This is a genomic window from Pseudomonas syringae group sp. J309-1, assembly GCF_032582135.1.
Classification (GTDB): domain Bacteria; phylum Pseudomonadota; class Gammaproteobacteria; order Pseudomonadales; family Pseudomonadaceae; genus Aquipseudomonas; species Aquipseudomonas quasicaspiana.
The window spans coordinates 57,120-102,176 of sequence record NZ_JAWHNU010000016.1 but is presented as its reverse complement, the minus strand read 5'-3'; the positions used below and the strand labels follow the sequence as shown (position 1 = coordinate 102,176).

Genomic DNA, 45,057 nt, shown 5'->3' with positions numbered 1-45,057 from the left:
CGCGATAAGGCTGGACGCGATCCGAAGTGAACTGCGTCCAGCCTTATCGCGAGCAAGCTCTGCTCCCACAGTTAGAGTCTTCCAAGCAATTTTTCGACTGGAGCGGATTGGATGTCCGAACACCCCCTACAGCGATTCTTCACATCCCGACGTACCCGGCCGACTTTTGAGTGGGAGCGTCATCAGCACCGCGATGTGCTGCTGATCAATCATCCGCTGTGCCAGGCCGCCTTCAGTCGTCAGGGTGCTCAACTGCTGCATTTCCAGCCCACGGGGCAGAAACCCTGGCTCTGGTGTGCGTCGCGCTGGCCGCAGGTGGGCGCGATTCGCGGTGGAGTGCCAGTGTGTTGGCCCTGGCATGGAAAGCACCCGAATGAACCCGGCTGGCCTGCGCATGGCTGGGGGCGATTGGTGGACTGGAAGCTGATCGACAGCCACGAGAGCGAGTCCGGCGTCAGCCTGCACTGGCGTTTGCAGCTGTGTGACTGGCAGGCTGACTTGTATGCCGAACTGGGGCAGGGCATGAACCTGCGGCTCAGCACCTGTCATGAAGACAGCGAGCCTTGCCAGTTTGGCCACGCTTTGCATGCTTACTGGCGAATCAGTGATGTGGAAGACATTGCGTTGCAGGGGCTGGAAGGCGCTCAGGGCTACGATCAGTTGAATCGACGGGTGTGTCGGCAGGAAGGCGAGCTACGCGTTGCTGGCGGCTGTCAGCGGGTGTTTGAACACACCGGGGCGCTGCAACTGGAAGATCAAACCTGGCAGCGTCGCCTGGGGATCAACAGCCGTGATAACGCCAACACTGTCGTCTGGCATCCCGGTAACAGGCCGCTGCTAGGCGTGGCGGGCAATGAGGCATCCGGTTTTGTCTGTGTCGAAGCGGCGTCAGGCGGCGATGAAAGCCTGAGCCTGGCACCGGGCGAGCTGGTCGAGCTGAGTTTGCAGGCGTGTTTGCTGCATTGAAGTCAAACACAGGAGCCAACATGCAACTACTGGATTGAAATGCGTTTTCTGTAGGAGCTGCCGAAGGCTGCGAAGCATTTATCCTGATACGCCGCGATCGCAGCCTTCGGCAGCTCCTACAGAAAGCTTTAAGCGCTACCCCTGATCCTCAACCGGATACCGGCTGTCATTCAAGCTTTCCTTGATCTTGCGCAGGTGCGGCTGGAAGTCCACGCCGCGGCGAAGGGTCATGCCGGTAGCCAGCACATCGAGCACGGTGAGCTGGATGATCCGCGAGGTCATCGGCATGTAGATATCGGTGTCTTCCGGCAGCGGGATATTCAGGCTCACGGTGCTGGCCTGCGCCAGCGGCGAACCGGCAGCGGTCAGGCCCAGCACTGAAGCGCCATTGGCCCGGGCAATACGTGCCACTTCCACCAGTTCCCGCGTGCGGCCTGTATAGGAAATGATCACGAACAATTCACCAGTGTGGGCCACCGAGGCAATCATGCGCTGCATGAGCACGTCGGCGTGAGCGGTCACCGCCAGATTGAAACGGAAGAATTTGTGCTGGGCATCCAGCGCCACAGGTGCCGAGGCACCCAGCCCGAAGAAGTGGATCTGCCGCGCCTGAATCAACATGTCCACAGACTTGCTGATCAGCGCCGGATCCAGTTGCTGGACGGCACTGTCCAGCGACGCAATCGCGCTGCCGAAGATCTTCTTGGTGTAAGCCTCGGGATCATCGTCGGCTTCCACTGCACGACTGACGTACGCGGCACCGCTGGCCAGACTTTGTGCCAACTGCAATTTGAGCTCTGGATAACCGCTGACTGCAAATGAGCGGCAGAATCGATTGACGGTCGGCTCGCTGACTTTTGCAGCCTGAGCCAATGCCGCGATACTGAAGCGAGTTGCTTGTTGTGGGTTAAGAAGAATCGCTTCAGCTACCTTGCGCTCCGCTTTGTTGAGCTCTTCGAGGCGGCTCTGGATCTGCTCCAGAAGATTTCTTGAGTGGTCCATTCAAAGTCCTAATCAGGCAGATTTGCTCAGGTTTTTTTGAGGGCAGGCACATAGGGCCTTTAGCCTGTAGCAAAGGTGGCCTATCGTACTCAGGGCCTGTGTTGATCACCACTGGAATATGCTTCTAGATGGAATGTTGTGGTTATTACTACATATGGCCTTGAGTAACGCCTTTAAAAAAGGTATTTGTAGCTTAACTTGATAAAAGAACCAACATTATGCTCTCGATTACGGTTGAACCGTGCACTTTTGCCTTGTTTGGCGCCTTGGGCGACCTGGCAGTGCGCAAACTGTTCCCGGCGCTTTATCAGCTCGACCGCGCTGGATTGCTGCACGCTGACACGCGAATTCTTGCGTTGGCGCGTGAGTCTGGCGACGCACAGCAGCATTTGGCACACATCGAAGATTCATTACGCCGCTTTGTTCCCGAAGCACAGCTTGAAACTGAACACGTGGAGCGTTTCCAGGCGCGTCTGAGTTACCTGCACGTCGACTTTCTCAAGGCCGAGGATTACGTCGCGCTGGCGGAGCGTGTGGGCGATGCGGAAACCCTGATTGCCTACTTCGCCACGCCGGCTTCGGTATACGGCGCGATCTGTGAAAACCTGGCATCGGTCAACCTGACCGAGCGCACCCGTGCCGTGCTGGAAAAGCCCATCGGCCACGACCTCGCCTCGTCGCGTCGTGTCAACGATGCCGTGGCGCAGTTCCTGCCGGAAACCCGCGTCTACCGCATCGACCATTATCTGGGCAAGGACACCGTTCAGAACCTGATCGCCTTGCGTTTCGCCAACAGCCTGTTTGAAACCCAGTGGAACCAGAATCACATCTCCCACGTGGAAATCACCGTTGCGGAGAAGGTGGGTATCGAAGGCCGTTGGGGGTATTTCGATCAGGCCGGGCAACTGCGCGACATGATCCAGAACCACTTGCTGCAATTGCTGTGTCTGATCGCCATGGACCCGCCGAGTGATCTGTCCGCCGACAGTATTCGTGACGAGAAGGTCAAGGTGCTCAAGGCTCTTGCACCGTTTACGCCTGAGCGCCTCGCCACTCAAGTGGTTCGCGGTCAGTACACCGCGGGTTACAGCGAAGGCAAGGCTGTGCCGGGTTATCTGGAAGAAGAGAATTCCAACACCCAGAGCGACACCGAAACCTTCGTTGCCCTGCGTGCCGATATCCGTAACTGGCGTTGGTCAGGTACACCGTTCTATTTGCGTACCGGCAAGCGTATGCCGCAAAAACTGTCGCAGATCGTGATCCATTTCAAAGAGCCGCCGCACTACATCTTCGCCCCTGAGCAACGCATGCAGATCAGCAATCGCCTGATCATTCGCCTACAGCCGGACGAAGGCATTTCTTTGCAGGTCATGACCAAGGATCAGGGCCTGGACAAAGGCATGCAGCTGCGCAGCGGCCCGTTGCAACTGAATTTTTCCGACACTTACCGCAGCGCGCGCGTGCCTGATGCGTACGAACGTTTGTTGCTGGAAGTCATGCGCGGCAATCAGAACCTGTTTGTTCGCAAAGATGAAATTGAGTACGCCTGGCAATGGTGCGATCAGTTGATCGCCGGCTGGAAAAAGGCGGGCGATGCGCCCAAGCCTTACCCCGCCGGAACGTGGGGGCCGATGAGCTCCATTGCCCTGATTACTCGTGATGGGAGATCGTGGTATGGCGATATGTGAACTTGAATTTCCGCAGGGCCTCGTGGCCCGTGAATTCGATAATCCGCAGCTGCTGGCCGAGACGCTGGCAGCCAATGTAGCCGAACAGCTCAGCGCTGCAATCAACGCCAAGGGCGTCGCGACGCTGGTGGTCTCCGGTGGCCGTAGCCCGGTGGCGTTTTTCCAGAGCCTGGCGCAGCAGCCGCTGGACTGGTCGAAAGTGGTTATCAGCCTGGCTGATGAGCGCTGGGTGCCCGTTGAGCACGCCGACAGCAATGCCGGGCTGCTGCAGCGTTTCCTGTTGCAAGGTCCTGCGGCCAAGGCGCGCTTCTTCGGTCTATACACCGTCGCGCCGAGCCTTGAAGAGGCCGCCGACGCGGCTGATCAGGCGCTGGCCGAACTGCCACCGATTGACGTGCTGATTCTGGGCATGGGCGATGACGGTCATACCGCGTCGCTGTTCCCGAACAGTCCGAACCTGAGCGAAGCGTTGCGACTGGACAGTACTCGTCGTTGCTTGCCGATGCTGGCACCAGCTGTTCCGCATCAACGCCTGACCATGACCCGTCAACTGCTGGCTTCGGCGCGCCTGCCGATTCTGTCGGTTTCCGGTCAGGCCAAACTCGACACCCTGCGGGCCGCATTGGCGGGCGATGACCTCGCTGAAATGCCAATACGCGCCTTTCTTGACTCTTCACTTGAGATTTACTGGTGCCCATAACAAAAGGATCCGCCGCCATGAACACCGTCGATACCACTCAGCCGCTGAACAGCATGGCGAACAAGATCAAGCAGATTGACGACCTCTGCGCCAAGGCAAAGATTTTGCCGGTCATCACCATCCTGCGTGACGAAGACGTCCTGCCGCTGGCGGATGCTTTGGCTGCCGGTGGCATGACGGCGCTGGAAGTCACCTTGCGTTCGGCGTTTGGCCTGAGCGCAATCCGCATTCTTCGTGAGCAGCGCCCTGAGCTTTGCGTCGGCGCTGGCACCATTCTCGACCGGCACATGCTGGCCGAGGCCGAGGCAGCCGGTTCACAATTCATCGTCACGCCAGGCAGTACGCAAGATTTGCTGCAAGCGGCGCTCGACAGCCCGCTGCCGCTGTTACCCGGTATCAGCAGTGCGTCGGAAATCATGATCGGCTACGCGATGGGCTACCGTCGTTTCAAGCTGTTCCCGGCAGAAATCAGCGGCGGCGTTGCGGCGATCAAAGCCCTTGGCGGCCCGTTCAATGAAGTGCGTTTCTGCCCAACCGGCGGCGTCAACGCCGACAACCTCAAGAGCTACATGGCGCAGCCTAACGTCATGTGCGTCGGCGGTACGTGGATGATCGACAATGCCTGGGTCAAGAACGGCGACTGGGGCCGTATCCAGGAAGCCACCGCGCAGGCGATGGCGTTGTTTGATTGATTAATCCGCTGTTGAGCCGCAATACATTCCCCTGTGGGAGTCGCCCCGGTGTCCCTGACACCACGCTGTCGCGCAGCAAACACGGACCCTGTAGGAGTGACCGGGGTGGCGATCCACATTGCTCGCGATTCGGCCTGTCAGTCGATGAATATATTGCCTGTACTGGAGCTATCGCGAGCAAGCTCACTCCTACAGTAAAAAGCATTCCAAATCATATAGTTATATTTTGTTTGATAGGAGCAGAGCTTGGTCTGGGCGGCATTCCGACGATTAGGCTGGACGCGGTTCACTTTAGATCGCGTCCAGCCTTATCGCGGGCAAGCACCGCTCCCACAGTTCGAAGTTCGGCATTCACACGAGCTTTTGCAGCGCCTCCACCAACAACCCCATATCCGCCGCCGAGGTACTGAACCCCGGCGTAATCCGGATACAAGGCCCGCACGCTGCGCCCTCACGGGCGACGGTGAACAGGTTGTAGTCCTCCAGCAAGCGCTTAACCATCTTCTGCTGATCTGCCTGACGGGTGAAGCGCAGCGCGGTGATCCCGCAATACAGCCGCGGATCGTCCGGGGTCAGAATCTCGATATGGTCCAGCTCTCTGGACGGCTTTACCCACAAGTCGCGCAGGTAGTTCAGGCGTGCGCCTTTACTGGCCGAGCCACCCATCGCCGCATGCTCTTCGAACACCTTGGGCAGGGTCATCCAGGCCGGAATGTTCGGTGTGCCATAAGGCACCAGCGACAGAATGTTATCGGGGGAGTAGCGGGTGTCGCCCATGTCCGGGTCGATGGCTGAAATCCTCTCCCGCGCTACATAGATAAACCCAAGGCTCAACGGCGCGCCAATCCACTTCTGCAGGTTGTAGCCCGCGAACGCCACGCCCAGCTCGTCGAGTTTGAAATCCAGTTGGCCCAATGCGTGGGCACCGTCAAGGATGATATCCACGCCGTGCTCTTTCGCCAGGCCCGCAATGGCTTGAACCGGCATTACCAGCCCTGTGCGGTGAGTGACGTGGGTCAGCGCCATCAGCTTGAGCCGTGGATATTGCTCGAAGGCTTGCTGATAGCTGTTCAACAGGCTTTCGTAGGTAGCGGGGTGGACGTGGGAAATCTCTATGACTTCGACGCCACGGCTTTTGGCCAGCCAGCGCATGGCAGACTGCACGCTGATGTAATCCAGATCACAGATCAGCACCTGATCGCCAGGTTGCAGCTGGTTGTAGTTGCGGATCAGCGACTGTAACGATTCGGATGCGCAGCGGGTGATTGCGATTTCTTCTGCGCTGACTTGTAGCAGCTGCGCCAGTTCGGCGTGGATCATGCCGCTGTCATGGGTATCAAATTGACGACGCACATAGACCGAGTTGCTACGGTTCACATAATCAATATTGCGACGATAGTCTTCCATGACCTCACGTGTCATACGCCCGAAGTAGCCGTTCTCCAGATTGATCGGCCCTGGCTCAACGTCGTAGCGCCCGGCGATTGCCTGCCAGAACTGTTCATCCCTTGCCTGTTGCTTGAGCATTGCGTCCTCTCTTTCTGACTGAATGACACGTTTTGTAGAAGCCACTGTGAACACAATCCTGTAGGAGTCGCCCCGGTGTCACTAAAACCACGCTGTCGCGCAGCAAACATAGAACCTGTAGGAGCGCACGAGCACCGCGAGGCCGCGATGGCGGTATTCCAGACAGGACGCGCCATCGCTGCCTCGCGGTGCTCGTGAGCGCCTACAAGGGCAATTTGCACGCAACATTGGATGGCGCCCCGGAAATCCACTGCTATTGGCGATCGCTGTACTTCTTCCGCGGCCCCGTGCGCAGCGGTTCCAGCAGCTCCGACAGGCCGTTATGGTCAATCTCCTGCATCAACGCCAGCAGGCTGCCCAGCTCTCCCTTGGGGAAGCCCTCCCGCGCAAACCAGTTCAGGTATTGGCCCGGCAAGTCGGCCAGCAGGCGGCCTTTGTATTTGCCAAACGGCATTTCGCGGGTGACCAGCAGCAAAAGTTTTTCCGGATCCATGAGCTTCGCGTTACCTGATTTCAAAACACCCTGACGATACGTGCATTCTGCATGCAGGCCAAAGGACAGTTCATGCAGAAATCACGACTCATCTGTATGGTGTTTAATATAAGTCATTGATTTTAAAGGTTTAAGTTTATTCAAAAAAGCTGGCATGCCCCCTGCAATTACCTAAGCATGCAAATCATTTTGTATAAACCTGCCCATAAGGAACTTGAAAATGACTGACATCAATAAAGAATCGATCTCCCTTCTGAACGACCTGATCGAAACCAGCAAAGATGGCGAAAAGGGTTTTCAGACCAGCGCAGAAGATATCAAAAACCCTGCGATCAAGGCTTACTTCCTGAGCCGTTCTGCAGAAATCAAAACTTCTGTCGCTGAACTGCAGGCTGAAGTACGTTCACTGGGCGGCGATCCAGAAACCTCTTCCAGCGTAAGCGGCACCCTGCACCGCGCATGGGTTGACCTGAAGTCGGTATTGACCGGCAAAGACGACAAAGCAATCCTGGAAGAAGTAGAGCGCGGCGAAGACGTAGCGCTGAAGGCTTACAAAGAAGCCCGTCAGAAAGCGGTTGAGAAAAACCTGCCAGCTTCCGTTACCTCGTTGATCGACAAGCAACTGGTTGGCGTACAAGCTAACCACGATAAAGTCCGTGACCTGCGTAATGCTGCTCGTGCCGAGAAAGCTGCACACTAAGACTTGATTGTCTAAAAAACGCCAGCCAGTCTGGCGTTTTTTTATGGCTGTAATTCAGCGATATTTTTGGCCTCCCTCGGGCCGGCAGGAGCGAATTTATTCGCGAAGAGGCCAACGTTATCGCTGGATAATCAACTGACTGAACCCTGCCTTCTTCTCAACATCCCCTAAAACCTAAGTCGGCTCAACTCTGTTGCGCCCGTTGCTTTTGGCAACATACAGCGCCTTGTCGGCAGTGCTGAACAGCGTATCAACAGGGGCGCCAGCATTCGCCTCTGTACAGGCGATACCAATGCTGACGGTAATTGGCTGGTTATCCCCCGCATAAGGGGCAATGTCCTGTACGGCTTGCCTGATGACCTCTGCGATGGCTCTGGCACCCTCCATATCGGTTTCACCCAGCACCACGACAAACTCTTCGCCGCCATAACGAGCCACAAAATCACCCGGTCTTCTGATGTTGTTGGCGATGGTCGTCGCAACGTTGCGTAGCGCTTCATCTCCGCCATGATGGCCGTGGCGATCATTGAAGGCTTTGAAGTGATCCACATCGATCACCAGCAGCGAAACGGGTTTGCCTGAACGGATGCTGCGCATCCATTCGCTTTTAATCACTTCATCGAGCCGACGCCGGTTGGCCAGCCCGGTCAGCGCATCGGTTGAGGCGCGGGTTCTGAGCTCTTCTTCGGCCTGATGCCGCAGGCCTAATTCACGGCGCAGCAGCAGGCTCAGCCACAGAATACCCAGACACAGTACGGTGGTTGCGAAACCAACCAGCAGAACATTGCGATGCCAGAGGGCGTAGACCTCTTTGACGGACTGGCCTACTACAACAATCAGCGGCAAATCGCCGACATGGGAAAACGTGTATAGGCGCTCTTTGCCGTCGATGGATGACGTACCAGAAAAACTGCCATTACCTTCTTCAATAATCCGTTTGAAATTTGGGGTGCTGGCAAAGCTGGTGCCGATAAGGTCCTTGCCGGAGATTTCTGGATGACGGGCGAGCAGAACGCCGTCAGTGTTAAGTAGCGTGATGTTGCTGTCCGGACCAATGTCCAGCGTGCGAAACAACTGCTTGAAATACACCAGGCGCATCGCCGCACTGGCGATGCCTTGAAAAGAGCCGTCCTCGCCCGATATCCGCCGACTGAAGCTGATGCACCAGTCCTTGAACCCGCCGCGGGACTTGAAGGGCGCACCCACCAGCATCTCGCTTGAAGGGTTACGCCTGAGCTCCTGGAAGTGCGTGCGATCAGCAAGATTGACCGTGCGGGGCGTCAGTGATGTGGAATCGGCGAGAATACGGCCGTCTTTGTCTATCAACAGCAGGTCGCCTTTGTAGCGTGCAGCGGTTGAGCGATCAAACAGGACCAGGTGACGTAATTTGGGCGCAATGTTGTGCAGTTCGGGCATTTGCCATGCGCTGATCATGCCCTGTAGAGAGGTGTCGTAAAGCTCTGCATTACGCAATACATCGGCATCAATCAGGCTCACGATATTGGACGAAGCCCGCGCTGCCGCTTCATTCGCATCCCTTCGTTCACGGGTCAATAACGAGACAACAATGATCGCAATGGCGGCGATTGCCAGCACACTGCCGCACACCAGGAAAATCTCTGGCCGAGTCCATTTTTTATTCGGTGCCTGCATGGCGTGATGAGCAATCATTGCGCGGAGTGAACCCGGTAAATAATAAATCTTCCTCAACTCTTTGTTTTAAAAGAGGTTTAAGGAATTCATATATTGATAGTGGTTATCGATCCGGTATTTATAACCCATACAGGGCGCGTTGAAACAGCAGTGATTTATTGTGTTTGTGAACACGTTTTATTTGCTGGAGTGTTGTATCTGTAAAAAACACATGCCTGGACACTCATCCTTGTGGGAGCAGGGCTTGCCCGCGATACATGAGACGCATCTGGAAAATAGACTGCGTCATTGTTTATCGCGCGAAAGTCGGATCGCCGCACAGTCTGCCCCGCAGGATTGAATTCCAGGCCCGTTAGTCAGGTGTGGTTTGCTTCAAAGAAAAGCATCACAACGGCAAGTTGATCCCGAAGGTATTGATACCGTCGCGGCTGTGCACGAATACGCTGCCGCCATGCATCAGCGCAATGGCTTTGACGATGGCCAGTCCCAGGCCATGGTTGGCACCGCTATTGGCGCGCGAGGCGTCCACCCGGTAAAAACGTTCGAACAGTTTGGGCAGGTGCTCACTGGCGATCTGCGTGCCGGGGTTAGCGACGCCCACACTGACATGATCTGTCTGCTCGGTGATCTCCACGCGAATCGTTCGCCCAGCCTCGGTGTGTTGCACGGCATTGTGCAGCAAGTTGATCAGCGCCCGACGCAAGTGGGCCTTTTCCATGGGCACACGAGCATCACCGTGGACTTCGACGCGCACCTGGGCATCCTCAAGAATGAAGTCCAGATAATCCAGTGTGGTCGCCACTTCCTCAGCCAGAGACGCGCACGTCAGTTCCGTTACCTTGCTGCCCTGGTCAGCGCTGGCCAGGAATAGCATGTCATTGATGATCGAGCGCAGTCGTTCGAGCTCTTCCAGATTCGATTGCAGCACCTCGAAGTAGTGTTCCGCCGAACGCCCTCGGGTCAAGGCAACCTGAGTTTGACCAATGAGGTTGGTCAGCGGCGAACGCAGTTCATGGGCGACATCCGCGTTGAAGGATTCAAGCCGCGCATAGGCCTGCTCGACTCGCTCGAGTGTCGAGTTGAACGACGTTACAAACTGGTTCAGTTCCGGTGGCAGCGGCGTCATCTGCAGGCGTCCGGAGAGTCTGGGAGGTGTGAGCTTGCGCGCCTCCAGTGAAAGACTGGTCAACGGCCGCAATCCAATACGCGCGGCCCAGTAACCCAGCACCGAAGCCAGCAGGATGCCCAACGTCGCGAAACCGATCAGAGCGATCATCAGCGAGTGCTGGGTTTGCAGAAATGTATCGGTATCGACGGCAATCAGGAAACGAAGCGGCGGGCGTTGCTCCCTGGCGTCGAACTGGCTGACCAACACCTTGAACGGATATTCATGCCCGGCAATTTGCAGGTCACGCATGCCCAAGGGACCATTGGCGAAACGGCGAATGTCGGCATCCGGGTTGCCAAACTCATAGACCGGATTGTCACTGACTACCCAGAAACGCAAGCGCTTGTCTTCTTCGCTGAGCAGCTTCAGCTTGTTTTTGATCCGGCCCCAGTGCTCGACGTCGCTGTGGCGATTGACCGCGGATTCCAGCACGCTGTAGCGGGCTTCCGCCTCTGCTTCCGGCAGCAATGCCATGCTTTTATCAACCTGCAGGTACAACGCCCAGCCGATCAGGGTAAAAACCAGCAACGCCACGAGCGCGAACAGGCCGCTCAGGCGCAGGGCGATGGAGTCCGTCCTCACTGCGATTCTCCGGCACGACTTTCAAGCACGTAGCCCATGCCGCGAATCGTGTGCAGTAATTTCTGTTCGAAGGGGCCGTCCAGCTTGGCGCGTAGCCGTTTGATCGCCACTTCGACGACGTTGGCGTCACTGTCGAAATTGATGTCCCAGACCATCTCGGCGATGGACGTCTTGGAGAGGATTTCACCCTGGCGGCGCGCCAGCACACTGAGCAAAGAGAACTCCTTGGCTGTCAGGTCCAGGCGCAGCCCGGCGCGCGTTGCCTTGCGGCTGATCAGGTCGATCCACAGATCGGCGATGCTGATTTGCATGGGTTCGTGACCGCTGCTGCGTCGGGTCAGCGCTTGCAGGCGAGCGACCAGCTCAAGAAATGAGAACGGCTTGCCCAGATAGTCATCGGCACCTTCGCGAAGGCCACGGATACGGTCATCCACTTGCTCGCGGGCGGTGAGCATGATCACAGGCGTCTGTTTGCGGGCGCGCAATGTGCGCAACACCCCAAAGCCATCCTGACCGGGCAGCATCACGTCGAGAATAATCACCTCGTAATCGCTCTCCAGCGCCAGATGCAGGCCTTCTATGCCGTCGCGAGCGAGGTCCACGGTAAAGCCTTGCTCGGTCAGACCGCGACGCAGGTAATCAGCGGTCTTCTCTTCGTCTTCGATGATCAGGACACGCATGGGGCAGGGTCTCTTGGTGCAAAAAAAATACACAGTTTTTCAGCTGGAATACATTCCTGTGCAGACTGTGTGAAAACGTAGCGAGCGACGGCAAGACAAGGCAAAAACAGGCGAAAAAGCGGAGTCTAGGTGTTCTAAATGAGCATTTTTCGCCTGTTTTTAACGCAGTATTGCCGAGCGCAGTAGTTTTCACACAGTCTGTGTGGGAGCGGTGCTTGCCCGCGATACATGAGACGCGGCTGGAAGACCCACCGCGTTATCGTTTATCGCGAGCAAGGTGGAGCGCCACCCCGGCCGCTCCCACAGGTTGGGATCCCTTTGGCTTATGAAACACCCGCTCCAGCTGCAAGTAGATCACCGGTGTCGTAAACAGCGTCAGCATCTGGCTGACCAGCAAACCACCGACGACGGCAATCCCCAGCGGCTGGCGCAGTTCGGCACCCACACCATAACCGAGCATCAAGGGCAGGGCACCCAGCAAGGCCGCCAGGGTGGTCATGATGATTGGACGGAAACGCGTCAGGCAGGCTTCATGAATTGCATCCAGTGGGCTCATGCCTCGGTCACGCTGCGCCTCGAGGGCGAAGTCCACCAGCAAAATACCGTTCTTCTTGACGATACCGATGAGCAGAACCACGCCGATCAAGGCCATGATCGAAAAGTCTTGCCCCATCAACCACAGCAGTAACAGTGCGCCGATACCTGCCGAGGGCAGGGTAGAAATGATCGTTAACGGGTGGACGAAGCTTTCATAAAGCACACCCAGAATGATGTACACCGCCACCAGCGCCGCCAGAATCAGCCAAGGCTGGTTGGCCAGTGAACTCTGAAACGCCTGCGCCGCCCCCTGGAAGTTACCGATGATGGAAGCTGGCATGCCGATCTCGTTTTTGGCCTGATCGACCATCCGCACCGCATCGCCAAGTGCCACACCGGGCGACAGGTTGAATGACAGGTTGGCGGCAGGGAACATGCCGTCATGGGCGATGGACAAAGGCCCCATGGTTGGCGCGCCGACCTTGGCCAGCGCCGACAGCGGCACCATCTCGTTGGTCAGGGGCGAGCGCAGATAGAAATACCCCAGGCTTTCGGCCTTGCCGCGTTGTTTGGCGTCCAGTTCCAGAATCACTTTGTACTGATTGATTTCAGTCTGGTACTCGCTGATCTGTCGCTGGCCGAAAGCGTCGTACAGGGCCTGATCGACATCGTTGGTGGTCAATCCGAAGCGAGCGGCAGCGCTGCGGTCGATATTGATATGGGTAACGCTGCCGCCCAGTTGCAGATCGTTGGACAAATCACGGAATGCGGGGTTGGTGCGCAGTTTTTCCGTCAGGCGCTGGGTCCAGGTATTGAGCAGCGGACCGTCATTGCTTTTGAGCACATATTGATACTGGCTGCGGCTCGGACCGGGGCTCAGGTTGATGTCTTGCCCGGCGCGCAGGTACAGAACGATGCCGGGAATCTTCGCCAGCTTCGGACGTATCCGGTCAATGAACTCACTCACCGAAACGTCGCGTTCACCCCGGGGTTTAAGGGAGATCCAGAACCGCCCGTTCGCGATGGTCTGGTTGCTGCCGCTAACCCCAACCGAATGGGAGAACGCCTGCACTGCCGGATCAGCACCGATGATTTTCGCCAGTTGCAGGTGTTTTTCCACCATGTCGGGATAGGAAATATCGGCCGCAGCCTCGCTGGTGCCAAGGGCGAATGCGGTGTCCTGTACCGGAAAGAACCCCTTGGGGATCAGTACGTAGCCAACGCCTGCAAGCACAAATGTCAGCCCGAAAACCCCGAGCATGATCCGTTGATGGGCCAGGGCCTTGTTCAGGCCCCGCTCATAAAGTGCCAACAGGCGTTCGCTGAAACCTGGCTTTGCATGCGGATCATGTTTCGGCGCGCGCATGAACAGCGCCGCCAGTGTCGGCGCGAGGGTCAGCGAAACGACAACCGAAATCAGAATGGTCGCGGTGGCGGTGAGTGCAAACTCTTTGAACAGCCGCCCGACCACGCCGCCCATGAATAGCAATGGAATAAACGCTGCCACCAGAGAGAAGCTGATAGACACCACCGTGAAGCCAATTTCCCCGGAGCCCTTGATCGCCGCTTCGCGCATGCCGTCACCGGCCTCAAGGTGTCGGTGAATGTTCTCCACCACGACAATGGCGTCGTCCACCACGAATCCGACCGCCACCACAATCGCCACCAGCGTCAGGTTGTTCAGGCTGAAACCAAACACGTACATCATCGCGAAGCTGGCAACCAGCGAGACACCCAGCACAGCGCTGACAATCAGCGTGGCCGACAGCTGGCGCAGGAACAGCGCCATGACCGCGACCACCAACAGAATGGCGATCACCAGGGTCATTTCCACTTCGTGCAGCGAGGCACGAATGGTTCGTGTCCGGTCATTGAGCACCGAGACGTCGACCGAGGCCGGAAGCATTTCCAGCAGACGTGGCATCTCGCGCTGAATGCGGTCCACGGTTTCCACGATGTTGGCACCGGGCTGGCGGAAAATCGTGACGTTGACGCCTTGCTGATCGCCCGACCAGGCCTGCACGTAAGCGTTTTCCGAACCGTTGATGACCCGCGCCACGTCTTTCAGGTGAACAGGGGCGCCGTCCTTGTAGGAGACGATCAGTTGCGCGTAATCCTGAGGCCGAAACAGTTGATCGTTGGAGGCGATGGTGGACACGCTGTCCTTGCCATACAGCGCACCTTTGGCGAGGTTGAGACTGGTCTGTTGCACCGCGACGCGGATATCAGCAAGCGTCAGGCCCAGTGCGGCAAGCTTCTCCGGTGCAGCCTGTACGCGAATTGCCGGGCGTTGCTGACCAGTAATGAACACCTGCCCCACACCGTCGATCTGGCTCAGTTGCCGCGCCAGCAATGACTCGGTTACGTCGCTCAGTTCGGTAGGCGGCATCAGATTGGAGCTGACGCTGAGAATCAGCACCGGGCTGTCCGCCGGATTGACCTTGCGCCAGGTCGGCAGGTTGGGCATGTCGGCGGGAAGGCGGCCTGCTGCGGTATTGATCGCGGCCTGGACTTCCTGCGCGGCGGTGTCGATGCTTTTGTTGAGGGTAAATTGCAGGGTCAGGTTGGTGGAGCCCAAAGCGCTGCTGGAGGTCATTTGCGTCATGCCGGGAATGGCGCTGAATTGCACTTCCAACGGCGTCGCGACTGACGAAGCCATGGTTTCCGGGCTGGCACCGGGTAACTGCGCGGTGACCTGAATGGTCGGGAACTCGGCCTCAGGCAGCGGCGCGACGGGCAGGCGCGGGAACGCAATCGTCCCCAGCAGGACCATGGCAAACGTCAGTAATAAAGTGGCGACCGGATGGTCCACGCACCAGGCTGAAACCGATCCACGGCCCTTCATCGTGTGCCGTCCAGTTCTGCCGTCTGGCTAGTCTCTGTCGTGTTACGCAGCACTTCGATTTTCGATCCTGCCTTGAGTCGTGACTGACCGTCGCTGACCAGCACGTCGCCCGCCTTGGGACCGGAGATGAGCATCAGGCTGCTGTCCTGATACAGCACCTGCACCGGAACCACTTCGACCTTGTCGCCGTTGACCCGGAATGCGAAGTGTTGATCGATGCCGCGTTGCACGACCTGCGGCGGCACTCGCAAGGCATCGCGGTCTATGGCTGTCTGGATTTTCACCGTGACCAGTTGACCTGGCCACAACAGCTGTTTTGGATTATTGAATTCGGCTTTGGCGCGAATGGTCCCGGTGGTGGCCGAGACCTGGTTGTCGATCAGGGTCAGCTTGCCGTCTCCCAGTAGCGTGCCGTTATCGCCATCACCGAGGAAGGCTTTGACGGCTGCTGGCGAGCTTGAAGCAATCAAACCTTGCAGCGTTGGCAGCATTTGTTGCGGCAGTGAAAACTCCACCGAGACCGGATCAATCTGCGTGACCGAAAACAGGCCCTGAGCATCGCTGACGCGCAGGAAGTTGCCTTCATCGACGTTGCGAATGCCGACCCTGCCGGTGACCGGGGAGCGAATCTGGGTGTACGAAAGTTGCACTTGAGCGGCGTTGATCGCGGCCTCGTTGCCCATCGCTGTGGCTTTGAGTTGATGGACCGTGGCTTGCTGCTGATCAAAAGTCTGTTTGGAGATGCCATTGTCTTCACTGAGCAGCCGATAGCGCTTCAGGTCGACCTGGGCCATGTCCAGCTGTGCCTTGCTTTGCGCAAGCTGAGCCTTGGCCTGTTCCAGCGAGGCGCGAATGGCCCGGTCGTCAATCGTCGCCAGCAAATCTCCGGCCTTGACCGTTTGCCCTTCCTTGACCAGCACTTTGGTAAGGATGCCGTCTACTTGCGGGCGAATGATCACACTGTGCAAAGACAGCACTGAACCAATACCCGTGACGAAACGCGGTACATCCTCCTCGGTCACTTTGACGACTTTGACCGGCACCGCTGTCGGTGTGCTGACTTTTGCCGTCGCCGGACGGGTCAGGGTCCAGCTGGATACACCGATCAAGCCCGTGATGACAACAACGGCAAGGACGGTTCTGGTCTGTTTACGCATTCGAGAGACGCCGGAAAGTCGGGGAAGGAGGGTCGTTGTGGATGGCGCTTCTCTTATAGCCCGTCAACCCGGTCAGCAGGGTGACGGCCACCTGTCAGAATTGTCAGCAAGAAAGGCGCAACGCGCACGAACGTTATCAAGAAACACGGGCTGGAGACGATATCTATAGAAAGGAATTCTCGGGAAATTTTCCTGCTGTTCCATTTGGTTTTCTTTGCTGATCAAAACGTACCAAGTTGGAGCAAGCCCATGAAGTGCAGCGTCTCAAGCGGGAACCGTTGGTTTGAAGTCGTTCATGAGGCGCGCAAAGTCATCGCCTTTCTGATTGTCGGCCCTTTATGCCTGAGTGCGTTTACCGCATCGGCCGCTAACGGTCAGCTGAGTTTTAGCGGGGCCGTCAACAATGCCAGCTGCGCGGTGCTGCCGACGAGCCTGGTTGGAGGGGGCAACACTCAACGGGTCAACGTTTCCGCCCATATGTCCATTGTGGTTGATACGGCGCAAAACGCCTGTACTGGCTCCGTCATCCCGTTCTCGACACAGTATCAGGCGCTGCCAGCATCATTATCGAAGGGCAACCCGGCGGGTGCCGGAGTTCTGACCCTCACGTATCAATAGGCTCCTGGCACCGCGCTATCGCGCAGCAACGGGTAATCCTGTAGGAGCCAACTTGTTGGCGAGACGTCGGACCTGCATCGTCAGAAGTTCTGCCTCGCCAACAAGTTGGCTCCTACAAGGTTTGCGTTTCAAATCCATTATAGAAGTGATGTTTGATGAAGGCGCACGTGCACTGCGATGCCGCGACCGCGGTGGATCAGACAGACCGCTATCGCTGCCTCGCGGTGCTCGTTAGCTCCTGCAGGTCATCTCTTTACTGCATGACCCTGGGATCCTCTAACTGAATCCCTCCGCTAACCTGATACTTGTCGGGTGCGTGACAGCTCTGGTTGCAAATAAAGTTTAGCGTTGTAGCAATGTCGTCAACTTTATGTGAAGTATTGCCTGACCTTTTTTATCGGGTATTATCTCAGTGCCACGGTTTATGCGGGCTGCAAAAGAGTTACGGTTATTCCTACGGAAGGTTCCTGCAAGTTCCGTGGCTTATTCCATACGATTAAAGTAACAAAGCCGACATCGATCCAAAAGATCGAACCTTATAGTGCGTGGCGTCCGATTTAGGGCATACACGAAATAACACAAGGAATGTCGTTACTATGAAAAATATCACTCTTGCCCTGGCCGTTAGTGGCGCTTTGGCTTTGAGCCTGGCTAACACCGCCAATGCTGCGAACAATGGTGTGCTGAAGTTTTCCGGCACCCTGACCAACATTTCCTGCAGCGTTTCACCCGGCACTGGCACCGGCCCAGGCACCCAGCCTGGCGATATTGCGGTTGATCTGGGTAACGTTTCGTTCTCTGACATTGGTACTTCTGGTGAGAATAAACTGGAGACCGCGACGCCCATTCAGTTGCTGGTCAACTGCACCGCGGGTGCCGATCAATACAACCTTGTGAAAATGCGCTTTAAAGCCGGAATGGGTCATGGTACCGATGACAATGACAGCAAGTTACTTCGCGTAACCGGTTCGGCAGGCGGTGTTGCCATTGGTGTGCTTAACGCTTCGAATCAACTGATGGATCTGTCTGGAACCGGCACCATAGACAAACCGCTGGTCAAGGACGGTGCCGGTGGTGCCACCGCTGAGCTGAATCTGGCCGGGGTCTACATGCTGAATGGCACGGTAACCCGACCAGGTACAGCCATGGGCGATCTGCCGTTCACCCTGGATTACGAGTAATACGCCGCATGGAGCGAGCATTGCTCGCTCCATTTCGGGTTACTTACTCCATCGAACATCGAAGGGTATGGACGTTCGCAGAGTCGGCTTAAGCCGCGCGCGGTTTGAGTTCGGCCCTGCGAACCGTGTCTGATCAAGGCACTGTGGGATTTCATACTGAGTACAAGGCGAGCGCCAGCATGTTTTTGTTTTTCTACCGTCGTGTAGCCCAGTTGGCTGCAACGGCTTTATGGTCATTGCTGTTCTGCGCGAGCGTGCAGGCCAGCATCGTCATAAATACCACACGCATTATTTATCCCGCTTCAGACAAGGAGGTCAGTTTCGGCGTACATAACGCAGGCAATAAAGAGATCCTTGTGCAAAGTTGGCTGGAGCCAAGCGCCGAACATACAGATCCGAATAACCTGCCTTTTGTGATAACCCCGGCGATTGCCCGTTTAGCCAGTGATGGCAGGCAACTGGTGCGGATTATCTATTCTGGCAAGGACATGCCGCAGGACCGCGAATCAGTGCTCTGGCTCAACGTTCAGGAAATTCCTCAGGTGGCTGCGCAAAACACATTGCAGATCGCCATCCGGCAGCGAATGAAGCTGTTCTTCCGGCCCAAAGGGCTGGTGGGTGATGTCGCCGAAGCGCCGGAATATCTGCGCTGGAAGCTGGCGGCAGATAATACATTGCACGTTGAAAATCCGGGGCCGTATCACGTTTCCATGGTCATGATTACCGCACAGCGTGCCGGCAACAAGTTGCTGAGCCATGACAGCCAGATGATCGCCCCCGGTCAGCAACTGCAACTACCGTTAAGTGCTTTTGGCGATGGAGCGACGTTGAACTTCATTAGCATCAATGATTTTGGCGGTCAGGTTGCATACCGCACCACACTGAAATCCGGCGAGATCACACAGGCCGTCACGGTGGAACCTCGATAACGGTCACTTCGTTTTTCTTCACTGCGTTACTTACCCAATTCAAGCCGCGTCACGCGCAATGGCTCAGTAGTTGTGTGCCTGCCTGAAAGGGATTCGGGCAAGGCTCAGAACTTCCAGATCGAGTGGAAACTGCTAATGGAATGGCTTTACAAAAACATTGGGGAATCAACTCCGGGATCCATCCTGCGTTTAGCAAAGGGGTTCAGACTCAAGTCGGTAACCGGCGGTATGGTTCTGGTCGTCATGCAGGTATTTACAGCGCAAGGCTGGGCAATCGAAAGCGCGCCGGTTAAACCGGTAAAGTTTAATACAGCATTCATCCAGGGCAGCGACCAGCCTCCAGAGCTTACTGAGTTCCTGCAGGCCAATACGCTGTTGCCTGGCACCTATCGGGTGGACATTTACGTCAATCGCGCATTGAGCGGTCGGCGCGATATTGTCTTTGCCAACAACCCGTTATCTGACCGTATCGAACCCTGCCTGACGCTGGAGATGCTTCAGACTTTCGGGCTTGATCTCAGTCGTTTGTCAGGCGACCCGACAACGCAAAGCGCACAGGCGTGCTTTGATTTGCCTGCCAATGTCGAGTTCGCCCGGGTTGAGTACCAACCCAATACGCTGCGCCTCAATATCAGCGTGCCGCAAGCGGTCATGCAGCGCAGTGCCAGAGGTTATGTACCTCCGGAGTTGTGGGACGGTGGCGAGTCCGTCGGCTTCTCCAGCTACTCGTTCAATGCTGTCAGACGTAGTAATCGGCGGGAGAAGACCGACCAGTATTATCTGGGGCTGCGCAATGGCCTCAATCTGGGCGCATGGCGGCTGAGGAACGAGTCCTCCCTGGTCTACGCCGACAATCAGTCTTATCGCTTCAGTAGCAACCGGACTTATCTGCAACGGGATCTGAGCACGCTGCGCAGTCAACTGACCCTTGGCGAGACATTCACCGACTCACAAATTTTCGACAGTGTGCGTTTTCTGGGTGTGGGGGTAAGTTCTGACGATGCCATGCTGCCCGACAGTGAACGCAACTATGCGCCGGTGATTCGCGGCACTGCCGAAACCAACGCATCGGTTGAAGTTCGTCAAAACGGCTTCCTGCTCTACAGCGGCAACGTTTCACCGGGGCCGTTCGAGATCAGTGACATTTACCCGAGCGGTTCCAATGGTGATCTGCAGGTCACCATCATTGAAGCCGACGGTCGTCGGCGTTCCTTCACCCAGGCCTATGCTTCGCTGCCGGTCATGGTGCCCGAAGGCGCATTTCGTTACAGCCTTGCGACAGGGCAGGTCGACAGCGGCAGCAATGACGCTGCGACTCCGACCTTTGCCAGCCTTGCCCTGATTTACGGCGTGTCCGAACGGATCACCGGCTTTGGCGGTTTGCAGTGGGCTGAGGATTACCAGGCAACCAACGTCGGTGCGGGTCTCAATACCGGGTACGGCGCACTGTCAGCCGATGTGACCCACTCCGTCAGCGAAATCGATGATCAGCGTCAAGCGGGGCAGAGTGTGCGCCTGCGATACGCCAACACCTTGAATGCCACTGACACTACCTTCGCAGTGGCGGGTTATCGCTATTCCACCGAGCGCTATCTGTCCCTCAACGAACATGTCGAATCCTCACGAGCGCGGTTCCGTCGGGCAATGACTGGCCGTCCCAAAGACCGCATGGAGCTGACCGTTACGCAGACCTTGCCTGCGCAGTACGGTAGTCTCAGTCTGACCGCGTCCGAACAGCGTTACTGGGATCTTGGCAGCAAGACTCGACAGTTCTACCTGGCGTATAACGCTGCCTGGCGGTCGCTCAGTTACAGCCTGTCTGTGGAAAACAATCGCCAGTCCGGTCGCGACGGGCAGGCTGAAAATGACAACCGGGTCGCGGTCAGCCTGACCTTCCCGCTGGGTGAAAACTCCAGTTCTTCGCGCTTGTCCTTCAATGGCTTACGCGACAGTGCGGGCGAGTACAACGCTCAGGCAGGCCTCAGTGGTCAGGTTCTCGATCAGCGTCACGCGTTCTATTCGGTGCAGGCCGGGCACGACAGCAGCTCTGGAAGTTTTGGTTCAGGAAAGCTCAATACCACGCAGCCCTATGGGCGCTTCGAGGCAGGCTACAGCCAGGGCCGTGATTACGATGCTTTCAGTCTTGGGGCTTCCGGGTCTGTGCTGGTTCATGGCGGCGGCATAAACCTGGGGCAGTCACTGGGAGAAACCTTTGCTTTGGTGGAGGTCACAAAGGTCGGCGGCGCCAGACTGACCAGCTTCAGTAATGTCGAAACCGCTGCCAATGGATATGCCGTGCTGCCTTACGCGCAGCCCTATCGCAGCAACTGGGTCAGCCTGGATACCCGTCAACTCGGCGCCGATGTTGAACTGGATAACGCGGTTAGCCAGATTGTGCCGCGTCGTGGCGCGATGCCGGTGGTGCGCTTCAAGGCTTCAACCGGGCGTCGGGTGCAGTTTGAACTGGTTCAGGCCGACGACAGCAAAATCCCCTTGGGCGCGAGTGTCGAAGACCTCAATGGCAAGGCCCTGGCGGTGGTTGACCCGACAAGTCGGGCACTGGTTCTTAGCGAGCAGGACTACGGCGAGTTGCAGGTGAAGTGGGCCGGGCAAAGCTGCCGTGCGCCTTTCGCTCTCCCGGCCCGTGATCCTTCACGTGCCTACGAACGCATTCGGGTGATCTGCCAATGACGAAGCTCATTTGTCTGGGCCTCGCCGCCCTGTTGTCGAGTTTTAATCTGCAGGCTGCCGTGTCTCTGAGCGGGACACGCCTGATCTTTGATGGCCGTTTCCCCGAAGCGAGCCTCGAAGTGGCCAATCGCAGTGACCGTGAAGTGTTGATTCAGGCCTGGCTGAGTGACCCGGCCAATACCGACGGTAATCTTGAAGAGGCCGCTGCCGAGCTGCCCTTCGTGCTTAGTCCGCAGTTGGCGCGCCTCGACGCCCGCGGCAAACAGACGCTCAGGGTCTTGTATCAGGGCCAGGGCATGCCGCTCAACGAGGAATCCTTGCTGCACGTTTATGTGCTGGAAATACCACGGCGCACCGACGTTACTAACGCGTTGAACATTGCGATTCGCCAGCGCATCAACCTGTTCTATCGTCCTGCCGGGCTTACCGAAGACCCTGCCGCAACCGCCTACCGTCTGCGCTGGACGCTGGCGTCCACCTCGTTACGCGTGAGTAATCCGACTTCTTATCATGCCGCTTTACAGGATGTGCGGTTGGGTGGGGTGGTTGCCAAGGACTACCTGCTGCTGGCGCCAGGTGCCAGCCATGAGATGGCTGTTCCTGCCGCAGGCCGAATACGGAGTCTGTCGTTCAAGGCGCTGAACGACTATGGCGGCGCGGACGCTTATTGCGCCGCGGGCAATAGCGATGGTTTTGACAACACTGAACACCGGCAAAAGGACTGCTGAATGATGAATACCTGTTTCCAGGCTGTACGGAATTTTCTGAGCTCAAGTGCCATTCCTGTGGAAGTGCGCTCCTATAAAGCAAAATATAAATCACTGAATAGATGCGATTTTGAAGTGGGAGCGGTGCTTGCCCGCGATGAGGGCACCGCGTTTTATCCTTCAGACCGCGTCGCCTTTATCGCGGGCAAGCACCGCTCCCACATGAAACCGAGTTTGCCCCGCAACAGCGGGGCGCCTTGGCGACTGGGCGGCTCCTGCAGAGTATTGTTTCTGCTTGCTCTGTTATTTACCCCCGCTACCAGCTTCGCAATGATCTGCAAAACCCAGGGCGCGGGGGAAACGGTGGTTCGTGGCGATCTGGACAGCAGCGTGGCTATCCCGGCCAGCGCGCCCGACGGGGATATTGTCTGGCGCTCTGAACGGATGGACCTTCAGGTCGAGTGCTTCAAGGACGGCGAGCTATCAGCGCAGGAGGAAATTTTCCTCTACCTCAACCCGGACAACCTGAAGATAGGCCAGGGCATTCGCGCCGGTCTCACGTTGGCGGGAGTCGATCATTCGCAGAGCAGCGGGCGAATCAGTACCGGCCAGTACCTGCCTGTTTGTCACGAGGGCGCGGAGAACATCGGTGCCTGCCCCAAGGCCCGATTCAATCTCGCGTTCTCCGTGTTCATTCAGAAGTTCGGGCCGACCCCTCATTCCGGTATCGCCAGTGATCTGCTTGATTACCGGTTATTCCAGCTCGACAGTGGCAAGGGGCTTAATCCTCTGCCGGATCACAGCCTCAGTTACCGCATCAATAACCTGAACGGGCTGCGCTTTGTGGCGTGTGATGCACAGTTGCAGGTGGTGCCTGAAACCCTGGATTTCGGCCACATCGGCATTCAGCAGGTTGCGGTAGGCAAGGTCATTGAGCGCCGTCCGTTTTCGCTTGTCACCCGACGCACCTGTGATTCGCCGTTCAGTCTGGGCGCGCGCTTCAAGCCGGTCAGTGGCAGATTGTCAGGGGTCTACCTGATCCCTGCCGCCAACGACGGTGTCGGTATCCGCATTTTGAAAGCCCGTGATGATTCGGTGTTGAGCTACAACGAACCTTTTCATCTTGCCGATCTACTCAACGATAACCAGGCAGCGACTGTCGACTTCAATGCCGAGCTGGTCTGGCAGAAAAACAACCCTCAAGCCGGGCCATTCGAGGCCGAAGTAATGGTCGATCTGTTCTACAAGTAGCCTCAGCCGATGAGAGGCTTGGCCCGGTGCAGGCGGAGGGCAAATGATTCAGGTATGCTGCGCGACCTTTCGACGACTGATTGCCAATTTCTGGAGCTTTTCATGACATCTACTGACTCAACACCGGCTCCTGAAAACGTCGTCGCCGAGGATTCGGCTGCGGATAAGAAAGCACCGATCCCTGCGTTCAGCTTCCCTTTCAAGCCCGCTGACTTCGCGCAATCGAAAAAAGACGAGCCCTGGTATCAGAAGTCGAACAAGCACGGGCATAACAAAATCCCGGGCGCCGCTCCCCACGGGACTCGAAAGTCGATGGGCAAACGTTAAACAGGATCAAATCATTCGCCCTGGAATGAGATTAATCGTGGGAGCGAATTTATTCGCGAAGAGGTCGGTGATTCCACTGCATAGCCAGAAATTGGAAAGCCTTATTCGCGAATGAATTCGCTCCCACAGATGCTTCACCTCTCAGGGCAATCAACCCGCCTGCAGCGGTATGAACATGTAACCCGCAGGCTCGCCCGTCGCCAGTTCGGCCCCAGCCAAATTCAGTGTCTCGATCACGGCGTCGCCTGCCACATGAAAGGTCCAGCCATTGCTTGTCGGGGCCGCATCGGTGTTGTCCACCAGGTCCATGACAGCAGTGGCAAAGGCATCCATATCCGGTAAGTACGCAACGAAACCATTGCCTTTCAAGGCCGTGGCGCGAATCCCCAGTCGTTGGCAGATCGCCTCTTTGGCACCGATGTCTTCCCGGTCAGCCTGGCGAGACTGCTCAATCAGGCGGCTGAGTTCGGTATCGACCAACTGGCCGCCGACGATCAAATCCGGTCCTTGTTCCCATGCCTCGGGCGGACAGTCCTTGGCCTCGGGGCGTAGTGGAATGTGCGGGTTGATTTCCATCGGGTAGATACGGCATACCAGCGGGCGCCGCTCATAAATGCCGCAGCGATTGTCTGCGTCAAGATTCCGACAAGGTCCTTTGTTATAGGCTGCGAAAGTGATCGCGACCTGGGCCTGGGTCACGCCACTCTGGACCAGCGTCGAGCGGCGTGTCGCGTGAGTCAACTGACCCTCTGGCAAGCCGTAGCCATCAGCCAGAAATGCCTCGATCAGGATGATCAGCGAACCGCCGTCAGCCGCCCATTGCAGGGATTCCCCGAGAGTGAGTGGCACATGATGGTCGCTGCAGCAGCGGCCGCAACCGGTGCAAGAGTATCGCGTATTCATTGCAATAAAGGTCCGTCATGACAGACGTCGAACGCGACAGAAACCAGAGCTGCCGGCACGACTGAGACGGTGTTCGAAGCAAGTTGTGAGCCAGCGAGCGCGATGCTTACTTTTTCACAGTGGCGGGAAGCTCGGTCCACTCACTGACCGTGGCTTTCTTGCTCGTTCGGTTGTAAAGGCACAGCTCGGCTCCGGGCTGGTTTTTCATATGCGGCTGTGGGTAACGGCCTCTGAGCATGAGCGCTTCGTACCCGACATGGTCGTCAAACCCCGCCTTGCCGACAGCACGCACTTCTTTGAGCTGGCTGGCTTTCATGCAGCTGTCGATAACCGCCTTGTCCAGTGCCTTCCAGGCGTCTGTGCTGGAAGCATTGGCCTGGCTGGCAAGTGTCGCCGAGGCGATCAGCAGGAAGGTGGACGCTTTCATTGTCGTTCTCCATGAACATCGATTGATGATGGAGTATGCCAGATCAGGCCTGATCGGTTTCCTGGCGCTGGACGTAGCGCATGCCTGCCTTCTCATACAGGCAGCGCGCGGCCAGATTATTCTCCATGACCTTGAGGTCCACCCAGGCTTCGCCTCGCTGCCGAAAAATGTTGAATACATGGTTGAGCAACTGAAGCGCCAGGCCTTGATTTCTGGCACGGGGGTGTACGACCAGATCCTTGATGAAGGCGCTGGTCCAGCCCTGAATCAGCCCGACCATTCCCTGCTCATCCCGGAGGGCAAAGCACAGCGTCGGATCGTATTCGGGATCGGTTCGCCAGTCGTTTACCCAGTCTTGATACTCGGGCATCCGTATATCGTCGGCATGCCCCTGCAACAACAGAGCGTGAGCTTCAGGGGCGTCTTCGAAGGTGAACGGCGTGATCTGGATATGACCGGGCCATGTTTGTGCCGGGGCCAGATTTCCCAGATCACGGCGCATCAGCCACCAATGCCGGTCTGAACCGCCGAGGCGGTCCATCACACTCATGCGCCTTGAGCCTTGACCGCGCGTGCAGCGACGATCAGGCAGCGGGTCAACTCAGGTGAGGAAAACTTGGTCAACACCGCATTGGCCCCTGCAAGCCTGGCTTTCTCACTGTTCATGGCGCTGTCGAGCGACGTGTGCAGCAGAATATACAAGTCTTGATAGTCAGGCGTTTCACGCAGTGTGCGGGTCAAAGCGTAGCCATCCATCTCGGACATTTCGATGTCGGAAACCAGCACGTTGATCTGCGCAGGAGATCCCTGGAGTTCGAGCAAAACGTCAATGGCCTCCTTGGCGCTGCGGGCCGTGTGGCAATCGATACCCAGATTGCGCAGTGTGAGCAGCGATTGCTGCAGCGCCACCTGGCTGTCATCGACCACCAGAATGCGGGTGGCAGCCAGCAGTTCAGCTTCTTCCATGGTCAGCGCATCCGGCTGTGCAACGATCTGCGCCGGGGCAATACCGTGGATGACTTTTTCGATATCCAGTACCTGCACCAGCGTGCCATCGACCTGAGTGACACCGGTGATGAACGATCTGCCGTTGGCACCAAAGGGCGGTGGGCGGATATCAGTCGTCAGGCAATGCACGATCTTGCTGACGGCCTGAACATGCAGCCCCTGTTTCGAACGACTGACGTCAGTAACGATCAGGCAGCCGCCATCCGGGTCGACCAAAGGTCTTTCACCAATGGCCCGGCTCAAGTCGATCACCGACAGCGAGGCTCCTCGCAGCGTGGCGACGCCTTTGACGTGCGGGTGCGATTCGGGAAGTCGTGTCAGGGCAGGGCAGGGGATGATTTCGCTGACTTTCAGCAGGTTGATCGCCATCAACTTGCCGCTGCGTAATGTGAACAGCAGCAGCGAAAGTGAATCTGCTCGGACGTTCTTGGTGGACATATAAAACCTTCTGGCAATAAAAGTTTTGCCGCAGTAAGCAGCAAATAGCCTTCTCTGAACAGGTTATCGACCCGGTACAGGCACGCTTGAGGGTTTTTTGTGCGCTAACCGGATTTGCCTGATCCAGTCGACATGTCGACAGCGGACTGGATGAAGCTCACAGCGATGAGTCATTAAGACCTCGTGTAGTCATAATGACCGCTTTTCTTTTGGAGTCTATTTGACTAATAACCGCTAACTCATTGATTTTAAAAGCCTGAAATTCTGGCATGGTTTCTGATACGGCATGAGTACTTTTTTCAACGCCTTTCTGCAAGGAGTACATCATGTTGACCGCCTCGGATCGCGTCATTGTCAAAGCCACCGTCCCACTGCTGGAAAGCGGGGGCGAAACGTTGACGACTCACTTCTACAAAAAGATGCTCGATGAGTATCCACAAGTCAGGCCGCTGTTCAATCCTGCGCATCAGGCCAGTGGCGATCAGCCCAGAGCTCTGGCCAATGGTTTGCTGATGTATGCCCGGCACATTGATGAACTGGAGCAGTTGGGTGGCTTGCTGACAAAAATAATCAACAAGCATGTCGCCCTGCAAATCCTGCCGGAGCATTACCCGATTGTCGGTCGTTGCTTGCTGAGTGCTATCCGCGAGGTGCTGGGTGATGTGGTCGCCACTGAAGAGGTGCTGCAGGCCTGGGGTCGTGCCTATCAACAACTCGCGGATGTGCTGATTGGCGCCGAGCACGCAATCTATGAAGAAAAGGCGCAGGCCCTTGGCGGCTGGCGTGGTACGCGTGAATTCACGCTGGCAGCCAAAGTCGCTGAAAGCTCGGAGATCACCTCGTTCTACCTGCGGCCCGCAGACGGTGGGCAGTTGCTGGAATTCGCGCCGGGCCAGTACATCGGGGTGCAATTACAGATTGCCGATGAGGAGGTGCGCCGTAACTATTCGCTGTCAGCGGTGGCGGGCAATAACCAGTACCGGATCAGCGTTAAACGCGAGCCTCGCGGTAAGGTTTCCAACTATCTGCATGATCACTTGCAAGTGGGCGACAGCCTGCACCTGTTTCCACCCTCGGGCGAGTTCACCCTGACAGCCAGCGACAAGCCGCTGGTGTTGATCAGCGGGGGAGTGGGCATCACCCCAACCCTGGCGATGCTCGAAGCTGCACTCACAACATCGCGTCCGGTGCATTTCATCCACTGCGCCCGCAATGGCAGCGTGCATGCCTTTCGCGACTGGGTTGACGGACTTGCCGTCAGGTATCCGCAGCTCAAACGTTTTTACTGCTACGCCGAAGATGACGGTGTCAGCCCGGCGGCAGATGCACTTGGCCTGCTTGATCAATCGCGCCTGGAGCATTGGTTACCCGAAGAGCGAAATGTGGATGCGTACTTCCTCGGCCCCAAGGCTTTCATGAAGGTCATCAAACGCCAGCTCAAAATCGCAGGAGTGCCGGAAAAGCAAAGTCGCTTCGAGTTTTTTGGTCCGGCTTCTGCCTTGGAGTGAGGTGCGACAAATAGTCGCGCTCCTCTATATATAGAAGAGGGCTCCCGAGGAATGCGTTTTCCTCAAGCATGGCTGCCGCCGATAAGCAAAATACGCTCCGTTTGCTTTCTGTAGGAGCTGCCGGAGGCTGCGATAGCGTACTGCCTGACCTGCCGCTATCGCAGCCTTCGGCAGTTCCTGCAGGGATGGCCCGATGCTACCTGCTGCGACAAATAGCCGCATCCCTCTATATATAGAAGGATGCGGTTTGTCCCGATTTGGTCCTTGAATGGAGATGCCTTTTCTGGAGGAGCTGCCAAAGGCTGCGATAGCGTACTGCCTGACACTCCGCTATCGCAGCCTTCGGCAGCTCCTACAGGGATGGACCGATGCTACCGGCTGCGACAAATAGCCGCATCCTTCTATATATAGAAGGATGCTGTTCGTCCTGCGCAATGCAGTTGCTCATGCATTGAACTGGCGCAACCAACACCACCGGGCGGCCAAATATGCCCATATGGCGGGTACAGGCTTGAGTTGTCTGTCACGGACCATGATTATCGCGAGCGACCAGGGCGTTGAGCCTTTACAATCCGGTGTCTGCCCTCGGGGTGCTGGCATCAAGTCCCCCGGCATTGATCGAACGGTCCCAATGGACACCCTTTCGAAAGGTAAGTGAATGAGCGACAACATGTTGTACCTAAAACGCGAGAAGCGCTTTCTGGTCCTGCTGGGCGTTATCTGCCTGGCGCTGATCGGCGGGGCGCTGTACATGCAGATCGTATTGGGCGAGGCGCCTTGCCCGCTGTGCATCCTGCAACGCTATGCGCTGCTGTTCATCGCCATCTTCGCCTTCATCGGCGCGGCCATGCCGGGCCGCCGCAGCATCACTGCGCTGGAAACACTGGTAGTGCTCAGCGCAATAGGCGGGATTGTTGCCGCAGGCCGCCATGTCTACATCCTTTCGCATCCTACCGAGAGCTGTGGCATCGATGTGCTGCAACCGATTGTCGACGGCCTGCCACTGGCCTCGATGTTCCCGATCGGGTTCCAGGTCAGCGGGTTCTGCACGACCCCTTATCCGCCAGTCCTCGGATTGTCCCTCGCGCAGTGGGCTCTGGTTGCGTTCGTTTTGACCGTCGTACTGGTGCCGATCGGCATCATTCGTAACCGTCGGAAATACCGCGGGCTACAGGGCCTGTAAGGAAAAAGTGCCCCTACGGAAAGGGGCATTTTTTGTGAAAAATTCGTGAGCTGTTTGTCGATTTTTACAGATCCTGATACAAACTGTTGCTAAAAAAAACATAGTCATTAAATTTCTAGATATCTACAATCCCCGCACTTGCCCCGCTGGCTTACCCAGTGATGAGCATTTTCGAGGTCAAATAGCGCCTTTTGCGCAGGCTGTGCCGTAGTGCCAGTCGGACTCTGAAGTACCATGAATGCATGCACCAAAGGGAGTTGGCCCGTATTCCGGGCGTGATGCCACGCATTCGAACAAGAAATTAAAGATAAATATGGATTTGTCGTTACGCTTTGCATGCGTCGTGACAGGCTTTGTTCAATCCAAAAAATATGCCAACACGGCAGGTTTCGGTGTTGGCGGTCGAAAACCAATTGCACCCGCAAGCTGCTTTTGCTTTTAGAGGTCGTGAGATGAGTAAAAAAAGGTACCCCAGGTTTTTTGGCTTCTTGGCCCTTTTCAGCATGCTTTTGCTCAGTGGTTGCGAGGGCGTGCCTCTGCTCGATCCTAAAGGGCAAATAGGGCTCGACCAGCGCAACCTGATTATCACCGCAACGCTGTTGATGTTGATCGTGGTGATTCCGGTCATTTTCCTGACCATCATCTTCGCCTGGAAATATCGTGCCACCAACAAGGACGCCACTTACACGCCTGAATGGTCGCACTCCACCAAGATCGAGGCCGCAGTCTGGGGCATTCCGCTGGTCCTGTTGGTGTTTCTTGGCTACATCACTTACAAGTCTACTCACGCTCTGGACCCGTATCGTCCAATCGAGTCCGATGTGCCGCCGATTACCATCGAGGTGGTTTCGCTGGACTGGAAGTGGGTCTTCATCTACCCGGAACAAGGCATCGCAACGGTCAACAAGATCGTTTTCCCAGCCAATACTCCGGTGAATTTCAAGATTACCTCTGATTCGGTGATGAACTCGTTCTTCATTCCGGGTCTGGGCGGCCAGGTTTATGCCATGGCTGGCATGCTGACCAAGCTACACTTGATCTCTAACGAAAATCACGAATACGACGGTATCTCCGCCAACTACAGTGGCGCGGGTTTCACCGGCATGAAGTTCAAGGCAATTGCAACGTCCAAGGCGGATTTCGACGCCTGGGTCGCCGAAGTCAAGAGTTCACCTAAAAAGCTTGAAGCTTCGGAATACGCTGCTCTGCTCAAACCGAGCGAGCGTAACCCGGTCGAGCTGTTCTCCGCAGTCACTCCGAACCTGTTCAATGCCGTCATCGACAAGTACGAAGGCATGAAGCCAGGCAAGGTGAACCCTCACGAGCAGGAAGGTACTGCACGCGAGTCGGACGCCAACGTGGGTGAGAAAGTGATGGACATGGGCAAGGGTAAGCATTCAGCTGCTGGGGCAGAGGAGTAAACGATGTTTGGTAAATTAAGTCTGGACGCGATCCCGTATCACGAGCCGATAGTCATGATCACCCTGGCGATGATCGCCTTGGGTGGTATCGCGCTCGTTGCGGCACTCACCTACTTCAAGAAGTGGACCTACTTGTGGACTGAATGGCTGACGTCAGTCGACCACAAGAAAATCGGTGTGATGTACATCGTGGTTGCCATGGTCATGCTGTTGCGCGGTTTCGCCGACGCCGTGATGATGCGTACCCAGCTGGCCTTGGCCCAGAATGGTGCCGAAGGCTATCTGCCGCCTGAGCACTATGACCAGATCTTCACCGCTCACGGTGTGATCATGATCATCTTCATGGCGATGCCATTCTTCACCGGCCTGATGAACATCGTCGTGCCGCTGCAGATCGGTGCCCGTGACGTTGCCTTCCCGTTCCTGAACTCCTTGAGCTTCTGGCTCCTGGTGTCCGGCGTACTGTTGGTCAACATTTCCCTGGGTGTCGGCGAGTTCGCTAAAACCGGTTGGGTTGCTTACCCGCCATTGTCCGGGCTTGCCTACAGTCCTGGAGTGGGGGTTGATTACTACATCTGGGCGCTACAGCTATCCGGACTAGGGACGACGTTAACGGGTGTCAACTTCCTCGTCACCGTGCTGAAAATGCGCACGCCTGGCATGAAGCTGATGGAGATGCCGATCTTCACCTGGACCTGCACCTTCGCTAACATCCTGATCGTTGCTTCGTTCCCGATCCTGACTGCCACCCTGGCAGCCCTGACTCTGGACCGTTACCTGGACTTCCACATTTTCACGAACGAGTTGGGCGGTAACCCAATGATGTACGTGAACCTGTTCTGGGCGTGGGGTCACCCTGAGGTTTACATTCTGGTACTGCCGGCGTTCGGTGTGTTCTCCGAAGTCATCTCTACCTTTACCGGCAAGCGTCTGTTCGGCCACAAGTCGATGATCTACGCCAGCGGCGGTATCACCGTCCTCGGCTTCATGGTCTGGCTGCACCACTTCTTCACCATGGGTTCTGGCGCCAGCGTCAACGCCTTCTTCGGTTTGGCAACGATGCTGATTGCGCTGCCGACGGGTGTGAAGCTGTTCAACTGGCTGTTCACCATTTACCAGGGCCGTCTGCGCTTCACCGCGCCAGTGCTCTGGACCCTGGGCTTCATGATCACCTTCTCGATCGGCGGTATGACCGGCGTTCTGTTGGCGATCCCGGGTGCTGACTTCGTGCTGCACAACAGCCTGTTTGTAATCGCTCACTTCCACAACGTCATCATCGGCGGTGCGGTATTCGGTTACATCGCTGGTTTCGCGTTCTGGTTCCCTAAAGCGTTCGGCTTCAAGTTGAACGAGAAGTGGGGCAAGGCTTCGTTCTACTGCTGGTTCTTCGGTTTCTTCGTCGCGTTCATGCCGCTGTACTTCCTGGGCTTCCTGGGTATGACTCGTCGTCTGAACACTACCGACAACCCGGCCTGGAACCTGTACCTGGACATCGCCTGGTTCGGTGCAATGCTGATCGCCGTTGGTATCGCATGCCAACTGATCCAGATCTTCGTGAGTATCCGTGACCGCAACAAGCCAGAGAATCTTGATCTGACTGGCGACCCATGGAATGGCCACACGCTGGAATGGTCGACGTCTTCGCCGCCACCGTTCTACAACTTCGCTGAACTGCCTAAAGCCGACGAGCTGGATGCATTCACCGCGGCCAAGCGTGATGGCGTTGCTTACAACGTACCGGCTCACTACTCGGCGATCCACATGCCGAACAACACTGCGACTGGCCTGGTAATGGGTCTGCTGTTGACAGTGTTCGGTTTTGCCATGATCTGGCACATCTGGTGGTTGGCTATCGCCAGCCTGGCGGCGACCGTTGTTTCGTTCGTCATCCACGCCGCACGTGACGATCAAGGCTATATGGTGCCCGCTGAAGAAGTGGCGCGTATCGAAGGTGAGCAGCACAAGGTCCTCGTGGCTCAGGGTGCATACACGCCTGGCAAATCCACACTGGAACAGGTTTAAACATGTCGAACTTAGTATTGAATCCAGGAGATGCCCACGATCACAGTGATCACGGGCATGATCACCACGATGCGGGGCCGATGACCGTTTACGGTTTCTGGCTCTACCTGATGACCGACTGCGTGTTGTTCGCATCCTTCTTCGCGATCTACGCGGTGTTGGTAAACAACGTTGCAGGCGGTCCTTCGGGACACGACATTTTCGAACTGCCATTCGTAGCCGTCGAAACTGCTTTCCTGTTGTTCAGTAGTATCACTTACGGCTTTGCGATGCTGGCCGTTCACAAGGGCAAGAAGAGTCAAGTGCTGGGCTGGTTGGCCCTCACTTTCCTGTTCGGTGCCGGCTTCATCGCGATGGAAATCTACGAGTTCCATCACCTGATCGTTGAAGGTTATGGCCCTAGCCGTAGCGGCTTCCTGTCTGGCTTCTTCGCGCTGGTAGGCCTGCACGGTCTGCACGTGACCAGCGGCCTGATCTGGATGGGCATCATGATGTATCAGGTCAAGACTCGCGGCCTGACGTCGACCAACGCTACCCGTCTGAGCTGCCTGAGCCTGTTCTGGCACTTCCTGGACGTGGTATGGATTTGCGTCTTCACCGTTGTTTATCTGATGGGGACTTTGTAAATGGCTAACGCACACGCGCATACCTCTGCTGACGACCATAGCAATGGCGTAAAGGACTATGTGATCGGCTTCGTCCTGTCCGTGATCCTCACTGCTATCCCGTTCGGCGTTGTGATGTACCCGGTCATGTCCAAGTCAGCGACGCTGATCACTATCCTGTTGTTCGCTGTGGTGCAGGTTCTGGTTCACCTGCGCTACTTCCTGCACCTTGATCGTTCGGTTGCCCAGCGCAATAACGTGTTCGCTTTTGCGTTCACTGCGATGGTCATCGTGCTGCTGGTCGGCCTCTCGTTGTGGATCATGTTCAGCATCCACACCGTCATGATGGCTAAATGAGGTAACCCTGATGTCCCTTAAGCACTTTATCCAAATCACCAAGCCGGGGATCATTTTCGGTAACGTGCTTTCGGTGGCAGGTGGCTTTTTTCTGGCCTCCAAAGGGCAAATTGACTTCGGCATGTTCCTGGCCGCAGTCATAGGCACCTCATTGGTCGTGGCATCCGGTTGTGTATTCAACAACTGCATCGATCGTGACATTGACCAGAAGATGGAGCGCACCAAGAACCGTGTGCTGGTACAAGGCCTGGTCTCACTGAGACTGGCCTTGCTCTACGCGACGATTCTCGGTGTTGGCGGGGTGGGGTTGCTTTACACCAAAACCAACCCGCTCGCAGCGATGCTCGCCGTGATCGGCTTCGTGATTTACGTCGGCTTCTACAGCCTGTATTTCAAACGCAAGTCGGTACACGGCACATTGATCGGTAGCTTGTCGGGGGCCATGCCTCCGGTAATCGGTTACTGCGCAGTGAGCAACAGCTTCGACTTTGCGGCATTGACCCTGCTGGTGATGTTCAGCCTCTGGCAGATGCCGCACTCCTATGCCATCGCGATTTTCCGTTTCAATGACTACCTGGCTGCGAAGATTCCGGTTCTACCGGTTGAGCGCGGTATCAAGGTCGCCAAGCGGCATATCCTGCTCTACATCCTGGCGTTCCTGGTCACCACCTTGATGTTGACCTTCGGCGGTTACGCCGGGCTCAACTATCTGGCGGTTGCTGCGGGCATGGGTATGTACTGGCTGTATATGGCCTGGAAAGGCTACAAGGCGGTGGATGACACCGTCTGGGCCCGCAAGCTGTTCGTGTTCTCCATCTTCACCATCAGCGCTTTGAGCTTCATGATGTCGGTGGACTTTCAGGTAACCAAAGATCTGCTGGTGACTTACGCCTTCTGATCCACAGTTAGTCTGAAAACAGAAAGCCCCGTTGCTCGTTTGAGCAGCGGGGTTTTTTATTTCTGGCGTTTCACCTCTCACTCAATTCTCAAACCAAAACTCATACTTCCCCGTCGGCTGCTCCAGCGCATAAGCCTGCATCACCTCCCTGAGTGTCTGCGCTGATTGCTCGTCGGTCGCATAAAAAGCAACGTGGTTGAACGCCGTAGCGATTTTAGGGATGTGCATCTGCAGTTCGCCGACCTTGATCCAGTTGTCCGGGCGTTCGGGGAACCACTCTTCGTAAACGAAGGCATAGTGGACGTTCTTGCGATCCATCAAATCCTTTATCCATTGCGGGCCGCTTTCGGACTTGCGCAGTTTCAGCGCTTCAAGGTTGCCCAGGCCCCAGAGGTCCAGCACGTATTGTCTGGAGTTCAGCGCCACCAGTCCAAGATCGTTGACTGCCACAGGGGCGTTGAGCCGCTGGGCGATCTGTGACATCGGGTACTGCTGGTTATAGACCGCTGCTGACGCTAGCGGTGTGCTCAGGGTGGTGTACACCAGTTGCGCGAACGCCAGTGGTAGCAGGCCGAAGATGATTGCTGTGGTGCGCGCCTTGAGATGGGTCAGGCACAGGTGCAGGAAAAACACCCCAAGAAATGTCAGCCAATAGATTTCATAGCGCCCGAACCATCCATTCTTGCCAAACAGGGTATGCAGCGCGGTGACCGTAATCAGCAGCATGACCAGCAGTTTGCGGTTCGGCATGAAGGCACACATGACCAGCATCGCGAGAATGATCCAGCCATACTTTTCAAACTGGCCAATGGCATTCATGACGATGGACGATAGCCCGGTCGTGTCCGATTTGGCGATAACAGAGGAGGGCAGGTAGCCAACGCCCAGCCTGGCCAGAAACAGAGAGAACAGCGCCACGATACCGACCAGTGCGACTCCGCAGACCAGCGGCTTCAGACGCTCACTCTTGCACAGCAAATAGAGCAACACCGGAAGAGACACCGCCAGCCCTTCGTAACGCACCAGTGGCAATAGCAGGATGGCCAGGTAGACGCCGTTGCTCGTGATCTGTTTGCCGTAAAACTCTTTGCGCAGCACGCCCACTGCAATTACCGCCACCAGATAAATCTGCAGGCAATGTTCCATGCCGTTGAAGATCAGCCCGTAGAAGTTGGTCGCGAGAAACCATCCGCCCAGAATGAAGAACCGATGGGCAGAGCTGATACCCGACAGCAGTCGATTGAAAAGCGAAAAGGTCAGAAAGGAGAAACCGATGTTCAGGAGCAGCGGCACCCACAGCATCAAGCCGCTGAGAGGGGTAAAAGGCGCCAGGAGAAAGGGCCAGAGGATGCTCGACGACGGTGCCGAATATTCGCCGGGATTGATGCCGTAATGACCGCTGAAGATGCGCCTGGCCAGATCGATATGGATATATGGATCATCGAGGGTATACATCAACGTGCCGCCGTTGATGACCAGTATGCTCAGCAACAGCAGAGTGACTGGCAGGCAGAACAGCAACAGCATCAGGCGGCGATCAGGAGTGGTTGCGATAGAGCAGGTTGCTGCGTTGATGCCCGTATCCATGGCTATCTGCTCATCAAAGAAGGCGAAGGAGTCCTGTTTGTCTGAAACAGGGTCAGCCTAACGCAGCACCACTTGATGTCAAATTAATGGCCTTAATCGCTTCCTGTTCGATGAGGTGTTTATCACGCGTCAAAATAACCACTTCAGGTGTGAAGGCTACTGTCACGAGTGCGACTGGCAGCCCCCGCCATAAACCTGATTACTTGGCGAACAACTGACCGATGTCCTTGAACGCCTTGAACTCCAGCGCGTTGCCGCACGGGTCGAAGAAGAACATGGTGGCTTGCTCACCGACTTCGCCTTTGAAGCGCACGTAAGGTTCGATCACAAACTTGATGCTCTGCGAACGTAGACGCTCGGCCAGGGTTTCCCAGTCTTCCCAGCTCAATACCACACCAAAATGCGGAACGGGCACGTCATGGCCGTCCACCACGTTAGTGCCTGCCGATTCTTGCGAGGCGGTTTTCGGGTGCTCATGAATCACCAGTTGATGGCCGTAGAAATCGTAGTCAACCCAATGATCGCTGGACCGGCCTTCGGTGAAGCCGAAAATATTGGTGTAGAAATGGCGGGCGGCGGCCAGGTCGTGGACGGGAATAGCTAAATGGAAAGGGGCGAGGCTCACGGTAGTCATCCTTTTTTTATGAGGCAAAGGCTATGGAAGATGGATTGATTTTAGATAAGAATAAATTTATGCAAAGCAGATATATTCACTGCTCAGCTCAAATAAAATCGATCAATCGGATGGCTTATGCTGCGTGAATTGAAGACCTTCATCGCCGTGGCCCGCTATGGCACCTTCGCCGCGGCGGGCATGCACATTGGTTTGACCCAGTCAGCTGTCAGTTCGCAGATCAAGAACCTTGAACAGGCCTTGGGTGTGCGTTTGTTTGATCGCACCGGGCGTCAGGCGATTCTCAATGCCGCTGGCGTTCGCGCGCTGCCTCTGGCTCAAGAAATGTTCGAGCTGTTCAATCGCATGTCGACGCCGGTGGACCCGGATGAGTATCGCGGCGAAATGAAGATTGGCGCGATTGCCAGCGCGCAAACCGGATTTCTGCCTCAAGCGTTGTTAAGGCTGAGGCGTCGCGCACCGGCGGTGGAGGCCAAGCTGGTGCCTGGCGTGTCGCTCAACCTGCTGAGTCAGCTGGACGCGGGTGAGCTAGACGTAGCGATCCTTATCAAGCCGCCCTTCGAGTTGCCCAAAGAACTGCATGTGCAGGTGCTGGAAACCGAGCCCTTTGTGCTGATTGTGCCGCTGGATGTCGACGAGACCGATCCACTCAAGCTGTTGGCCGGGCAGCCGCACGTGCGCTACGACCGCGCTTCGTTCGGTGGACGTCAGGTCACGCGGTTTTTGCGTGAGCAGCAGATCGAGGTGCACGTCGCGCTGGAACTCGACGAGCTGGACGCTATCGTCAAGTTTGTCGAAAGCGGTTTGGGCATTTCCCTGATACCTCGGGCCGGGCTCTGGCTGGAGCGCGAAGCCAGGGTGCGGGTCATCAGCCTGGGCGACCTGACCTTTCATCGCGAAGTGGTGTTGATGATGCGCCGTAGCCAGCGCGATCTGCCGCTGCACAAGCTGTTCACCGATTGCCTGACACCTGACGCCGGTGGAGAGAATTCGTCAGATTGAAGGTGTATCAAGGTTTATGCGTATTTGAGGCCGCAAGCCGCGGATGATCTGGCAGAATACGGCCATTGCCTGATTCGTCCAGGCAGCCGCTAAATGAAAGAGGGCGTTATGAGTCACGACAGCATTAATTGGGACACTCTGGGTTTCGACTACATCAAAACTGATATGCGCTACCTCTCTCACTGGCGCGATGGCGCATGGGACGAAGGCTCGCTGACTGAAGACAACGTGCTGCACATCAGCGAAGGCTCCACCGCGCTGCACTACGGCCAGCAGTGTTTCGAAGGCCTGAAGGCCTATCGCTGCAAGGACGGCTCGATCAACCTGTTCCGCCCTGACCAGAACGCCCTGCGCATGCAGCGCAGCTGTGGTCGCCTGTTGATGCCGCAAGTGCCGACTGACGTATTCATCGAAGCCTGCAAGAAAGTCGTTGCTGCCAATGAGCGTTTCATCCCGCCTTACGGTTCCGGCGGCGCGCTGTACCTGCGTCCCTTCGTGATCGGCGTGGGTGACAACATCGGCGTGCGTACTGCGCCCGAGTTCATTTTCTCGATCTTCTGCATTCCGGTTGGCGCCTACTTCAAAGGTGGTCTGAAGCCGAACAACTTCGTGATCTCCGGCTATGACCGCGCAGCGCCACAAGGCACAGGCGCAGCCAAGGTCGGCGGTAACTACGCCGCCAGCCTGATGCCAGGTTCCGAAGCCAAGAAACTGAGCTTCGCGGATGCCATTTATCTGGATCCGCAAACCCACACCAAGATCGAAGAAGTCGGCTCGGCTAACTTCTTTGCGATTACTCACGATGACGTGTTTGTGACCCCCAAGTCGCCTTCCGTGCTGCCGGGCATCACTCGCCTGTCGCTGATCGAACTGGCGCAGAGCCGTTTGGGCCTGAAGGTCGTGGAAGGTGATGTGTTTATCGACAAGATCTCGGACTTCAAAGAAGCCGGCGCTTGCGGCACTGCTGCGGTGATTACGCCAATCGGCGGGATTTCGTACAACGACAAGCTGCATGTGTTCCACAGCGAAACCGAGGTCGGCCCGGTGACCCGCAAGCTCTACGCAGAACTGACCGGCGTACAGTCCGGTGACGTTGAAGCGCCAGCAGGCTGGATCGTCAAGGTTTGATGTAAACCTGTAGGAGCTGCCGAAGGCTGCGAACGAGGCTGTGTCAGACAGACCGCTTTCGCAGCCTTCGGCAGCTCCTACAGATCTCCGTTATTTCGTGGAATCTGTCTCCTTCGCCGGCCCCAGCACTATCACCAGGTGCCGCAAGTCTTCCACGCTCAAACTGAGGCTCTTGCCCGACGGGCTCTCGCTCACTTCGCCCAGCGCATACACCGTAAAGAATTTCACCTCTTCGGCATGGCTCAGCAGTTCGCTGATGTATCGGCTGGAGCGGTAGGCTTTCATCTGCGCAGGCGACACATACAGCGTCACCAGCTTGCCCTCAAGCCGGTCGAAGAACTTGAACTTGAACCCCAGCCCATAGCGCTCCACCAGACCGCCGCCGTATAGCACCCGACCGTTATCGCCCAGCTTCGCGTATTTGATATGCCGGAAGTAGGAGCGCAGCGTCAGCTCGCCCTGGCCAGGAATCTTCAGGGTCAGCAGCTTGAAGTCATCGGCGGATAACTGCGCTTTGGCCTGGCGATAGCTGTCGACCAGACGTTCAAGGTTGTTGGTGCGGGTTTCGCTGTCGCGAGGAGGCTTTGCTGCTGGAGCCTTAACGGAAATAGGTTCATCCGCTGCCTCTACGGCAACAGCAGCAGGTTTGGCTTCTTTGGTTTTTGCTGCGCCCGGCGTCTTGATGGCTGGATCAAAGACGTCGATATAGTCATCCAGCTTGCGTTTGGCCTTGCGGATGCGCGTCTGTGGTTCGGTTTCTTCGCTATCAGCGGGCGGCTGATTTTCTTCTGCCTGCTCATCGATCCACTCACAATCGGGATGATGATCGGAGTGCGGGTTAGCGCGAAAGTGAGCAGACACAAACGTCGGATTGTCCTGCGGCTTCACGTCGTAACGCACGCCCGTAATCTTCGCCCCGAGTCTGCGACAGGGTTCGCTCGAACAGAGAAACTCAAAACGCTGCCGAGGTTCTTCCTGAGAAAAGTATTCCCGGCGCGCAGCACTGATCGACAACTCCTCCTGGAGCTCGACACAGAACGCACGGGTGATGGTTTTGTTGGTTTTCATCTGGCAGGTCCGACAGGTCAGAAGCACGTCGTAGTGTCTTTGACATAACTGTGGCCTGCAATAGACACCAAACCGGTAGGAGCCAACTTGTTGGCGAGGCAGCGTGTCTGATACACCGCGTCAAGCCTCTCGCGAACAAGTTCGCTCCTACCGGTTTTTCGGGTTTTACTGCCCCGGCACTGCCAGCCAGTTACCCACTGCTTTCTGATAAGCACCGGTGGCTTTGCTCAAGTGCAGCCACTGATCGACATAGCTTTTCCAGGCCACATCGCCACGTGGCAGCAGATAGGCTTTCTCACCGTATTGCAGAGACTGGGTCGGGTTGATCGCACACAAACCCGGCATGCGCTTCTGCTGGTAGAGCGCTTCGGAAGCTTCGGTGATCATCACGTCAGCTTTTTTATCCAGTAGCTCCTGGAAAATGGTTTTGTTGTCGTGGAACGCCAACTGCGCATTCGGCAAGAAGGCACGGGCGAAGGCCTCGTTGGTGCCACCGGCCGGTTCGATTACGCGTACAGACGGCTTGTTAATCTGCTCGAGGGTTTGATAAAGCGCCACATCTTCACAACGGGCCAGTGGAATCTTGCCATCGACGTCCAGCGTGCTGCTGAAGAACACCTTCTTCTGGCGCTCCAGTGTCACCGAAATCCCGCCCACGGCGATGTCGCACTTCTCGGCGACCATATCCGGGACCAGCGTCTTCCAGGTGCTCGGCACCCATTGCACCTTCACCCCGAGGCTTTGCGCCAGAGAGCGGGCCAGTTCGATATCAATGCCTTCGTACTCACCGTCTTCGCGCAGGAAAGAATACGGCTTGTAATCACCGGTGGTGCACACCGCGAGTTTTCCCTCTTGCAACACCTTGTCCAGATGCGACGGCAGTTCCTGTGCCTGGGCAAAACCCGACAGCCCGAAAAGCAGGGCGGCGGTAGCGCTGTGTTTCATGTTTTTCATAGGAGGAGAAGCTCGAGGGTTGGAGTGATGCTGCGGACAAAGCAAGAACGGAGCCATGTCGCGCAAGTGCGCAACCACTCAAACCCTGTAGGAGCTGTCGAAGGCTGCGAAGCATTTATCCTGACATACCGCGATCGCAGCCTTCGGCAGCTCCTACAGATGAACGCTCTTCTTACTGCCCCGGCACCGCCAGCCAATGACTGACCACGGTCTGATACGTCCCGGTTGCCTTGCTCAGGTGCAGCCATTGATCGACATAGGCCTTCCAGGTGGTGTCGTCCCGTGGCAGCAGATAGGCCTTCTCGCCGTATTGCATGTAGCGCGTCGGGTTGATCGCACACAGCCCGGGCATGCGTTTCTGCTGATACAGCGCCTCGGACGAATCGGTAATCATCACGTCGGCTTTCTTATCCAGCAGTTGCTGGAAAATCGTCTTGTTGTCGTGGAAGGCCAGTTGCGCCGCAGGCAGGTGGGCGCGCACAAACGCTTCATTGGTGCCACCGGCTGGCTCGATCAGGCGTACCGAGGGCTTGTTGATCTGCTCGATGGTTTGATACAACGCCTGATCTTCACAGCGGGTCAACGGGATCTTGCCGTCAACGTCCAGCGTGTTGCTGAAGAACGCCTTCTTCTGGCGTTCAAGCGTCACCGAAACACCGCCCATGGTCACGTCGCATTTACCGGCCAGCATGTCCGGCATCAGGGTTTTCCAGGTCGTCGGCACCCACTGCACCTTCACGCCAAGGCTCTGCGCCAGCGAGCGGGCCATTTCGATGTCGATGCCTTCATATTCGCCATCCTCGCGCAGGAAGGTATAGGGCTTGTAATCACCCGTGGTGCAGACAGCCAGCTCGCCGGACTGCAGCACCTTGTCCAGATGCGAGCCTGAATCGTCAGCCAGGGCGGTGCCGGAGAGTCCCAGCAGCAGGGTAGCGGTGATGCAAAGTTTCTTATTATTCATGGAGGGCAGAACTCGAAAGTTAAGTCATAAGGCGGCCGTAATCCTGCCTGACAATCACCGTCGCTGCCATTGTTGCGGGGTCGTTATCTGCCCCTATTTCAATGTGTATTCATGCAAAAACACCTGACTGCACTGTTTTTCGTGGGAGCGAATTCATTCGCGAAGGCGTTTATCCGGCAAAAATATCTGCGTCTGACACACCGCCTTCGCGAATGAATTAGCTCCCACAGGGATGTGTTTTCACCGCGTAAATATCTGACTGCACTGTTTTTCGTGGGAGCGAATTCATTCGCGAAGGCGTTTATCCGGCAAAACATCTGCGTCTGACACACCGCCTTCGCGAATGAATTCGCACTCAAGGGATTTCCATTCATCCCGGCAACGGTGGGCTATTTGGCAAGCGTGTGAATATGCACCACGGCAGTGCGATCCGGCGCATAAACAGTGCATTTTATGCTTGTGAGTGCGTGATATACGCATATCTATCTATTTAGCGCGCACATCGATCTTTTATTGGGTAATCTGTGCGCGCTTTGGTTGGCGGTTTTCTGTTGGCCAGCTATTCGTCCTTACACTTTTCAAGAGTTCGTCATGACCCAGATCGCCGCCACTCAGACCGTCAAGCACTCCATGTTCGAAGACATATTTGCGATCGTCATTGGCACGTTGATGGTGTCCTTTGGGGTGATGATGCTGCGTCAGGTGGGCGGTGTGACCGGTAGCAGCGCCGGGATCGCGTTCCTGATCAGCTATGCGACCCATTTGTCATTCGGCGTGGCATTCTTTCTGATCAACCTGCCGTTCTATTACCTGGCCATCCGCCGAATGGGTTGGGCGTTTACTATCAAGACCTTCTGCTCGGTGGCGCTGGTGTCGATATTCTCCGAACTGCACGCGCGGTTCATCCATATCGACCAGTTGCAGCCGATCTACGCAGCGCTATTCGGCAATATCATGATGGGCCTGGGGTTCATCGTTTTGTTCCGGCACAAGGCAAGCCTGGGCGGTATCAATATTCTAGCGCTGTACCTGCAAGACCGCATTGGTCTGCGCGCAGGCAAGTTGCAGATGGTTGTAGACGTACTCGTGGTGCTGGGTTCGCTCTACCTCGTCAGCCTGCCGATACTGTTGGCATCCATCGCCGGTGCCATCGTGCTGAACCTGATCATCGCGGTGAACCATCGGCCGCACCGTTATACCGCCTGATGCCTTCCAGGCAGTGCAGAAAAAACAAGAGCAAGCCCCCGCTGAGGAGCCTGCTCTTTTTTTGCGGTGCTTCACTGGTTGTTACTCTGGGGGTGTTTACTCTGGGGCAGCGACTCTGGCTATTTACCCGCCCGATAGCTGATTGCCGCATAACCACTGGTTGAATGCGACTGAAGTTCTCGGGTCAGTTGCCCAAGCGTTCGCAGACTCTTCAAGGTCTGGTTCACCTGAAAACCACGTTTGAGAATAACGGCCTGCTGATCAAAACGTTTTAGCGTTGAGTCAAATACAGCGGGTGCAGTCTCAAGTGTCTCCAGATCCTGTCGGGGCGAATGTCCAGTTAAAGCCATGGTTACCTCCTTATCAGTTCGGGGTTTGGGCCAGCGATTGTTCAAACGATCAAGCGTCTTTGCCTTGCACGAAACCTGAGCCCAGATCAGCCGCAGTGATCGGGTTGGACTCCGGATCGGACATGGTTCGGGTTTTCATATCAAGCAGCACATCTTCATCTTCATCTGACAACACGACAGACGCACTACCGTCGCCACCATCCACCGCAGGCTCTGGCGATTCGACGTATTCCCACTCTTCACCCTCGTTCCATGGGCCGCGCACATCCGGGCCGCCAGTGGACAGGTTGAAGTACACGTTGGTGAACTCAGGCATGCCGGGCAACTTGCCTTGCGGGAAGTTAGGCTGGATGGAGTGCAGTGCTTTTTCGAACGACTTCTGGTGAGCAATTTCCCGAGTCATCAGGAAGCCCAGCGCTTCTTTGACACCTGGATCGTCAGTCACATTCATCAGGCGCTCATACACAATCTTGGCCCGTGCTTCGGCGGCAATGTTGGAACGGAAGTCCGCCGTTGGTTCGCCGATGGTGTCGACATAAGCGGCAGTCCATGGCACGCCGGCCGAGTTAGTCAGTGGCGCGCCGCCGCCATACAACAGGCTGGTGATGTGCGAATCGTTACCGGCACCGTTGATAGCGCGATACAGTTCGCCTTCTTCCTGTACGCCTTCAGCCAGTTGGCCTTTGCCGCCACGGTTCAGCATGCAGATGATCGAGCCAATGATTTCCAGGTGGCTCAGCTCTTCAGTGGCGATGTCCATCAGCAAGTCTTTACGGCCTGGATCTTCTTCGGCCAGGGCTTGAGTGAAGTAGCGCGCTGCTGCCGCCAGTTCACCTTGAGCTCCACCAAATTGCTCAAGCAGAAGATTCGCCAAACCCGGGTTTGGTCTTGCCACGCGCACGGTGTATTGCAAACGTCGGTTATGTAAAAACATGGAGTTATTCCTCAACTTTATCTTGGCCAAAACGGCTGTGTGGTCATCTTTGTGGCCACAGGAAAGAGAGCAATTGAAAAGAAGTACCGTTCCAGAAAGTTGACCAGCGGTATTAAAAATTTAGAACTTGCAAGTTGATAGAGTCGACTGAGTGTTTATTGTCGTATAAATGCACTGTTTTGGGTGGGTGGTCTTTGACTGGTAGCTATTGGCTATACATAAAATGCCCTGGTGTCCTGACTGTCGTGCAGCAAATATTCGACCTGTAGGCGCTCACCGAGGTTACGAGGCCGGCGATGGGGGGTTGGGTGACACGCACGCATCGCTGGGCGGGGTACCTGGGGGCTCGGCGGCCGGGCGCGGGTGAGT

The 45,057-nt window shown here is 56.4% G+C and carries 42 protein-coding genes; 22 read left to right on the top strand and 20 right to left on the bottom strand.

All coding sequences use genetic code 11. The features are described 5' to 3' along the window. The first annotated feature begins 111 nt into the window (after positions 1-111). Positions 112-966: a D-hexose-6-phosphate mutarotase gene (locus RX972_RS11915; protein WP_255878981.1), complete on the top strand. Its 855-nt coding sequence runs from the start codon at positions 112-114 to the stop codon at positions 964-966. Between the two features lie 135 nt (positions 967-1,101). Here RX972_RS11915 and RX972_RS11910 read toward each other — a convergent pair whose 3' ends face one another. Continuing rightward, complete coding sequence (locus tag RX972_RS11910; protein ID WP_027901054.1) at positions 1,102-1,968, bottom strand: MurR/RpiR family transcriptional regulator; 867 nt, start codon at positions 1,966-1,968, stop codon at positions 1,102-1,104. Between the two features lie 218 nt (positions 1,969-2,186). Here RX972_RS11910 and zwf point away from each other — a divergent pair, with 218 nt between their 5' ends. Genes zwf through RX972_RS11895 form a run of 3 tightly spaced genes read left to right on the top strand, consistent with a single transcriptional unit; the run spans position 2,187 to position 5,048 of the window. Next, a complete protein-coding gene (gene zwf / locus RX972_RS11905; RefSeq protein ID WP_027901053.1) occupies positions 2,187-3,656 on the top strand; it encodes a glucose-6-phosphate dehydrogenase in 1,470 nt (489 codons plus the stop codon). Beyond that, entirely contained in the window at positions 3,643-4,356 is a 714-nt protein-coding gene (gene pgl / locus RX972_RS11900) for a 6-phosphogluconolactonase (protein WP_122707931.1), read from the top strand. Before zwf ends, pgl begins: the two co-directional genes overlap by 14 nt. A gap of 17 nt (positions 4,357-4,373) precedes the next feature. Further along, positions 4,374-5,048 carry a bifunctional 4-hydroxy-2-oxoglutarate aldolase/2-dehydro-3-deoxy-phosphogluconate aldolase gene (locus tag RX972_RS11895; protein WP_263270765.1) on the top strand — a complete coding sequence of 225 codons (675 nt, stop codon included), beginning with the start codon at positions 4,374-4,376 and terminating at the stop codon, positions 5,046-5,048. A gap of 351 nt (positions 5,049-5,399) precedes the next feature. Here RX972_RS11895 and RX972_RS11890 read toward each other — a convergent pair whose 3' ends face one another. Then, positions 5,400-6,575, bottom strand: a complete 1,176-nt coding sequence (locus tag RX972_RS11890; RefSeq protein WP_316875515.1) for an aminotransferase class V-fold PLP-dependent enzyme — start codon at positions 6,573-6,575, stop codon at positions 5,400-5,402. 253 nt (positions 6,576-6,828) lie between these two features. Next, positions 6,829-7,068 carry a DUF3820 family protein gene (locus RX972_RS11885; protein WP_027901049.1) on the bottom strand — a complete coding sequence of 80 codons (240 nt, stop codon included), beginning with the start codon at positions 7,066-7,068 and terminating at the stop codon, positions 6,829-6,831. A gap of 220 nt (positions 7,069-7,288) precedes the next feature. Between RX972_RS11885 and RX972_RS11880 the strand changes: the two genes are divergently transcribed. After that, positions 7,289-7,768 carry a PA2169 family four-helix-bundle protein gene (locus RX972_RS11880; RefSeq protein ID WP_027901048.1) on the top strand — a complete coding sequence of 160 codons (480 nt, stop codon included), beginning with the start codon at positions 7,289-7,291 and terminating at the stop codon, positions 7,766-7,768. Positions 7,769-7,942: 174 nt separating this feature from the next. Here RX972_RS11880 and RX972_RS11875 read toward each other — a convergent pair whose 3' ends face one another. The 5 genes from RX972_RS11875 to RX972_RS11855 form a co-directional block, all read right to left on the bottom strand. Next, on the bottom strand, positions 7,943-9,439 hold the full coding sequence (locus RX972_RS11875; RefSeq protein ID WP_316875511.1) for a diguanylate cyclase domain-containing protein: 1,497 nt from the start codon (positions 9,437-9,439) through the stop codon (positions 7,943-7,945). Positions 9,440-9,806: 367 nt separating this feature from the next. Next, complete coding sequence (locus tag RX972_RS11870) at positions 9,807-11,171, bottom strand: heavy metal sensor histidine kinase (RefSeq protein ID WP_316875510.1); 1,365 nt, start codon at positions 11,169-11,171, stop codon at positions 9,807-9,809. Next, entirely contained in the window at positions 11,168-11,851 is a 684-nt protein-coding gene (locus tag RX972_RS11865) for a heavy metal response regulator transcription factor (protein ID WP_316875508.1), read from the bottom strand. The genes RX972_RS11870 and RX972_RS11865 overlap by 4 nt, the downstream gene beginning before the upstream one ends. Before the next feature lie 256 nt (positions 11,852-12,107). Further along, positions 12,108-15,233 carry a multidrug efflux RND transporter permease subunit gene (locus tag RX972_RS11860; protein ID WP_316875506.1) on the bottom strand — a complete coding sequence of 1,042 codons (3,126 nt, stop codon included), beginning with the start codon at positions 15,231-15,233 and terminating at the stop codon, positions 12,108-12,110. After that, a complete protein-coding gene (locus RX972_RS11855) occupies positions 15,230-16,390 on the bottom strand; it encodes an efflux RND transporter periplasmic adaptor subunit (protein WP_122707917.1) in 1,161 nt (386 codons plus the stop codon). The genes RX972_RS11860 and RX972_RS11855 overlap by 4 nt, the downstream gene beginning before the upstream one ends. A 249-nt stretch (positions 16,391-16,639) precedes the next feature. On the opposite strand from RX972_RS11855, the gene RX972_RS11850 reads away from it, so the two are divergent. From RX972_RS11850 to RX972_RS11820, 7 genes are all read left to right on the top strand, one after another. After that, a complete protein-coding gene (locus RX972_RS11850) occupies positions 16,640-17,008 on the top strand; it encodes a hypothetical protein (protein ID WP_316875503.1) in 369 nt (122 codons plus the stop codon). Between the two features lie 596 nt (positions 17,009-17,604). Further along, a complete protein-coding gene (locus RX972_RS11845) occupies positions 17,605-18,189 on the top strand; it encodes a fimbrial protein (RefSeq protein WP_231676945.1) in 585 nt (194 codons plus the stop codon). A 179-nt stretch (positions 18,190-18,368) separates the two neighbouring features. Then, positions 18,369-19,118: a molecular chaperone gene (locus tag RX972_RS11840; protein ID WP_316875540.1), complete on the top strand. Its 750-nt coding sequence runs from the start codon at positions 18,369-18,371 to the stop codon at positions 19,116-19,118. A 243-nt stretch (positions 19,119-19,361) separates the two neighbouring features. Next, positions 19,362-21,809, top strand: coding sequence for a fimbria/pilus outer membrane usher protein (locus RX972_RS11835; RefSeq protein ID WP_316875500.1), 2,448 nt, complete (start codon positions 19,362-19,364; stop codon positions 21,807-21,809). After that, entirely contained in the window at positions 21,806-22,537 is a 732-nt protein-coding gene (locus tag RX972_RS11830; protein ID WP_316875498.1) for a molecular chaperone, read from the top strand. The genes RX972_RS11835 and RX972_RS11830 overlap by 4 nt, the downstream gene beginning before the upstream one ends. A gap of 201 nt (positions 22,538-22,738) precedes the next feature. Then, complete coding sequence (locus RX972_RS11825) at positions 22,739-23,767, top strand: fimbrial protein (protein WP_316875538.1); 1,029 nt, start codon at positions 22,739-22,741, stop codon at positions 23,765-23,767. Positions 23,768-23,869: 102 nt separating this feature from the next. Continuing rightward, positions 23,870-24,094, top strand: a complete 225-nt coding sequence (locus RX972_RS11820; RefSeq protein WP_263272241.1) for a hypothetical protein — start codon at positions 23,870-23,872, stop codon at positions 24,092-24,094. A 150-nt stretch (positions 24,095-24,244) separates the two neighbouring features. Here the strand turns inward: RX972_RS11820 and RX972_RS11815 are convergent, their stop codons facing one another. From RX972_RS11815 to RX972_RS11795, 5 genes are all read right to left on the bottom strand, one after another. Continuing rightward, a complete protein-coding gene (locus RX972_RS11815; protein WP_316875496.1) occupies positions 24,245-24,997 on the bottom strand; it encodes a YkgJ family cysteine cluster protein in 753 nt (250 codons plus the stop codon). A gap of 106 nt (positions 24,998-25,103) precedes the next feature. Beyond that, positions 25,104-25,424, bottom strand: coding sequence for a hypothetical protein (locus RX972_RS11810; RefSeq protein ID WP_099267586.1), 321 nt, complete (start codon positions 25,422-25,424; stop codon positions 25,104-25,106). A gap of 43 nt (positions 25,425-25,467) precedes the next feature. Beyond that, positions 25,468-25,974 (bottom strand): GNAT family N-acetyltransferase, encoded by a 507-nt coding sequence (locus RX972_RS11805; protein WP_255879116.1) that lies wholly within the window; start codon positions 25,972-25,974, stop codon positions 25,468-25,470. Further along, entirely contained in the window at positions 25,971-26,870 is a 900-nt protein-coding gene (locus RX972_RS11800) for a chemotaxis protein (protein ID WP_027901033.1), read from the bottom strand. Before RX972_RS11800 ends, RX972_RS11805 begins: the two co-directional genes overlap by 4 nt. Before the next feature lie 157 nt (positions 26,871-27,027). Then, positions 27,028-27,198 carry a hypothetical protein gene (locus tag RX972_RS11795; RefSeq protein WP_316875493.1) on the bottom strand — a complete coding sequence of 57 codons (171 nt, stop codon included), beginning with the start codon at positions 27,196-27,198 and terminating at the stop codon, positions 27,028-27,030. Here RX972_RS11795 and hmpA point away from each other — a divergent pair. The 7 genes from hmpA (at position 27,197) to cyoE (ending at position 34,864) form a co-directional block, all read left to right on the top strand. After that, positions 27,197-28,378: an NO-inducible flavohemoprotein gene (gene hmpA / locus RX972_RS11790; RefSeq protein ID WP_316875491.1), complete on the top strand. Its 1,182-nt coding sequence runs from the start codon at positions 27,197-27,199 to the stop codon at positions 28,376-28,378. The two genes, RX972_RS11795 and hmpA, sit on opposite strands and share 2 nt — an antisense overlap. Before the next feature lie 658 nt (positions 28,379-29,036). Then, entirely contained in the window at positions 29,037-29,561 is a 525-nt protein-coding gene (locus RX972_RS11785) for a disulfide bond formation protein B (protein ID WP_099267589.1), read from the top strand. Between the two features lie 452 nt (positions 29,562-30,013). Next, positions 30,014-30,982 carry a ubiquinol oxidase subunit II gene (gene cyoA, locus RX972_RS11780; protein WP_027901030.1) on the top strand — a complete coding sequence of 323 codons (969 nt, stop codon included), beginning with the start codon at positions 30,014-30,016 and terminating at the stop codon, positions 30,980-30,982. Between the two features lie 3 nt (positions 30,983-30,985). Further along, positions 30,986-33,004 carry a cytochrome o ubiquinol oxidase subunit I gene (cyoB, locus tag RX972_RS11775; RefSeq protein ID WP_099267590.1) on the top strand — a complete coding sequence of 673 codons (2,019 nt, stop codon included), beginning with the start codon at positions 30,986-30,988 and terminating at the stop codon, positions 33,002-33,004. A 2-nt stretch (positions 33,005-33,006) separates the two neighbouring features. After that, on the top strand, positions 33,007-33,630 hold the full coding sequence (locus RX972_RS11770; RefSeq protein ID WP_027901028.1) for a cytochrome o ubiquinol oxidase subunit III: 624 nt from the start codon (positions 33,007-33,009) through the stop codon (positions 33,628-33,630). Beyond that, positions 33,631-33,966 carry a cytochrome o ubiquinol oxidase subunit IV gene (gene cyoD / locus RX972_RS11765; RefSeq protein WP_027901027.1) on the top strand — a complete coding sequence of 112 codons (336 nt, stop codon included), beginning with the start codon at positions 33,631-33,633 and terminating at the stop codon, positions 33,964-33,966. It abuts the gene before it with no gap. A 10-nt stretch (positions 33,967-33,976) separates the two neighbouring features. Continuing rightward, entirely contained in the window at positions 33,977-34,864 is an 888-nt protein-coding gene (gene cyoE, locus RX972_RS11760; RefSeq protein ID WP_027901026.1) for a heme o synthase, read from the top strand. An 81-nt stretch (positions 34,865-34,945) separates the two neighbouring features. Here the strand turns inward: cyoE and RX972_RS11755 are convergent, their stop codons facing one another. Next, the gene (locus RX972_RS11755; protein WP_231666088.1) at positions 34,946-36,451 is read right to left on the bottom strand and encodes a hypothetical protein; all 1,506 of its coding nucleotides are present in this window, start codon (positions 36,449-36,451) and stop codon (positions 34,946-34,948) included. Between the two features lie 199 nt (positions 36,452-36,650). Next, complete coding sequence (locus tag RX972_RS11750) at positions 36,651-37,076, bottom strand: VOC family protein (protein WP_316875486.1); 426 nt, start codon at positions 37,074-37,076, stop codon at positions 36,651-36,653. 126 nt (positions 37,077-37,202) lie between these two features. Between RX972_RS11750 and RX972_RS11745 the strand changes: the two genes are divergently transcribed. Together RX972_RS11745 and RX972_RS11740 are read left to right on the top strand one after the other, a co-directional pair. After that, positions 37,203-38,087 carry a LysR family transcriptional regulator gene (locus tag RX972_RS11745; protein ID WP_316875483.1) on the top strand — a complete coding sequence of 295 codons (885 nt, stop codon included), beginning with the start codon at positions 37,203-37,205 and terminating at the stop codon, positions 38,085-38,087. Between the two features lie 108 nt (positions 38,088-38,195). After that, positions 38,196-39,215 (top strand): branched-chain amino acid aminotransferase, encoded by a 1,020-nt coding sequence (locus tag RX972_RS11740; protein ID WP_099267593.1) that lies wholly within the window; start codon positions 38,196-38,198, stop codon positions 39,213-39,215. A 90-nt stretch (positions 39,216-39,305) separates the two neighbouring features. Here the strand turns inward: RX972_RS11740 and RX972_RS11735 are convergent, their stop codons facing one another. The 3 genes from RX972_RS11735 to RX972_RS11725 all read right to left on the bottom strand — a co-directional run bounded on the left by RX972_RS11735 (position 39,306) and on the right by RX972_RS11725 (position 42,198). Continuing rightward, positions 39,306-40,283 (bottom strand): ATPase, encoded by a 978-nt coding sequence (locus RX972_RS11735; RefSeq protein ID WP_316875479.1) that lies wholly within the window; start codon positions 40,281-40,283, stop codon positions 39,306-39,308. Positions 40,284-40,448: 165 nt separating this feature from the next. Further along, positions 40,449-41,237: a transporter substrate-binding domain-containing protein gene (locus tag RX972_RS11730; RefSeq protein ID WP_316875477.1), complete on the bottom strand. Its 789-nt coding sequence runs from the start codon at positions 41,235-41,237 to the stop codon at positions 40,449-40,451. 172 nt (positions 41,238-41,409) lie between these two features. After that, on the bottom strand, positions 41,410-42,198 hold the full coding sequence (locus RX972_RS11725; protein ID WP_027901017.1) for a transporter substrate-binding domain-containing protein: 789 nt from the start codon (positions 42,196-42,198) through the stop codon (positions 41,410-41,412). A gap of 591 nt (positions 42,199-42,789) precedes the next feature. On the opposite strand from RX972_RS11725, the gene RX972_RS11720 reads away from it, so the two are divergent. Next, positions 42,790-43,404 (top strand): YitT family protein, encoded by a 615-nt coding sequence (locus RX972_RS11720; protein ID WP_099267596.1) that lies wholly within the window; start codon positions 42,790-42,792, stop codon positions 43,402-43,404. A 119-nt stretch (positions 43,405-43,523) separates the two neighbouring features. On the opposite strand, the gene RX972_RS11715 is transcribed toward RX972_RS11720, so the two are convergent. Further along, complete coding sequence (locus tag RX972_RS11715; RefSeq protein ID WP_316875474.1) at positions 43,524-43,754, bottom strand: hypothetical protein; 231 nt, start codon at positions 43,752-43,754, stop codon at positions 43,524-43,526. Between the two features lie 49 nt (positions 43,755-43,803). Next, the gene (locus tag RX972_RS11710) at positions 43,804-44,688 is read right to left on the bottom strand and encodes a manganese catalase family protein (RefSeq protein ID WP_027901015.1); all 885 of its coding nucleotides are present in this window, start codon (positions 44,686-44,688) and stop codon (positions 43,804-43,806) included. Positions 44,689-45,057: the final 369 nt, after the last annotated feature.

Excerpts from the sequence above, each read along its gene's own strand:
- RX972_RS11915 (WP_255878981.1), top strand. The coding sequence starts at position 112 with ATGTCCGAACACCCCCTACAGCGATTCTTCACATCCCGACGTACCCGG.
- RX972_RS11910 (WP_027901054.1), bottom strand. The coding sequence starts at position 1,968 with ATGGACCACTCAAGAAATCTTCTGGAGCAGATCCAGAGCCGCCTCGAA.
- zwf (WP_027901053.1), top strand. The coding sequence starts at position 2,187 with ATGCTCTCGATTACGGTTGAACCGTGCACTTTTGCCTTGTTTGGCGCC.
- pgl (WP_122707931.1), top strand. The coding sequence starts at position 3,643 with ATGGCGATATGTGAACTTGAATTTCCGCAGGGCCTCGTGGCCCGTGAA.
- RX972_RS11895 (WP_263270765.1), top strand. The coding sequence starts at position 4,374 with ATGAACACCGTCGATACCACTCAGCCGCTGAACAGCATGGCGAACAAG.
- RX972_RS11890 (WP_316875515.1), bottom strand. The coding sequence starts at position 6,575 with ATGCTCAAGCAACAGGCAAGGGATGAACAGTTCTGGCAGGCAATCGCC.
- RX972_RS11885 (WP_027901049.1), bottom strand. The coding sequence starts at position 7,068 with ATGGATCCGGAAAAACTTTTGCTGCTGGTCACCCGCGAAATGCCGTTT.
- RX972_RS11880 (WP_027901048.1), top strand. The coding sequence starts at position 7,289 with ATGACTGACATCAATAAAGAATCGATCTCCCTTCTGAACGACCTGATC.
- RX972_RS11875 (WP_316875511.1), bottom strand. The coding sequence starts at position 9,439 with ATGATTGCTCATCACGCCATGCAGGCACCGAATAAAAAATGGACTCGG.
- RX972_RS11865 (WP_316875508.1), bottom strand. The coding sequence starts at position 11,851 with ATGCGTGTCCTGATCATCGAAGACGAAGAGAAGACCGCTGATTACCTG.
- RX972_RS11860 (WP_316875506.1), bottom strand. The coding sequence starts at position 15,233 with ATGAAGGGCCGTGGATCGGTTTCAGCCTGGTGCGTGGACCATCCGGTC.
- RX972_RS11855 (WP_122707917.1), bottom strand. The coding sequence starts at position 16,390 with ATGCGTAAACAGACCAGAACCGTCCTTGCCGTTGTTGTCATCACGGGC.
- RX972_RS11850 (WP_316875503.1), top strand. The coding sequence starts at position 16,640 with ATGAAGTGCAGCGTCTCAAGCGGGAACCGTTGGTTTGAAGTCGTTCAT.
- RX972_RS11845 (WP_231676945.1), top strand. The coding sequence starts at position 17,605 with ATGAAAAATATCACTCTTGCCCTGGCCGTTAGTGGCGCTTTGGCTTTG.
- RX972_RS11840 (WP_316875540.1), top strand. The coding sequence starts at position 18,369 with ATGTTTTTGTTTTTCTACCGTCGTGTAGCCCAGTTGGCTGCAACGGCT.
- RX972_RS11835 (WP_316875500.1), top strand. The coding sequence starts at position 19,362 with ATGCAGGTATTTACAGCGCAAGGCTGGGCAATCGAAAGCGCGCCGGTT.
- RX972_RS11830 (WP_316875498.1), top strand. The coding sequence starts at position 21,806 with ATGACGAAGCTCATTTGTCTGGGCCTCGCCGCCCTGTTGTCGAGTTTT.
- RX972_RS11825 (WP_316875538.1), top strand. The coding sequence starts at position 22,739 with ATGAAACCGAGTTTGCCCCGCAACAGCGGGGCGCCTTGGCGACTGGGC.
- RX972_RS11820 (WP_263272241.1), top strand. The coding sequence starts at position 23,870 with ATGACATCTACTGACTCAACACCGGCTCCTGAAAACGTCGTCGCCGAG.
- RX972_RS11815 (WP_316875496.1), bottom strand. The coding sequence starts at position 24,997 with ATGAATACGCGATACTCTTGCACCGGTTGCGGCCGCTGCTGCAGCGAC.
- RX972_RS11810 (WP_099267586.1), bottom strand. The coding sequence starts at position 25,424 with ATGAAAGCGTCCACCTTCCTGCTGATCGCCTCGGCGACACTTGCCAGC.
- RX972_RS11805 (WP_255879116.1), bottom strand. The coding sequence starts at position 25,974 with ATGAGTGTGATGGACCGCCTCGGCGGTTCAGACCGGCATTGGTGGCTG.
- RX972_RS11800 (WP_027901033.1), bottom strand. The coding sequence starts at position 26,870 with ATGTCCACCAAGAACGTCCGAGCAGATTCACTTTCGCTGCTGCTGTTC.
- hmpA (WP_316875491.1), top strand. The coding sequence starts at position 27,197 with ATGTTGACCGCCTCGGATCGCGTCATTGTCAAAGCCACCGTCCCACTG.
- RX972_RS11795 (WP_316875493.1), bottom strand. The coding sequence starts at position 27,198 with ATGATGTACTCCTTGCAGAAAGGCGTTGAAAAAAGTACTCATGCCGTA.
- RX972_RS11785 (WP_099267589.1), top strand. The coding sequence starts at position 29,037 with ATGAGCGACAACATGTTGTACCTAAAACGCGAGAAGCGCTTTCTGGTC.
- cyoA (WP_027901030.1), top strand. The coding sequence starts at position 30,014 with ATGAGTAAAAAAAGGTACCCCAGGTTTTTTGGCTTCTTGGCCCTTTTC.
- cyoB (WP_099267590.1), top strand. The coding sequence starts at position 30,986 with ATGTTTGGTAAATTAAGTCTGGACGCGATCCCGTATCACGAGCCGATA.
- RX972_RS11770 (WP_027901028.1), top strand. The coding sequence starts at position 33,007 with ATGTCGAACTTAGTATTGAATCCAGGAGATGCCCACGATCACAGTGAT.
- cyoD (WP_027901027.1), top strand. The coding sequence starts at position 33,631 with ATGGCTAACGCACACGCGCATACCTCTGCTGACGACCATAGCAATGGC.
- cyoE (WP_027901026.1), top strand. The coding sequence starts at position 33,977 with ATGTCCCTTAAGCACTTTATCCAAATCACCAAGCCGGGGATCATTTTC.
- RX972_RS11755 (WP_231666088.1), bottom strand. The coding sequence starts at position 36,451 with ATGGATACGGGCATCAACGCAGCAACCTGCTCTATCGCAACCACTCCT.
- RX972_RS11745 (WP_316875483.1), top strand. The coding sequence starts at position 37,203 with ATGCTGCGTGAATTGAAGACCTTCATCGCCGTGGCCCGCTATGGCACC.
- RX972_RS11740 (WP_099267593.1), top strand. The coding sequence starts at position 38,196 with ATGAGTCACGACAGCATTAATTGGGACACTCTGGGTTTCGACTACATC.
- RX972_RS11735 (WP_316875479.1), bottom strand. The coding sequence starts at position 40,283 with ATGAAAACCAACAAAACCATCACCCGTGCGTTCTGTGTCGAGCTCCAG.
- RX972_RS11730 (WP_316875477.1), bottom strand. The coding sequence starts at position 41,237 with ATGAAAAACATGAAACACAGCGCTACCGCCGCCCTGCTTTTCGGGCTG.
- RX972_RS11725 (WP_027901017.1), bottom strand. The coding sequence starts at position 42,198 with ATGAATAATAAGAAACTTTGCATCACCGCTACCCTGCTGCTGGGACTC.
- RX972_RS11720 (WP_099267596.1), top strand. The coding sequence starts at position 42,790 with ATGACCCAGATCGCCGCCACTCAGACCGTCAAGCACTCCATGTTCGAA.
- RX972_RS11715 (WP_316875474.1), bottom strand. The coding sequence starts at position 43,754 with ATGGCTTTAACTGGACATTCGCCCCGACAGGATCTGGAGACACTTGAG.
- RX972_RS11710 (WP_027901015.1), bottom strand. The coding sequence starts at position 44,688 with ATGTTTTTACATAACCGACGTTTGCAATACACCGTGCGCGTGGCAAGA.